Genomic DNA, 54,924 nt, shown 5'->3' on the forward strand with positions numbered 1-54,924 from the left:
GTCGCGGTCTCCGGGCTGCGTGATCCTGCCAGTCGGCGCGGCGTGCCTCAAGGGCGCCTTCGGCGTCGCTGCGCGATCTTCGACCCTTGACCCACGCCACCCCGACCAGGGAAATCGGCAGCTATTCCGGAGCCGCTCACCCGAGTGGTCGCACGGGGGTGCGACCACGGGGCGGAATGTGGTGAGGCCTTTGGTGGTGGGTGGGAAAGCTGGGGCGTTGGGTGGGCTGTCCGCTGACAACTCGAGGGCTGTCCGGCTCGTTTCCGTGGGTTGGCTGTGCGGCCGGGCGCCGGATGGCGGGTGGGCGGACCGGCAGCACTCACCAAGCAGACGGTGAGCGCCCGTTCACGCTTACGACCTTGCCCGGTGGGGTCGGGGTTCGTGGTTGGTGGGTGGCTGGGGTCCGCCTCGCGGTGCTCCAGGCCATCACAATCGTCGCGGGACCCAGCCGCTACGCCTGTGACCTGGTTGGTCGGACGATTGTGATGGCCTGGAGGTCGGCCGCACCTTGAATCGGCCGCTGCGTGAGCTCACATCACGCGCACCCCCACTGACACCCCCACTGACACCCCCACTGACACTGACACTGAGATGCCAGCCGGCTGTCCCGGGGTGGCGTCAATCTCATGGGTCATCCCACGAGATTGACCGTTCTCCCGCTGGGATTTCATGGGACAACCAGCCATCTCGTGGGATATCCCTCGACCTGGCTGCCCGGGGGGCGGGGTGCGGGGGCGGGGGGGCGGGGTGGGTCTCGTGATGTGGTTGGGGGTTGTCCGGGTGCTGGGATGTGGGGGTCGGAGCGGGGTGATTCGCGAGGCGCGGACGGAGTGGCGGGACGCGGACATGCTGTTTGCTGTCGGCGGTCTCCGGGAGGTGTCCGGGCGAGGGCCTGGCGAGGGCCTGGCGAGGACGCCGGCGGCGGAGCGTCAGAAGAAGACGCTGCGGCGTTGCATGAGGAGGGTGTAGAGGGTTTGCTGGATGGTTTCTCGGACCTGGTCGGTGACGTTGAAGACGAGCATGGGGTCGTCGGCGGCGCCGTCGGGGAACTCGTCGGTGCGGATGGGCTCGCCGAATTCGATCAGCCACTTGGACGGGAGTGGGATCAAGCCGAGCGGGCCTAGGAGGGGGAAGAACGGGGTGACGGGGATGTACGGGACGCCTACCAGCCTTGCCAGGGAGGCGATGTTGCCGACCAGCGGGTAGATCTCCTCCGCGCCGACGATCGAGCACGGGACGATCGGCACGCCGGTTCGCATCGCGGCACTCACGAATCCGCCTCGGCCGAAGCGCTGGAGCTTGTACCGCTCGGAGAACGGCTTGCCGAGGCCCTTGAAACCCTCCGGCCAGACACCGACCAGGTTGCCCTGGCGCAGTAGGCGTTCGGCGTCGTCGTTGCTCGCCAGGGTGCCGCCCCCCTTACGCGCCAGCTCACCGACGAACGGCGTCTGGAACACCAGGTCCGCCGCGAGCGTGCGCAGCGGCCGGTTCGCGTGATCCGCGACGATGACCTGGGTGACGAGTCCGTCGAGCGGCATCGTGCCAGAGTGGTTCGCGACGATCAGCGCGCTGCCGTCGGCCGGGATGTTCTCGATGCCTCGCACCTCGACCCGGAACCACTTCTCCACCATCGGACGCAGGAGCGGCAGCAGCACCTGATCGGTCAACTCGGAGTCGTACCCGAACTCGTCGAGCTCGTAGTCGCCCGTCATCCGCCGCCGCAGGAACGCAAGCCACTCCGCGACCCGCCGCTCGCCGTCCTCCCCGAACAACTGCCGCACAACCCGCTCGAGCCCAGCAAAGTCCAACCCGGCGAAATCAAACCCAGCGAGGTCAACCCCACCAACCCCACGCCCGCCGGGTTGGCCGTCGCCCAGTCGCCCGCCGAGACCCTGTCCTCCGTCACCCAACCGGCCGCTGGGACCAGGGCTGCCGTCATCCGACCGCCCGCCGGCGGCCGCGACCTGAGCCGGTGAGGTCTCGTCGTCCGCGACGATCCGTGGCGTATCCACAGTCGGATCATCGGCGGCTCGCCCTTGCCCGCCAGGCTTCCGTCCCGACTTCTTCGCCCGCCCAGCACCGGGTCCTGCCAGAGCCCGAGCTGCAGCGGAGGGCGTCGTACGGCGGCCACTGCCCCGGCCCGGGCGCCCGCCGGAACCGATCGGGATCACATCGGCGTCAGCCACGCAACGCTCCCAAGCCGGCCGTCAACCACCCAGACATCCGCGTCATCGCGCGCGACCCGCCCGACGCACGCAGCTCGAGCGGCGCCCGCAGCGCGCCGAACACCGCGGAGGGCGTCGTACGGCGACTCCCCCGGCCCGGGCGGCCGCCGGAGCCGATCGGGATCACGTCCGCGTCAGCCACGGAATGCTCCCAGGCCGGCCGTCAGCAATCCGGACATGCGCGTCATCGCGCCCGGCCCGAGCGACGTCCGGAAGGCGTCGAACGCCGCAGCCGTCGTGTACTCGGGCTCGAAGCCGAACTCCGCTCGCATCCGCGTCGTGTCCACCACTCGGCCATAGGTCAGGAACGTGATCTGGTCCGGCGAGAAGTCCGCCAACCGCGCACGCCGTACGACGGCCGCCGTGCTCGCAGCCGTGAACGACGGCAGCCGCAACGTCGGCCGGCCGAGCCGGCGGATCGCCTGGGACAGCGACAGCACACCGTCACCGGCGAGATTGAACGTCCCGGGCAAGTCGTTGACCGTCGCGTGGTGAATCGCCGCGACGCCGTCGTCCTCGTGCAGGAACTGCAGGCGGGCGTCGAACCCGAAGACAGTTGGTACGACGGGCATCGCCAGGTATCGCGTCATCGGGGAGTCGGTCTTGGGACCGATCCAGTTCGCCATCCGGAGCGTGCTCACGCAGACATCGGGGCGGCGCCGGGCGAACCCGCGCACGTACCCCTCGACCTCGACGGCGTCCTTGCTCAACCCGGTCTGGTGAATCGCCCGCGGCGCCATCTCCTCGGTGAACAGGGCCGGGTCGCGTGGACCCGCGCCGTACACCGTGGTCGACGACTTCACCACCAGCTTGGCCACACCGGGTGCCTTTTGACAGGCGGCGAGCAGCTGCATGGTGCCGATGACGTTGATCTCCTTCATCGACGACCGGCCGCCGGCGCTGCCCGGAGTGGCCACGACGCCGGTGTGGACGACGGTGTCGACGTCCTCGGCGGCGATCACCTTCGCGATCACGGGGTTGCGAATGTCGGCCCGGACGAACCGGACCCGACCCAGCTCGGCACGTGGCGGCACCACATCGATGCCGAGCACGGTGCCGATCGACGGGTCGTCGGCCAGCCTCCGCGCACAGCGAGCACCGGCGTCACGAGAGACGCCGGTCACCATTACCACCTGTGCCACGAGAGACCCCCAGCCAGACAGCAACCCCAACACACACCGCACCGACAGCTGTGGTCGAACACAACCGGTGCGGCGGGCACTACTTGGTGTTTCTTGGGCTTACTTGCCGAGCTTGCGGCGCTGCACCCGCGTCTTCTTCAGCAGCTTGCGGTGCTTCTTCTTCGCCATCCGCTTACGGCGCTTCTTGATAACCGAACCCACAGTTGACCATCCAAACTCAAAGAGAACGTCGGCCAAGCCTACCCGTAGGTCACTCGCCTGACCTAAAGCGGCATCTTCGGTAAACTGTGGACCTACCTGGGGAGGCGCCGATGGCGACTGAAACCAAGGCTCGGTACGACGGTCACGCGGACTGGTACGACGAACGATTCGTGGTCGGAGCGGAGCCGCATCAGCCCGGTTTGCTGGAGCTTCTCGGGCCTGGATCGGGTCCCTGCCTGGACATCGGCTGTGGCACCGGCCGCAACTTCGAGACGATCCGCGCGAGTGGTCGCAGTGTGGTCGGTGTGGACCTGTCCGCCGACCAACTCCGGTTGGCCCGGACGCGGACCGACGGGCCGCTGATGGTCGCGGACGCGGGCGTACTGCCATTCGCGGACGCGTCGTTCGACACCGTGATGGTGATGTGGATCTCAACCGACGTCGAGGACTTCGGCAAGGTGCTGCGCGAGGCGACGCGGATCCTCAGGCCCGGCGGGGTGCTGGTCGCGTACGGCGTACATCCCTGTTTCAACGGTCCGCACGTCGTCTGGGAGGACGACGGCAGCAAGCTCATCCACCCCAGTTATCGTCAGCCCGGGTGGCACGAGGCGTCGGAGTGGTGGGCTGACGAGGGGATCCGGCGGCGCGTCGGCATGAACCACCTGCCGTTGGCCGACTACCTGAACGCGATCCTCAGCACCGGACTCCGGATCGACCGCTTCGTGGAGCCGGGCGACACGGGAGTCCCGCACTCGCTGGCCGTCCGCGCCCACCGCGCCGACCAAACCCCCGGACGGGCGTAGGAAAGTCGACCAAGGGAAACTGTCGGCGCGGTCTGATGTACTCGCGGCATGGCCTTGCTGGATGCGTGGCGTGCGGACGACCTGTGGTTGCTGGAGCGGTGCAACGCGCCGGAGATGAAGGTCCACCTCGGCGGACCGGAGTCTGCGGAGAAGTTGCTGGACCGGCAGCGGAAGTACACGGAGAACGACTTCGTCGGCCAGATGTTCGCGATCGTCACCGACGACGGCGAGCGCGCCGGGCTGATCGGCTACTGGGAGCACGAGGAGGACAGCGGGACCGTCTGGGAGACCGGATGGTCCGTGCTGCCGGAGTTCCAGGGCCGCGGACTCGCGACCGCTGCGGTGCACGAGGTCGCGAAGGTCGCCGCCGCGGCCGGCAACCACTCGACCCTGCACGCGTATCCCGGCATCGAGAACGCGGCCTCCAACGCGTTGTGCCGGAAGGCCGGCTTCACGCTCGTCGGTCCGCGCGACTTCGAGTATCCGAAGGGGCACTGGATGCGCTGCAACGACTGGAGCCTCGCGCTCTAGTGTCGCGGGGCACTAGGCCGCCTTGCGCACCGGCACCTGCACGATCCGGTCGGTCAGTACGGCCAAGTGCGGGGTCGTTGTCTTGGCTCCGCTCGCATAGGCCGCGGGGGTGAATGCGACGGCTGCCAGGCCCAGCGTCGCAATGGTGCCTACGGCAACGGTCTTGACGATGGTGATCGGCATGATGGCCTCCTCGGGTTGGTGTTCTCATCCTGGCGGAGCGGGCTGAGACCGCCCTGAACGGAATCTGGGAGCCTGCTGGGAGTCCAGGTACCTTGGGCGCATGGCGTACGTCGCGTTCCTCGCAGGAGTCGTCGTCGTGCTCGCGGCGCTGACGTGGTTCGCCTCGTGGGCAAAGCGTCGCGGTCGCGGATCCGGTGTCGCCGGCGCACTCGCCGCCTACGAGGAGGCCTACCGGCCGACCTCTCACCACTCCCACTACGAGCAACGCGCCGCCGCCGACCGGAAGTCCGAGACAGGCTCCCCCGACGACCTCTGACAGACCCACCTGGAAGGGCTACGCGAGGATTGGGCCGAGGGTGAGGAGGGCGCTGCCGGCGGCTTGTTGGCCGACTGCTGGGGCTAGTGCCGTCAGGGCTCGGGCCAGCAGCTGTTCGTCGCGCGCCTGCTTGGCTACGAGTATCCAGTGGACCTCCAGGAGCAAGCCGGGCGGCGGATCGGGTACGTGGGATGCGAGGCGCACCCAGGGGGTGTGCGGGCCGTAGTCGGCGTCGGGGATCGGTTCGTCGTGGCGTAGGGCGTGGGTAGCAAGCGCGAGCGGGAGCAGGCCCGCGCTCAGGCCGGGCATGCCAGCCGCGTCGAGCAAGGTCGCGGCCGAGCGGTACGACTCTGGAGTATCGGCGCGGAGAGCGGCGTACCAGCGGGTGAAGACCGCGACGAGTGGCAGTTCGTGGCGGGCCGCGAGGGCGTCGGCGGCCGCGGCGTGCGCGTCGGCGGCGGTGTAGTCAGCCACGGCGCAGGCGGACTGGAGCCGGATGAGGTGGCCGAGCACCTCGTACGTGAACAGGTCGTGGCGTTGTGAGAGAGAGACGAGCTCGGCGCCGATCGCGTCGCGTTCGATGGACTGGCCGGCGCGATAGCAGGTCTGCATGAAGACGCCGTTGAGAGCGAATGCGAGCAACACAGGATCATCCAGGCCGCGGGCGAGCTGTTCGGCCTCGGCAGCCGCCTCACGTGGCCGGTTCGAGCGGGAGCCGCGCGATTCCACTGCGATGGTGGCGAGCAGGCGAGCACGGACGCTGGGGTGATCTTGCGTCGGCAGCACCCGCTCGGCGGCGGCAACGATGGCCGCCGCCTGCACCTCGTCGTCGGAGCGGGTCCAGATCGCGGGTACGTCGTACGCCCCGATGATCCGGGCCGCCACGTCAGGGTTGTCAGCGGCGGCGATCGCCGCGAGCCGATGCCGGCGTGCCGTCTCGAGCCCGCCGCCCCCGGTGACCGCCAGGCTGCGCAACAGGCCGACAGTTGATTCGAGTCGGGCCCGGGTACCGCCGACGACGCGGTTGTAGGCCGCAGCGGTATCCGCCCAGACGTTGCCGGTCAGATGCTCGGCGTGGTTGAGGATGTCGGTCTCGAGCTCGGCGAGAGCCTTGCTGGGGTCCAGCGCAAGCTCACCGGTAAGAGTCGTGCGGGCTCGGCGGAGCACGGCGAGGGCGTCGCCCTGGCGATCGCTGCGGTACAACGCAAGGGCCAACAACCGCCAGGCGTCCTCGCGCCAGGGATGCTCGGTCACGTGCGCGTCGAGCTCGGGCACCGCCTCGGCCGCCTGACCAAGCTCAAGCCGCACCTCCGCTACCCGCTCGATGCCATGCAACCGCAGCTCGGTCAGCCGGGTCCGCCCGGCCTGCGCCCAGCCCTCCTCGGCAAACTCGGCGTACGCCGGCCCTCGCCACAAAGCCAACCCAGCAAGCAACTCCGGCAGGCGGCTCGACTGCAGCGCCGCCTCGAATCGCAAGGCGTCGACCGCCTCCGAGCGCAGCGCATACCCAGGCCCGTCGGTCACCAGCAGCGTCGCCGGCGCGCGTGGCGCTCGGTCCGGCTCCAACGCTCGGCGCAGAGCCGCGACAAACGTCCGTACGGCGCTCAACGCGCCCTCGGGCGGATCAGCCCACAGGTCGTCGACCAGCACGGTCGCCGGTACGACGCGACCCCGCGCAACGATCAGCCGCGCCAGCACCGCCCGGTGCCGTGGCCCCTTCAACGCAACCGGCTGCCCGGCGTCGTCCCAGGCCACGACCGGCCCCAGCACCCCGAATTCCACCCGGCCACGGTAACGCTCATCCGCTGCTCATCCGGACCGGCGATCGTGGCAGACATGAAGATCGACACCTTCGACTACCTCCGCGTCCCCGGCGCCGACGACGTCGAACTCACCGTTGCCGTCGGCGGTTCGGGTCCGGCCATCGTCCTACTGCACGGCTTCCCCCAGACCCACCTGATGTGGCGCCACGTCGCGGCCGACCTGGCCACGGACCACACGGTCATCTGCCCGGACCTGCGGGGGTACGGCGCCAGCGACAAGCCAACCGGCGAGAACTACTCCAAACGAGTCATGGCCGCGGACATCGTCGCCATCGCGGCGAAGCTCGGCTTCCCGACGTTCGCGCTCGCTGGTCACGACCGAGGCGCTCTGGTTGCCTTCCGCGCCGGCTTGGACCACCCCCGCGTCGTCACGCAGCTCATGTGCCTGGATGTCCTGCCAACGCTGGACATGTGGGACGTCATGCACGGGACCACAGCCGCAGTCGGCTTCCATCTCTATCTGATGGCACAGCCGCCCGGCCTCGCCGAGGAGCTGATCTCGGCCGCCGCCGACACCTTCTTCGCCCATTTCCTCGACATCTGGACGAAGGACCCGGCCGCGATCCCGGCGGACGTGCGGGCGCACTACCTCGATGCGAGCCGGGCCGCGGTGCCATCGATCGTCGCCGACTACCGCGCCTCGGCAACCATCGACGTCAGCCACGACCAGGCTGATCTTGCCGAGGGCAACAAACTGCGGATGCCGGTGACGGTCATCCAGCAGGACTGGGGTGCCGCCCTCGGCTTCGACGCCGCGGCGCGCTGGCGGGCGTGGGCTCCCGATCTGCAGCACCAGACGACGAGCGCCGGTCACTTCATGGCCGAGGAGTCCCCCCGCGAGATCACCTCGGCCATCAGGGATCTGCTCAAGCGGTGAGGTAGGCGGTCGACTCGGCGAGGGCCTCGAGCGCGGCGGGTACGGACGTGCTGATCAGCTTGCCGTCGCGCTTGACCGCCGTACCTCCAACGAGCACGGTGTCCACGTTGCCCGGGTGCGCCGACGTAACGACGGCGGCGACCGGATCGAGCAGGCCACCGGCCAGATTGAGGTCGGTACGACGTAACAGGATCACGTCGGCCTGATTGCCGACGGCAAGTGATCCCACCTCGGACAGGCCCAGGGCGCGAGCCCCACCAAGGGTTGCGAGCTGCAGGATCTCGGCGGCGGTGAAGGTTTCGTGGCCCAGGGCAAGCAGTTCGTGCAGCTGCCGGAACATGTCGCCACCCGAGGTCGCCACCGCGTCGATGCCCAGGCTGAACCTCACACCGGCCGCACGCAACCGGCCGCCGACCGGATCCCCCATCGCCATCCGGGCTTCGATCGCCGGTGTGATCGAGACTGCCGCGCCCGTCTCCGCGATCACCTTCAGCTCGGAGTCCGGCAGGTTGTTGCCGTGCACATAGAGCGTGTCCGGCCGGGCCAGGCCGGCGTCCCGCAACCGGGTGATCGGGTCCGGCGTATCCGAGCTGCTGCTGATGTGGACCACAACCGGCAGGCCGAGCGAATCCGCCAACTCCCAGTCGGCCTTGGCGACCTCGAGCGGCGCGAACGACGGGCCGATCGCCGCGACCGCGAGGCTGATCCGCCCGGTAGCGCGAGGCATGATCCGTCGCATCCCGTCCGCGTCGACCGCGCGTCCGGTCACTGGAGACGGTCCGAAGCCGAAGACCGCTCGGATCCCACTGCGCTCCAAGGAATCAAGTGCCGCGTCGGCGTGCTCCGGAGACGACTGGACGTGCGAATAGTCCTGCACTGTGGTGATTCCGGCATCGAGGCACTCGAGCGCGCCAGCAAGGTTGCCAGCAGCAACATCCTCCGGGCGGTAGCGCGAACCGTACGTCCCCAGCACCCGCTCGAAGTACACACCGAGGTCCGCGTCGACCGCGATCGCGCGCAGCGCGCTCTGCCACAGATGCCGATGGGTGTCGACGAATCCGGGCAGCACGATGCGCTCGCTCGCGTCGATCACCTCGACGTCCGACGCCTCGAGATCCGCGATCAGGTCGGTCCCGACCGCGGCGATCCGGCCGTCCTCGATCAGTACGTCGGTCGCCCGCCGGGCCACCACCTCCGGTGCGGTGTCGATCACCACACCACCACGCAGCACAGTCCGCATGAGAATCCCCTCACTAGAAAGCTTTACTGAAAGCTATCACCAAAGGCAGCTAGACTGCCAGTGGCAAGCAGGTGAGGTGGGAGGGTCAGGGTATGACGGACGACCCGGTGGACCAGATGATGGCGGCCTGGCGGGACGAACTGCCGGAGGTGCTGCATCCGACGACGGAGCTGGCCAAGCGGATCATGGTGCTGGCCGGTGAGCTGAACGAGTCGACTCGCGGCGTACTGCGGGAGCTCGGGCTCACCTCGGCGGAGTTCGACGTGATTGTCGCGCTTCGGCGGTCGGGAGCGCCGTACCGGCAGAAGCCTTCGGACCTGAGCAAGTGCCTGCTGCTGTCGTCGGGTGGGACGAGCAACGTCACCAACCAGTTGGTCCGGCGCGGCCTCGTCGTCCGCGAACCAGACCCCGACGACGGCCGCGGCACGCAGATCCGGCTGACGCCGGAGGGTGTGACGCTGGCCGAACAGGCCGTGAAGAGCAGCTCAGCCGCTCACGACACGCTCTGGACGCATCTTCCCGCGGAGACCGTCGACGAAGCCGCCACCGCACTCCGAGCACTCTTCAGAGCCGCACACACCAAAGCTTGACGTACGACGAAGCGGCCGGCCCCGGACTGGGGATCGGCCGCTTCGGCTTCTCGTGGTTATCCGGCCTGGAAGAAGGCGCCCTTGAGGTAGTCGTGCACGGCGTCCTCCGACACCCGGAACGAACGACCCACCCGCACCGCGGGCAGCTCACCGGAGTGCACCAGCCGGTACACAGTCATCTTGGACACGCGCATGGCCGTGGCGACCTCCGCCACGGTCAGGAACTTCACCTCGGCGAGCGGCTGCTCACCACCGGACTTCTTTGATGCCATTTGCGCACCGCACTTCCAGCACGGATCGTGCGCCGGCTTCCCCTCCGGCACCTCCGCCCGTGCATGAACCGAGCGTAGTGGCTATTGGTGCGAATGGGAAAGAGGGGGACTTCTGTGACTCAAAGGGGACCCAACGGGGACTCAATAGGTCGAGTCAAGACCTAACAAAGGGAAGCTGTGGTCGCGTGTCGCCTTGATCGCGCGGTCCAACCAGGTGTCCGGGTTGTAACCGGTCGACCAGTCGACGTACGACGCATCCCGGCCGTCGGTCATCCGCATCGGCGCGACCCGCCCGAAGCGGCGCTGCACCTCTTCGCGCCACACCTCCGGCACCGGTGTCGCCGGATCGATCGGATTGCCGGCCACGATCGCGAGCAGGTGTGTCCAGGCGCGCGGTACGACGTCGATGATCGCGTACCCACCACCGCCGGTCGCGATCCATTTCCCGCCGGCGACCTCGTGGGCGAGGTCGTGCAGGGCCAGGTACGCCGCGCGCTGCCCGTCAACCGTCTTCGCCAAGTGGGCCAGGGGATCCTCGGCATGCGAATCGCACCCGTGTTGCGTCACCAGCACCGACGGCCGGAACGCCTTCACCACCTCTGGAACGACCGCATGGAACGCCCGCAGCCACCCCGCGTCGTCCGTCCCGGGCGGGAGCGCAACGTTGACCGCCGTACCCTCCGCGCCCGGACCGCCCGTCTCCCCCGCTGCCCCGGTGCCGGGGAAGAGCGTGGTCGGTGACTCGTGCAGGCTGACGGTCAGCACCCGCGGATCGTTGTAGAACGCGGTCTGTACGCCGTCCCCGTGATGCACGTCGACATCGACGTACGCGACCCGCTCGGCACCGTGGTCGAGCAACCACTGGATCGCGATGGCCGGGTCGTTGTAGACGCAGAACCCGCTGGCCCGGTTGGGCATCGCGTGATGCAGGCCGCCGGCGATGTTGGCGGCGTGCAGTACGTCGCCTTCCCAGACCGCTCGGGCCGCCTCGACGCTCGCGCCGACGATGTGCGCGGAGACCTCGTGCATGTTCGGGAAGTTGTAGGTGTCGTGATCGCCCAGCCCGTGTGCCAGATCCGAGATCTCCGGATCAGCACTGGCTCGCTTCACCGCGGCGACGTACTCGGCGGTGTGGACGGTCTCGAGCAGCGCGTCGTCGGCCGTCGGCGCCGGCACGACCTTGAGCTCATCGAGTACGCCGAGTGCCGTCGCCAACCGGATGGTCAGCTGCACTCGGATCGGACTCATCGGATGCCCACGACCGAAGTCGTACGCCGTCAGTCCCTCGTCGAACACCAACATCGCCTCACCACTCATGGGATCGACCTTAGCGTTCAGCCCACCGGAAGTGGCCTGCCGAAGAGCCTGCTCATGAGGTACGCACCGCGCCGCGCATGGAAGACCGACATCACCACGGCGCCCACTGCAGCGGCGATCAGGGCGGCGTGCGGATGGTCGTCCACCTTCGCCACCGCGACCAACACACCGGCGATCCCGAACGCCGCGAGACCGCCGATCACGTTGTTGGTCGGCGAATTGCCGGTCACGTTCGGGTACTCGCGGGCGGTGATGCCCTGGACGAAGTGCGGGATGCCGTTCGTCCCCATCAGGCCGGCCAAGAAGGTCAGCACGATCACCGTGATCATTTCTCTCCTCATTTCGGTCTACACACGTTGACTGAAACCGTAGGCCTATCACGCCGTTGAGTCAACATGCGTAGACTCAACGGGGTGACGACGAGAGTTGAGCAGCGGCAGCAGACCGAGGCCCGGATCCTGACGGCCGCTCGGAGGTTGTTCGGCGAGCACGGGTACGACCGGACCACGATCCGCGCCGTCGCCGCGGCCGCCGGCAGCGATGCCGGTCTGGTCATGCGGTACTTCGGGTCGAAGGAGAAGCTGTTCGCGCAGGCGGCAGCGATCCCTCCGGACGGGCCGATCGAGGGCTCACCGGATCAGATCGCCGAGCAGTTGATCGCGGCGCTCGGGCAGAAGCTCACGGAAGAACCGGCCGCTGCACTTGCGGCGTTGCGGGCGATGTTCAGTCACCCCGAGGCGGCCGAGGAGGTGCGATCCGCGATCACCGCACAGCAGCGCCAGGTCGCGGCGCAGTTGCCCGGCGACGACGCCGTCCTGCGGTCCGGGGTGATCGGAGCGTTGACCCTCGGCCTCGTCATCGGCCGGCATCTGGTCCGGCTGGACGGCCTCGACGCCGAGGCGGATGAGGTTCTCGCCGTGGCCGGACCCTTGATCACCGCGTTGACGACCGGGTAAGAGGGCAGTCGCACGGGTCGGCGCGGCACCCCTCCAGAGCCGCGCCGTCCCGATCCCGCAGGCGCTCGTCAGACAGTTGGTTCATCGCCCGGGAACTGCAGGGCGTTACACAATTCTCAGAAAACTCCAAGGTAGGCCGCAATTTGGTTGCGGAGGGTTACGCACGGCGGACTAGTCCTGTATCTTGCCGCGAGGACGTCACTCGACTTGCGAAAAGACGGCAAGAGCCAGCACAGTTCCTATCCGTGAGGAAGTCCTGGAACTCGTTGAGGCTCAAGCGACGACACATCTTCACGGCAGGCGCCGTGGCAGCGGTCGCCGGCGGTACCGCCTCGACGCTCGACGTGTCAGCGCTGGACGTCTCTCCGACTCTGGCTGCTCCGGCTCCGAGCACGACCGGCGGCGCGTTCGGCTCCGGCACGCAGGGTTCGTGGGCCAAGGGGACGAAGTCGATCTCCACACCGGACGTGGTCCAGCGCGTGGTCGCCTCCGACGGTGTGTTCATGTTCGGCGACAGCCTCGCGATCCAGGACTGGCGAGCGCTGGCCGTCCGGCTGCGTGGCCGCGACCGCAGCGAGATGGCGGTGCACAACTGGGGCATCCGGCCCACGTACGGCGCGGTGGACGCGTTGGAGCGGTGGGCATCGACGTACGGTCTGCCACGCCGGATCCTGATGGCGTGCGGGTCCAACGACATCTTCGCGCCGCCGAAGTTCGCGGAGCAGGTCGACCGGGCGATGAGCATCGTCGGTACGGCGCACACGCTGTTCTGGGTCGATCTGGCCGTCTCACGGATCAAGCTGCCGGTGTCCGTGCAGCTCGCAGACCAGCGCAACAGCGCCTGGCTCAACATGCAGCTGTACCAGGCGCAGGAGCGGTACCCGAATCTGAAGATCATCCGCTGGGCCGAGTGGCTGTGGCTCAAGCCGTACCGCTTGTCGACGTGCCTGCGGGACGGCGTCCACGCCTCGATCCCGGTCGGTCAGAACGCCCGCAACGAGCTGATCGTCCAGGCGCTCACGAAGCGATGATGAGCTATCCTGACCACGTGAACCCGAACTCGCAGCACTTGCAGCAGTGGTGGGCCGTCTAGGGCGGTCCCCCGGCGTTCACACGCATCCAAGAGGCCGCCTCGCCGAGGCGGCCTTTTTTGATGCCCTCGGTGGGGTGTCCACACACCGAAAGGCATTGATCATGACCTCGCTGTCCGGCATTACCCCGTCCGGCCGTCTGACGCTGGGCAACCACCTCGGCGCGCTGCGCCGGTTCACCGACCCGGAAGGGTTCTACTTCGTCGCGAACCTGCACGCGATGACGACGAAACACGATCCCCGAAGACTCGCCGCACTGACCCGTGAGTTCGCGACGCTGATGCTGGCCGCCGGCGTCCCCGAGGGCACGGTCTTCGTCCAGTCCGACGTCCCCGCGCATGCTCAACTCGCGTATTTGCTGGAATGTACGTCGTACGTCGGCGAACTCTCCCGGATGATCCAGTACAAGGAGAAGGGCAAGGGCCGCCCGATGACGCGGGCGTCGCTGTTCACATACCCGTGCCTGATGGCCGCCGACATCCTGCTGTACGGCGCCGAGCAGGTCCCGGTCGGTGGTGACCAGGACCAGCACGTCGAGCTGGCCCGGGACATCGCGGTCCGGTTCAACCGCGAGTACGGCGAGACCTTCGTCGTACCGCAGCTGGCCAAGGCGGCGCTCGCGATGCGGATCAAGGATCTCGTCAACCCGGAGGCGAAGATGAGCAAGTCCGACGCCGACGAGGCGATCGGCACGATCCGGTTGCTCGACCCGCCGGACGTGATCCGCCGGCAGATCATGCGCGCGGTCACGGACTCGGACAACGAGGTCCGCCACGACGAGGCGGCCAAGCCGGGGATCACCAATCTGCTGGAGATCCTGGCCGCGTGTACCGACGGAGATCCGGTTCAGCTGGCGGCAGCGTATTCGTCGTACGGATCGTTGAAGCAGGACGTGGCGGACGCCGTACTGGCGGTGATCGAGCCGTTGCAGAAGGAGTACGCGCGGCTGGCGACCGACCCGGGTGCGGTCGACGAACTGCTCGCGCAGGGGCGCGATCGGGCGATCGAGGCGAGTGCGCCCCGGTTGCAGGCAGCGGTACGGGCGATGGGTTTGGCAGGATCTGCTCCATGAAGATTCGCGCCGCCACGTTCAACCTCCGCAACTCGTCGGCACCCGACGGCGACAACGCCTGGCCGGTACGACGGAACGCGGCAGTGGCGGCGATCGACCTCCTCGAGGCGGATGTGGTCGGGCTGCAGGAAGTGCTGCCCGACCAGCTCGACTACCTGCGCTGGCGGTTTCCGAAGCACGAGATCGTCGGCGTCGGCCGGGACGACGGGATGAACGCGGGCGAGCATTCCGTCGTCATGGTCCGGCCGGGCGACTGGCGGGTCGAGCGGACCGAGACACGATGGCTGTCCGACGATCCCGCGACGCCGGGCTCGGTCGGCTGGGACGCCCAGCTGACGCGGATCGCGACGCTGGTGTGGCTACGGCACCGCAACGGTACGACGATCGGCGTCGCGAACACGCACTACGACCACGCCGGCGAAGTCGCCCAGCTGCAGTCGTCCCGGCTGATCGCACGCTGGACGACAGGGTCCCTGCCGTGGATCGTGATGGGCGACCTGAACGCGACGCCGGACTCCCCGGCCGTGAAGACGCTGATCGAGTCCGGCCTCCGCCTCGCCGTACCGATCGAGGCCGGCGGAAGCTGGAACGACTTCACCAACGAGGTAGACGGCGACCGCATCGACCACATCCTCGTCTCCTCCTCGTGGACCGTGCTCGACGCGGCCGTCTCCCACTACCGCCCGAACGGACGCCTACCCAGCGACCACTGGCCCGTGGTCGCAACGCTGTCCCTCCCGGGATGATGCGCCGGTGAGACGGCGATGAGACGTCCGGGCTCCAGAGTCGAAGCCTCACCAGCTTCGAAAGGAACCCCCGGATGTTCCGCAAGACAATCACTGTGGGCGGCGCCGTACTGCTGGCAGCAGCCGTCCTGGTGCCGGCGTCGTCGGCGCAGGCTGCAACTGTTGCGACGACAGCGGTCTGCAAGGTTCCGCTCGGCAACGTCCTCAACAACGAGTTCAACGATCTGCGGCACGTACGCCGTGCTTACAACGCGTCCTCACCACCTGGCGCCACACCTGGCGAGGGGTGGAGTGTCTACAAGTCCGGACAGATCCGGTTGAACACGACGTTCCTGGCGACCCCGAAGGGTGCCGGCGAGACGCACAGCGGCCTGATCGTGGTGGGAGACGTGCTCTCATCGGTGACCTACGTGACAACGGGACAGACTTCCATCGACCCGGACCAGACTCGCGTCACCCGGGTCGGCAGTGGGTGGTCGCGGTTCCGTTGGATCGATGTCTCGGTGCTGGGCGGCCGCAGCACCCTCTACGCCTTCCGCGACGACGGGAAGCTGATGCGGTGGACGAAGTCCGGCACGGGCTGGGCCGCCGCAGGCTCGGTCGGTGGGCTGTCGACGGTCAGATCGATGGCGCTGATCGGGCGTGGCGCCGGCTATGACACGTTCCTCGCGAACACCCGCGCAGGTGCGCTCATCACTGTCCGGATCCCGACGACCTCCCCGCTGAAGCCTGTTGCCACGACGATCCGGGCCTCGAGCTGGCAAGGCTTCGAGAACCTGCTCGTTGCCAGTTGCGGCAAGAGCGGATCCGTCGTGTTCGGCATCGACGTACAGCACACGGATCTGGCCGGTCAGATGTACGCGTTCGGCCACGCGAACGGCACCGCCACCGTCATCAAGAACCTCGGCTCCGTCGGCGTCGGGGACGACTACAAACTCCCGTTCCGCTGGACAACCCCCAACGAAGCCTTCACCGGCGCTTGATCCGCCAGCAGCGGCGAGGACCGTCCTGAACCACAGGACGGCCTCGCCGCTGGTCCTTCAGACCTTGAGGAAAACCTCTTCGCGGAGGTGTTCGAGCGCTTCGATGCGGCGGTTGCCGGTGCCGAGGTAGGCGTCGGGGACGAGGAACTCGTCGATTCCGGCCGCCGGGTACTGTGCGACCACGTCGAGAACTTCTTGCGCCGACCCCATGATCACGTGCGCGCCGCGGTCCTCGAAGCGCTGTTTGCGCTTGGCCGCCTCGGTGTCGCCTGCGGCAATGACCTCGATGAACGTCTGGGCGGACCGTCGTACCGACCCCGGATCCCGGCCGATGCGCTCGCAGTGTTCGGCGAAGACCGTTCCCTTCTGGGCGGCGAGATCCGGGCGGCCCCAGTGGTTCCACTCGTCGGCGTACCTGGCAACGATGCCTAGGGCAACTTTCTCGCCGGAGGCGCCGATCAGGATCGGCAGGTTCGTGGGCTTCGGCTCGCAGGGTGCGTCGGTGAGCTGGTAGTAGGTGCCGTCGAACGTCGTACGCTCCTGGGTGAGCATGCTCTTGATCACCTGGCAGGCCTCGTCGAACCGCTTGAGCCGCGGGCCGATCGGCGGCAGCTCGATCCCGTACAACTCGTGCTCGTTCACCTGCCAGCCGGCGCCGATGCCGAGGACGAACCGGCCGTCGGACAGCTCGTCGAGGGTCGCCGCCGCCTTCGCGACGACGGCAGGATGCCGGTAGGTGTTCCCGAGCACCATCGTGCCGACCCGAACCCGCTCGGTCCGCGCCACGATCCCCGCGACCAGCGCCAAACACTCCTTGATCGGAACCGTCAGATCGTCCCCGTTCTGCATGAAGTGATCCGCCATCCACACACCGTGCCAGCCGGTGCGTTCGGCGTACTCGACTCCTTCGAGAATGTCCCGCCATGGTCGAGAAGCCGCAGGCCACAAAGAAAAGTCCATACCCCCATTCTCCTCCCCGTGAAGTCTCAGTGAGACGCCGGTGAGACGGCCGGACCCGCGACGACGACCGCGGCGGCCTGCAAGGTGACGCTGGGACTCCCGCGGCTCGATGGCCAGCTCGCCCGCGACTACACGGCCACCAAGCCGGTCAACATCGCTCCTGGACATTTCACCCGCGAGCTGTACCCGACCGACCAGGTTCGGTTGTCGACGACGTTCACGGCTGCGCCGAAGGCTGTCGGCGAGTCTCGCAGCGGGCTCGTCGTGATGGGCGACGTCCTGTACAGCAGTGCGTACGCCACGAACGCGAACTACGAGGTCGACCGGACCCAGCCGGTCACCCTCACTCGGATCGGGCCCGGCTGGTCGAAGTTCCGCTCGATCGATCTGTCGGTGCACCAGCCGGTGGACCCCAAGCAGCCGAGCCGCAGCACCCTCTACGCGTTTCGCACCGACGGGGTACTGATGCGCTGGCAGCGGTCGAAGGCGAGCTGGGTGAGCACCGGCTCAGTCGGCGGTCTGTCTACGGTCAAGTCGATGGCTCTGATCGGTCGCAGCTACACCTACGACACGTTCCTCGCGAACACTCGCGCCGGAGCGCTGATCACCATCCGGATCCCGACCACCTCACCGCTGAAGCCCGTCGTCACGACGGTCCGCGCCTCGGGCTGGCAGGACTTCGAAACCCTGCTGGCAGCACGATGCGGAAAGAGCGGAGAGGTCCTGTTCGCCCTCGACAACCAGACGCAACGCGGTCAGATGTACGCCGTCGGCCACGCGAGCGGCACCACCACAGTCATCAAAGGCATCGGCCCGGCCGATCTCGGTGACGACTGGCGTCTCCCGTTCCGCTGGGCACCCGCGAACGACACCCTCACCGGCGCCTGACCCCGGCCGGCCCGGCCCGGCCGCTGCAGCGACCGGCCGGGCTGCTGATCGGCTGTCCAGCCCAGTGGCGTCAGGGGGTTTCTTGGGCGGCGAGGACTGCTTCGCCGTTCTGCTCGGCCCACTCGGTGAGCGAGCGGATCGGGCCCATCAGCGTGCGGCCCAGCTCGGTCAGGTCGTACTCGACGCGCGGTGGGACACCACCATGGTCGGTCCGCGTCACCAGGCCATTCGTCTGCAGGCGGCGCAGGGTCTGGGTCAGCACCTTCTTCGAGATGCCGCCGATCAGCTCGACCAGCTCGGAGTGCCGGCGCGGGTGGTCGTTGAGACCCCAGAGCACGACGACGGACCACTTGTCCGCGATCACCTCGACCGCAAGCCGAGCCGGGCAGTCGGACAGGAAGATGTCGCCAGGTTCCACACCGTACACAGCCGTCAGGGTACCCAGAGGTTCCCACGGCACTGGCTAGCGTCCTGCGCTATGAACGCCCTCCCCGAAAGCACCCACCGACTCTTCACCGAACCCAAGGACGTCACCGTAGTCACCATCGACCCCGACGGTTCGCCGCAAGCGTCGCTCGTCTGGGCCGAACGCGACGGCGACGAGATCCTCCTAGGCCTCCAACACCCCCACCGCAAAACCCGCAACCTCCGCCGCGACCCCCGAGTCACCCTCCTGATCCAGGACGACCAACTCAGCCCCCGAGGCATCACCCAATACCTGGTCCTGAGAGGCACCGCAAAACTAGAAGGCCCCAACATCCCCAAGGCCTACAAGTCCCTCATGGACCACCAATCCCGCCGCTACCTCAACCTCCCCGAATTCCCTTTCGGCGAAGGCATCTGGCACACCGGCATCATCGCCCACATAACCATCGACAGAATCACGGGCGAAGGCCCCTGGGCCCAGAGGTAGGTTCAACCGCCGAGCAGCTGGTAGTCGGTCCTGATGCGCATCAATTCACGTCGCGCATCGTCTCCGGTGGAGGCGACCACGAGAAGCCGATCGAAGAGCTGCTCGTACACACCCACGTCTTCGGGCGCATCCAGAACGCCCGAGGCGACCTCGGTCCCGACCGTCACCGCCGCAGAATCGAAGATGTGGAAAGCGTGAGTACAGAAGACGTCGACCGGCGTTGTCCAGGGGATCACTCCGAACCGAACGTTCGGACGTCTCGACGCGGCGATGATGGCGTCGAGTTGGTCGGTCATGACGTGGGGATTACCTGCCTGCCAACGCAACGCACCTTCGGTGACAAGCAGGACGAACTGTTTCGCCTCGTCGTCCAGGGCGTTGCTGCGATCACCCCGCGCGGCGACCGCGGCGTCCCGATCATCCTCCGCAAGTCCGTCACCGAAGACCAGCCGCGCATAGGTCTGGGTCTGAAGAATTCCGGGCACCATCGCGGGCTGGTAACTCCGTAGCAGTGTCGCCCTCGACTCCATCTGACCGATGTGCTGCTGGAGTCGAGCCGCACCACGGGTCAGCACAACTCTGGACAATCTGCTCTCGGACTTCAGTTCGGTCGCGAGTCCGATCAGGTTGTCGCGCTCGCCGGCCGGTACTCCGTAGATCTCGCACAACGTGCGAACGTCGTCCGGATCAGGCCGAAGCCTCCCGTTCTCGAGCTTGGAGATCTTCGACTGGCTGACACCGGCGCGAAGGGCAGCTTCGACACCACCGAGACCGGCGCGACGCCGAAGCGCACGCAGTTCGGTACCGAGGTCGCGAGTACCCGAGGTGTCGTCGGCAGCGCTCATGCTTGAGGGGGATTCTCCGGCTCTCGTTGGTTGGCCCGCCAGTACTCAGGATGGTTCTGCCACCAACTGGCGAAGGCACTGCTGGCGGCGAGGGCAGCGTCGCGGGTCCGACGGTAGGGTACGACGTCATCCGCGAGACTCGCCCCCAGGTAGCCGCCCCGCTCGTCGTAGTGCATGCGGAGAACCGTCTCGTCGTCCATCAGCCAGAAGTCCTCGAGCAACTCGACTTCGGAAGGCAGAGCACGCTCGGCCGTATCGAGGATGTGAATCTCCTCCCCCGCCTCCGAGTTCGGCACGTAGCCCCACTCGCACTCATAGCGAAGATAGTCGTTCAGCGGCGTGCGCAGGATGTGGACGCGATGCCGAAGCTTGCCTGCTGCCCGCTCCGTGCGAAGTGTCTCGAGCCACGGTCCTTTGCGGTCGGGGTCCGGTTCGGGCTCGCCGGACAGATAGCGCGCGAGGTCTCCCCCGTCCGAGTCGACCTGATAGCGATCGAGTGTCTCGAGGCGGAAGGCCGAGCGCTGAAAGCCGTCGAAAATGGCATCCACCTGATCCTCGGGCAACATCAACGGCTCGCCCAGATGCTCCGCGGAATGCGAACAACGCCCTCATCGGGTCCGGCCTTCGCCAGCACTTCGGCATCGTCTTCGACCACCGGGCCTACGACCTACACGACATCAGGGTCGGTCTCCCGAACCCAGGCGGCCGGACAGGTCTTGTTGTCCGGGCAGTCACCGGCGATCCGTACCAGCTTCGACATGTCGGCGTCCTCTCTGAGGCGGGATGGCACAGCCCAGCGTAGACCAAATGCCTAGTGCGATGGAATATCTAGTCCAAGACGTCTAGTTCATGCTTGATATTCCGACTACTAGATGGAATATTGCTACCATGAACAGCCGCCTGGCTCCAGTGGTCGGATACCTGCGGGAGTACCGGTCCATGACTCGCCATCAGCTTGCCCAGGCGGAGGAGCAACTCTCGGCGTGTGCCGAGAAAGAGGGATTTGTCTTGCGCAAAGTCTTCGTGGAGCGTTTGCACACCGATCCTGCGGCATTCGACGCGCTGATCAGATCGGTGCAGCGTCAGAAGATCGCGGCCGTCGTCGTACCGAACGAAGCTCATCTGAGCTCCGTCGGCCGCGATGAATCGAAGTTGGAGCGCTTGTATCGCCAAACCGACGCCCGGGCCATCGCCGTCGACGGCTCATTGCCCTGAGCCGGCAGCTCACCCAATGCCGGAGTCCTCAAGCGCCTACGCGGCTCCTCGATGGCCGAGGACTCCATTGTGCGCGGTGGGCGGGCGTACCGACCCCTGCGTCTGCGCCCGTCCGCCGAGACCAAACCGTTCCCGAAGTGATGGACGGACCGCGTGTGGGGTCGTCGGCGCGCGATGAGCGCGCAGGTGCGGGCGGTAGCCCGCAGGAAAGCTGGGTGGGCGGGCGCGCGCGTAGCGGTCGCGACGAAGGAGTGACTGCGTAGCACGCGGGGGGGAAGTTCAGATCACTATGTGCCAGCGGAGGAGGAAGGCTCCGATGGAGAGGATGAGGTAGAGGAGGACGAGGAGGGCGCCGATGCCTGGGCGGGGGCGGTGGCGGTGGGCGGGGGTGTTGGCCGCTTGGTGGCGGGTGGCTTCCATGGCGGCGGCGACCTCGGCGACGCGGTCCTTCGGGATGCCGTTGATTTCGCTTTCGTCCTGGCCCCGGACCAGTACGACGTTGTCGTCGCCGGGCTCGATCTTGTCGACGTCCTGCCAGGCGAGGCTGCGGATCAGCATGCTGGTGCGGGCCTTCAGCGCGGTCGGGTAGAGGACGACGCGGTAGAGCACGACACCGCCGGCGACGCGGACGACCGAGGCGCCGATGATCGTGAGCAGGCAGACGGCGAGGACGTCGCGGGCGCCCATCCAGAGCCAGGAGTTCAACGCCGGTACGGCGATGAACGGCACGACGAACAGTGCCCAGGCCCACCACGGGGCCCGGTCCAACGGCACCTGCCACGGCAGCTGCGGTAGCTCTTCCCGCTGCTGTGCAGGCGCTGTGGCCGGATCGACCGAACCATTTCCCATGGGCGGGACCATAGTCGACTCATCCCTTGATCACTGCAGGAAGCGCCAACAATAACGCCAGTCCGGCAAGAGGTGTTATTCGGCGGCCACTACTCGGCGGCGAGGTCGCGCGAACGGTTCCGGGCGGCCTCGATCGCGGACAGGAACGCGGCCCGGACCTTGTGGTCTTCCAGCTCGCGTACGGCGGCCGCCGTCGTACCGCCGGGTGAGGTCACCCGCTCGCGCAGGACCGTCGGGTGCTCACCGGTCTCCCGCAGCAGCTTGGCAGACCCGACCACGGTCTGTACGACGAGATCCGTGGCGGTGCTCCGCGGCAACCCCATGTGCACCCCGGCCTCGATCATCGCCTCGACGACGAAGAACAGGTACGCCGGACCCGACCCGGAAATCGCCGTGACAGCGTCCTGCTGCTTCTCCGGGACCCGAATCACCCGACCGGTCGCAGCCAGCAGCCCCTCGGCAAGCACGAGGTGGCTCTCGTCGCAGTGCGCACCTCGGGAGATGGCAGCCATCCCCTCGTCGACCAGGGCCGGCGTGTTCGGCATGACGCGTACGACGGCCACACCCTCGGGCAGCCGGGATTCGACGAAGCCAGTGGTGATCCCAGCGGCCAGCGAGACGACGGTCTGGGTCGGCCGGACCGCGGGAGCGATCTCCGCGAGCAGATCGGCCATGTCCTGCGGCTTCACGACCAGGACGAGCGTGTCGGCCTTGGCCGCCGCATCCACGTTGGACACGACGTCGACGCCGTACCGCTCGCGGAGCTCGGCGGCACGCTCCGGCCGGCGCTCGGTGATCAGGAGCTCCTCCGGTCGCCGTCCGCCCCTGATCAGGCCGGACAACAACGTCTCCCCCATCACCCCAGCGCCAAGGATGGCCACCTGTGTACTCATGGCCACAGGTTAGCCCTGGAGGGTCGGTCTACTTCTTGCTGATCAAGGAGCGGGCGAAGAACTGGAGGTTGGCGGGACGCTCGGCCAGGCGACGGACCAGGTAGCCGTACCAGTCGGCGCCGTACGGAATGTAGATGCGCACGGTGTGCCCGAGGCCGGCCAGGCGGAGCTGCTCGTCGGGGCGGATGCCGTAGAGCATCTGGTACTCGTAGCTGCCCGGCTGACGGTTGGCGCGGTCCGCGAGGGCGCCGGCGATCATGACCAGCCGCGGGTCGTGCGAGGCGATCATCGGGTAGCCGGCACCGTTCATCAGGATCTTCATGGCCCGGACGTACGCCTTGTCGACCTGGCGCTTCTCCTGGAACGCGACCGACTCCGGCTCCTTGTACGCACCCTTGCAGAGCCGCACCCGGGACCCGGCGTGCGCGAGGTCGCGGCAGTCGCCCTCGGTACGGCGCAAGTACGCCTGCAGCACCGCCCCGGTCTCCGGGAAGTCCTGCCGGAGCTCGCGCAGGATCCCCAGGGTCGAGTCCGTGGTGGTGTGATCCTCCATGTCGAGGGTGACCGTCGTACCGGCGTTGCGGGCGGCGTGGCAGATGGTCCGGGCGTTCTCCAGCGCGATCTTCTCGCCGTCACCGGGGAGGGCCTGGCCGACCGCGGAGAGCTTGACCGAGACCTCGGCGTTCTTGGTGAGGCCGGCCGCGGAGAGCTGCTTGAGGACATCGAGGTACGCGTCCGCGGTCGCCGTGGCCGCCGCCAGGTCCGTGACGTCCTCACCGAGGTGGTCGAGCGTGACGTTCAGGCCGCTGCTGACCAGCTTCTCGGTGGCCAGCACGGCTTCCGGGGTGGTCTCACCGGCGACGAACCGCGACACAATGCCGCTGGACACCGGGAGCGACGACACTGCCTTCTTGATCTGGGGGCTGCGGGACATGCCCAGCAGGACTCGCCGAAGCACTACTAATTCCTCCTCATCAACCCACCAGGCCCCGTATTTGCCAGTGGTGTCTGCAGGCTACGCGCCTGGGCCAGACGCTCCCTAATCCTGTGGCGGGGACCACACCACCGGTCCTAGTGGTGCGGTGCACGCACCTCTGGCCGGAGAGGATGGTCGTATGCCCATCTTCAAGCGTCGCAAGCGGACCGTCACGGAGGTCGATCCGATCGGCGCGTTCTGGTCCTGGTGGACGTCGTACGGCGCGGCCGAGGTGGCCGCGGCGATAGCCCGCCAGGAGCCGAGCGAGACGAGTACGGCGCTGAACGAGCGGATCGCGCTGATCCACCCGGATCTCGAGTGGGAGCTCGGGCCTGGTCTGACCGCGGAGCACGTACTGATCGTGACCGCGGCCGGGAATCCGGAGCAGCGCGCGACCGCCCGGCGCTGGCTCCGTGCAGCACCGCCGTCCGACCAGACCTGGGAGTACGCCGACCTGCGCCGGCCCGGACCCGCGTTCACGATCCGCTTCGACGGGCTCCCGCCGATCCCGGTCGACGAGGCCGTTGTCTCGGTCGAACCGGATTCTGCTTCGATCCATGTCGGCGTACACCATCCGACGTTCCCGTCGTTGCCGGTCGACGTGCAGCGGCGGGTGACGTTCCTGATCCTCGACCTGGTGCTGGGCGAGGAGATGGTGGAGACGTGGGTCGGCGCGATCGAGACGCTCACGGCCGCTCCTGACGACGCAGTAGCGATCGACGCGCTGCTGCCGGCCGTGGCCGGGTTCGCGGCCGAGCACACGCTCGAGGACGGCAGTCCGGCCTGGAAGATGCTCGAGGGCACCCGCGACGGCCACCGGCTGATCGCGACCGCCGAATACCCGCTCCGTTCGATCCGCCGACCACACCTGGACACCCACGTCGCTGTCTCGATCGGCTATCCCCTGGTCCGCGAGGACGGGCTGCCCGAATCCGAGATGCTCGACGAGCTCCGCCAGTTCGAGGACCATCTCACCGACCGCCTGGGCGGCTCCGGCCACCTGCTGGCCCACGAAACCTCGGCCGGCACCCGGGTCCTGCACTATTACACCGACGGAACCACCCCCGCCGGAGCCCAGCTCCAAGCCGCCACCACCGGCTGGCCCCACGGCAAAGTCACCGTAACCACCACCCCCGACCCCGCCTGGCACAACGTCTCCCACCTCTCCGGCTAGGGGCTTCCGCCCGACTTTGTGCACCCAGTCCGTACGGCGAGGCACGAGAAATACGGAGCCGGTGCACAAAGTGGGACCGGTGCAACCTGGGTGGGCCGGGGTTCCGTCTTGGGGGAGACATGGAGAGTGGAGGCGGGATGGCGGATCAGGACCGGGAGTACGCGGAGTTCGTCGCTGTGGCCAGTGAGTCGCTGCGGAGGACGGCGTACCTGGTGTCTGGGGACCGGCACAAGGCGGACGACATCGTCCAAGACGTGCTGTACAAGCTGTATCTGTCCTGGACGAAGATGCACAAGGTGGGGAACCAGTTCGCCTACGCGCGGCGGATGGTCGTGAACGCGGGGCACGACGGAGGCCGGCGGCCGTGGCGGCGGGAGGTTTCGACCGCCGACCTGCCCGAACGCGCCGACCGGAACGATTTCGCCGCCGGGCTCGCCGATCGGGACGAGGTGCTCGAGGCGCTCCGCAGACTGGGCCCACGGCAGCGCGCTTGCGTCGTACTGCGGTACTACGAGGACCTGTCCGTCGAGCAGACCGCCGAGATCCTCGGCTGCTCGGAGGGCACGGTGAAGAGCCAGGCATCCCGCGGCCTCGACACTCTCCGACAGGCCATCGACCGGACGCGCGAGCGGAGCCGGGCGCTATGAAGGAGACCGAGATGGACGACGTACGCGAGGTCGGCGCTGAGCTCCACCGCCTGGCCGAAGCCGAACCGCTGGACCCGTTCGACCCAGCAGAACTCATCACCCGTGGCAAACGCGGCCGCCGCCGCCGCCGGATCCTCACCGCGGGAGGAACGGTCGCAGTCGTGGCGGTGGTCGCCGTCGCGGCGAGCCTGCTGCCCAACCTGTCCGCCGCGGACAGCAAGCCGGCCGTCGCGGCGCCGAAGCCGCAGAATCCACAGAACCCGCAGAATCCGTTGTTCGAGCCGGTTCCCGGCGTACCCCACGGCGAGGACGGCGCCGACCAGCGGCTGGCGAAGGCAGAGGCCGACCGCCGTTGTGCGCTCCGGAACCCGGGAGTGAAGTCGCTGCTCATGGGCGGTGACGGGATGCGATCCGGACACGTCGCGGCGTACGACATCAAGGTTCCCCAGAACGTCGGCGCGTGCATCATCCCCGGCGGGGACAAGCCGACGGCGGCACTGATCACGGCCGCGGCCAAGGACCCGATGCCGAAGAGCACTGCCGACAAACTGCGGAACTGCTCGGTGCTCGCCTGGGTCGACGTCACCGACTGGCGGGTGGTGGCATCCGACCAGTCGACGACGCTGGGAAAGGCGGCCCTCGTGGCGATCTCGCCTTCCGGGCACAAGGTTGTCGAGTGCGAACTGTCTGCGGCCAAGGAATCGGACCCATTCGACACCGCCACGACGTTCGCGACCCTCACCGGTCTCGACAACGGGGACCCGGTGCTCGATCCATCGGACAAGTCCGTCCGGACGGACATGCACTCCGCGGGCGGCGGTGCCGGCGGGAGCTGTACCAAGGGCATCTGCACGGGGTACGGGATGATCGGCTGGGGCCGGGTCAAGTCGGAGGCCGCAACGACGGTCCGGATCCGGATCGCATCCAGCCCGGCGTATTCAGTTCCGGTCGGTGAGGGCGGATGGTTCGCGTACACCTGGTTCACCACGGCGTCGTACAAGATCAACGAGCGGTCGAAGGTCGCCGCGTACGACAAGAACGGGAAGGTCGTCAAGAACTTCTGATGACGAGGGCAGGAGGGGTGCCGGCCGGGCACCCCTCCGGCTACGCGGTACGACGCTTCAGCGTCGCGGCGCCCAGGCCGAGGGCGGCGAGGATGAAGGCGAGGACTACCAGGGCGTCGCCCCCGGTGCCGGTGGTGAAGCCGTTGCCTTGGGCAACTCCTAGGACGGCGTCCACGGCGTAGGACAGCGGGAGTACGTCGCTGATCGCATGTAGGACCGTGGGGAGCTGGTCGCGCGGGACGAGCAGGCCGCAGAGCAGGATCTGCGGGATCATCACCGCCGGCATCATCTGCACGGCCTGGAACTCGGTGGCCGCGAACGCGCTGGCGAACAGGCCCAGCGCCGTACCGAGAACACCGTCGAGGACCGCGACGACCCCGAGCTGCCACGCGGGACCCTGGATGTCGAGATCCAAAGCGGACAAGGCGATCGAGACCACCACGACGGCCTGAACGACCGCGATCAGGGCGAAGGCGAGCGCGTAGCCGAGCAGGAAATCGAGCTTGCCCATCGGCATCGTGAACAGCCGCGACAGCGTGCCGCTCGACCGTTCCCGCAGGGTCGCGACCGACGTGACCACGAACATGATGATCGACGGGAAGACCGCGAGCAGCGGCCCACCGACCCGGTCGAACACCATCGGGGAGTCCTCGAACATCCACCACATCAGGGTGACCAGCAACGTCGGCAGTACGACGAGCATCGCGACCGTCCGGTGGTCACGCCGCAACTGGGCAAGAACCCGAGCGGCCACGGCGAACGTAACGCGCGGATTCATCGGGCCTGCGCCTTTCGGTCGATCAACGTCAGGAAAGCTTGTTCGAGGTCGTCGGTGTCGGCCGAGGCGAGCAGTGCGTCGGGCGTCTCGTCGGCGAGCAGGTCGCCGTCGCGCATGAGCAGGAGGCGGTCGCACCGCGAGGCCTCGTCCATCACGTGACTGGAGACGAGCAGCGTCGCGCCAGCGTCCGCCAGCGAGTGGAAGAGCTCCCACAGATCCCGCCGCAGCACCGGATCAAGCCCAACGGTCGGCTCGTCCAGCACGAGCAACTCCGGATCCCCGAGCAACGCGGCAGCGAGCGACGCCCGGGACCGTTGACCCCCGGAGAGCCGATCCACCCGAGCATCGGCATGCGTCCCCAGATCGACGGCCGAGATCACCCGATCCACATCGGACGACGCGACGCCGAGCACAGCGGCGAAGAAGCGAAGGTTCTCCGTGACGGTCAGATCCCCATACACACTGGGCTCCTGGGTCACGTACCCGATCCGCCCACGCAGCTTGGGCGCGCCCGCCGGTAGACCCAGAACGGAAATGTCGCCGGTGACGTTGGCCTGCAGACCGACGATCGACCGGATCAAGGTCGTCTTGCCGCATCCGGACGGCCCCAGCAGCCCGGTCACAGTGCGAGTCTTGAGGTCGAAACCGACCCCGTGCAGGACTTCCCGGTCGCCGCGGACCACCACGACCTCCCGGCAACTCACCGCGTTTTTCATCATGCGATGAATTTAGCTCAGCCGGAGCACACCCACAAGAGCTCAGATCACCGCAAACCCGGTCGACTCACTCAGGCCGGCCAGCCAAGGATCGCCGTACCGCTGCCGTAGTGCTGCGAACGTCGCCACCTTGTCGGATCCCCACCGCGCCGCGATGGCCGCGTACGTGTCGCCCGAGACGAACACCGGTGGCGTCCGCTTGCTGTGGAACTTGTCCGCATACATGACCAGCTCCTCCTCCCCAGTCGCAGGCACGTAGTCGTCGACCGGGATAGGCAGCGACTGTCGCCGTACGTCGTCGCGCGTGATCCCGACGCCCGTGTGCCGGGAGCAGAACCGGGCGAGCGTCTCCGAAAACCCCAACCCGGTAAGGAGTTCATGACCCAGTACGCCGTGCCGCACGTACCCAGCCGTGTCGAGTGCACCGGCCGCGTCGTACAGGCGGTAGACCCCGATGTCATGCAGCAGCGCGCCCGCCCGGACCAGATCGGTGTCGAGATCGACCTCGTCGAAGAACTGCGAGGCGATGTCGCAGACGAGCACACAATGCGGATACACCGACTCGAAGGCGGCACGCGTCGGAGCCTGATCGCGATGCAGGGCTTCGAGTTCGCGGTCGGTCGGGACGTGCATCAACCCAGCAGATGGAGCTGCAGAACCGGAGCCAGCCGATCGATCAGCGTCTGGGTATCGACGGACGCGATCGGCTCGAGATCGACCAGGTAGCGCGCGATCGCGACCCCGATCAACTGTGTCGCAACCAGCGCGACGCGCAGGTGGGCGTCCGGCCCGGGCAGAGCGCGTGAGACCGGCTGCAGGATCATCTGGGTGATGCCCTCGCGGATCACCCGGGCGACCTCGTCGCTGGTGACGATGCTACGGAAGACCGCCTTCATCCGCTCCTGTCCGTCGGCCGATTCCCAGATGCCGAGGAATACGGTGGCGATCCGCCGGCCGAGCTCGTCGAGCGGCCCGTCGAGGACACTCGCGGCGATCTGGCGTGGGTCGATCGGAAGCGCCATCGATTCGATGAACAGCTCGTCCTTGCTGGCGAAATAGTGGTGCACGAGCGCGGCGTCCACGCCGGCCTCGCGGGCGACCGCGCGGATCGAGGTGGCCGTGAATCCCTTCTCCGCAAAGGATGCGCGAGCGGCCTTCATGATCTCGCCGCGGGTGTCCGGTCCACCGGGTCGCCGCCCGACCCCGCGCCGGGCACCAGAAGCGGTCATGGCGTCAGTTCCGAGATCTCACCCTCGGGCGTGACCGCGAACGACGTACGACGGGTGCGGGCGAAGTGCTTGCGGGTGAACTCGAGCGACTCGACCAGGTCGACCTCGCGCTCGGACCGGCTGGTTGCACGCCGGGTGTTGATCTCGATGATGATGTGCCCGCGGAAGTCCTGGTTCGCCAGACCTTCGAGCAGATCGGCGGCACGCTGGGTCCCGCGGCCGGGCACGAGGTGCTCGTCCTTCGCGGAACCGCTGCCGTCGGTCAGGTGGACGTGGGCGAGACGCCGGCCCATCGAGGCGGCGAGATCGACGCAGTCCTGCTCGGCCGTCGAGGCGTGCGACAGGTCGAGCGTCATGTGCGCGTAGTCCTGCTCGCTCGGGTCCCAGCTCGGTGCGTACGCCTGCAGGTCGCGCCCGGGCGCGCGCCACGGATACATGTTCTCGACCGCCATGGTCACGCCGGTCTCGGCCTCGATCCGGGCGATCCCCTCGACGAACCCGCGCGCGTAGTCCCGCTGCCAGCGGAACGGCGGATGCACCACGACCACCTCGGCGCCGAGCTCCTGTGCGGCCTCGGCGCTGCGCTCGAGCTTGCTCCACGGATCCGTCCCCCAGACGCGCTGCATGATCAGCAGCGTCGGAGCATGCAGCGCCAGCACGGGCAGTTGGTGGTAGTCGATCAGCCGCTGGATCGCGTCCATCTGGGTGCTCAGTGGGTCGATCCCGATCATCACCTCGACACCGTCGTACCCGAGCCGGGCGGCCAGCTCGAATCCACTCGCGGTCGACTCGGGGTACACGGAGGCGGTGGACAGGCCGATCCGCGCGGTCTTGCTGGTGTTCATCGGGAGCCTATCGGGGTTGCAACTGGTCGAGCTGGGACAGAATGACGCCTTCACGCAGCGCCCACGGACACACCTCGAGTGCGGTGAGGTCGAACAGGTCCAGCACCGCGTCCGCGACCAGCGCGCCCGCGAGCAGCTGCGACGACCGGCCGACCGACACTCCGGGGAGCTCGGCCCGCTCGGCCGCGGACATCTTCGTCAGCTTCGGCATCCACTCGGCCAGGCCGTCGCGGCTCAGCACGCGCGGCACGTAGGGCCCGTCGTCGGACGGCGCCGCGCCGGTGATCCGCGCCAGCGAGCGGAACGTCTTGCTGGTGGCGACCGCGCGCTGCGGCTTCCCCGCACGCAACACCGGGCCGGCCACCGCAGCCATCTCGATCCGGATCCGCCGCCGCAGTGCCCTGACCTCGTCGCGGTCCGGCGGGTCGGTGGTCAGCCCCTCGCGGGTCAGTCGGCCGGCACCCAGCGGTACCGACACCGCAACCGTCGGTTCCTCGTCCGAACCGGCCGCGATCTCGAGCGAACCACCACCGATGTCGAAGACCGCGAGTCTGCCGGAGGACCAGCCGAACCAGCGTCGTACGGCGAGGAACGTCAACCGAGCCTCGTCCTCGCCGCTGAGCACCTGCAGGTCGACCTCGGTCTCGGCCCGGACCCGGTCCAGGACGCGGTCGCCGTTCGGTGCCTCCCGCAGTGCGGAGGTGGCGAACGCGAGCACCGACTCGCAGCCCTTGTCCTCGGCCAGCACGGCCGCTTCCTTGATGAACGCGACCAGCCCGTCGGCGCCGGACTTCTCGATCTTGCCGTCCTTGTCCAGGTGCTCGGCCAGCCGTAACTCGGTCTTGTGCGAGTACGCCGGAAGCGGCGGGGCACCGCGATGCGCGTCCACCACGAGCAGGTGAACAGTGTTGGATCCCACATCGAGTACGCCGAGCCGCATACCCTCACGCTACTGGACGGACGGACTAGTGAGCTTTTCGCCGGGTCGAAACCGGGCGGTCGTGCACCGATGCGCGGTCGGGGCGCGTACGCTTTCCGGGTGCCTGAGGTTTCTCTCGATTTTCCCCGCGCGTGGGTCGAGTTCGTCGATCCCGACGACCCCGAACAGGTCTTCCGCTGCGACGTGACCTGGCTGACGTCCAACTGGACCTGCATCTTCGGCGGTGGTTGCAAGGGCATCTACAAGGGCCGGCCGAACGACGGCTGCTGCACCCTCGGCGCGCACTTCTCCGATGACGACGACGAGAAGCGGGTCAAGTCGTACGTCAAGGACCTGACCAAGGACGACTGGCAGTTCCGCAAGGAAGGCCGCAAGAACGGCTGGGTGGAGACCGACGACGAGGGCGACCGCAAGACGCGCGTCTGGGACGGCGCCTGCATCTTCCTGAACCGACCGGACTTCCCCGGTGGCGGCGGCTGCGCGCTGCACGGGCTGGCACTCAAGCGTGGCGTGCACTTCGTCGAGACCAAGCCGGACGTCTGCTGGCAGCTGCCGATCCGCCGGACGTTCCGCGAGGTCGAGCGCCCGGACGGTACGACGTACACCGAGGTCGGCATTGGTGAGTACGACCGGCGCGGCTGGGGACCGGGTGGTCACGACCTCGACTGGTACTGCACCGGCAACACCGAGGCCCACATTGCCGTCGAGGCCGTCTTCGAGTCGAGCAAGGTCGAGCTGCAGACCCTGATGGGCCTGAAGGCGTACGACGTACTCGCGGACCTGTGCCGCCAGCACCTGGAAGCCGCCCGCCCGCTGCTGCCGCACCCAGCCTCCAAAGTGGTCACCCGACACCCCTGAAGCCGCGGTTGTCGGTGGGTGAGGACACAATGACTGGCATGCGTCTGGATCATCTGTCGTACGCGTGCGGTCCTGAAGGTTGCCGGGCCACCGTGGAGAGGTTGTCCACGCTGCTCGGTGCCGACTTCGTCGACGGCGGGGTGCACCCGCGGTTCGGCACGGTCAACCACATCCTCCCGCTGGAGAACGACCGCTACATCGAGGTGGTCGACGTGCTCGATCACCCGGCCTCCGACAAGGCACCGTTCGGTCAGGCGGTCCGCGCCCGCAAGGAGCTCGGCGGCGGCTGGCTCGGCTGGGTGGTCGCGGTCCGGGACATGGCCCGGATCGAGCAGCGGCTCGGCCGGCAGTCGGTCCCCGGCAACAGGCACCGGCCGGACGGGGTGAACCTGACGTGGCGCCAGATCGGCGTGAAAGGCCTGATCGCCGACCCCCAACTGCCGTTCTTCGTGCACTGGGACGATCTGAGCGAGCACCCGTCGATCGGCGGCAAGGGCGTCAAGCTGACCGCGCTCGAGATCGCCGGCGACCCGAACCGCGTCACCGACTGGATCGGCCACCCGGCCGACCACCTCCTCGACGACCTCGACGTCGGCTGGGTCGGCCCGAACGGCCAGCCCGGCCTGGTCGCCGCCGTCTTCGACACCCCGAACGGCATCGTCCGCCTCTGAGGTCGCGCCGGTCGTCGGTGCAGGCGCTTCGGTACGGGTGAAGTACGGGCAGCGACGCGTTGGTGATGGTTCGTAGGGTCCGGGTCTTGTCCTGAAGACACAAGATTCGGAGAGAAACCATGCGTGCTAGGAAGCGTGGGCTGCTTGCTGCCCTCACCCTGATCCTGACCGCGGTGCCGCTCGCCGTGGCGACAAGCGTGCCGGCGCAGGCGGCGTACGAAGAATGCAACCTGGGCAGTTGGCTTCACCTCGGCGCCGGCGAATACGTGAAGGTTCCGGCCCGCACGGGCAACGGGATGTACTGCTACATGGGCTATCAACAGGGTTCCGATACCGCGGTCGCGTCACTCCAGACTGCCATCGAGCTGTGCTACCCAGGCACCCCTGCCGACGACTACATCCAGAACAGCGGTGGGGTCGACGGCATTTACGGCACGGGCACCGTCAGTGCGGTCCGCTGGCTACAGGCCAACCGTCTCGGCTTCACGGGCAGCGACGTGGACGGCGCCTACGGGCCGGCCACCCGCGGCGCGATGAAGTGGCCGGTCTTCAGCAAGCTCAGCTCCGGGGCCTACCTCTTCCAGCACTGCAAGAACCCGAGCCAGGTCTGACATGCGTGCTACGAAGCGCGGACTGCTCGCTGCCCGCACCCTGGTCCTGACCGCGGTCCCACTCACCGTACTGACAAGCTCGCCGGCCCAGGCGGCGTACGAACAGTGCAACTCGGCCATCTGGCGCTACGCCGGTGGCGTCGGCGAGAGCCAGTACACGAAGGTCCCAGCTCGGACGACCAACGGAATGTACTGCTACATGGGTAAGGGCCAGGGGTCCAAGGCGGCTGTCATGGCACTGCAGGACGCCATCATGAGTTGCTACTGGGACACCCCTGCCTACGGCTACATCGCGCGCAGCGGTGGGGTCGACGGACTCTATGGCGAAGGCACCGCCAAGGCCGTCCTCTGGTTGCAGATCCACGAGTTCGGCTTCAAGGGCAGCGACAGGGACGGCGTGTACGGGCCCGCCACCCGGATGGCCATGATGTGGAGGATGTTCTCCAAGAATTCCTCGGGGGACTACATCCCTATCTGGGAGTGCAAGAACCCGAACGAGATCTGAGGCGTCGAGCGGCCGGTCGGCGTTCTGACCGGCCGCTCGGAACGTCGGACCCGCGGTAGCGGGTAGGGTGCTGCGTGTGACCGGTAGGCCGCAGCAGAGGGCTGAGGTCGATATCGGTGGGTTGCTGCGGCGCCTCCGGCAGGACGGCGGCCGCACTCAGCGCGAGCTCGCAGAGCTGGCCGGCGTCAGTACCGGGGCGATCCGTGATCTGGAACAGGGCCGGAGCCGTCGCCCGAAGCCGGAATCCATCGAGGCCATCGCCGCCGCCCTTGCCCTGAGCAACGAGGACACCGAGAGACTCCGGGCTGCGGCGAAGGCCGGTCAAGCGCCCATCACCTCGCCCGCGGCCGCAGCTGGGCCGCTGCGCATCCGTGTCCTCGGCCCGATCGAGGTCTGGCACGGAGAGGTCTTCGTTCCCATCGGCGCCGGTCCACAACGCCTTTTGCTGGCCAGGCTGGCGTTCGGCGCCGGTACGACGGTCGGTCAGGGCGAACTGATCGATCTCCTGTGGCCGGACGACGTTCCCCACAACGCGGCAAACCTCTTGCAGACACGCGTCGCCAGGTTGCGGCGCGTACTCGCGACGGGCAGTCCGGCCACTGAGGTGATCATCGGCAGTCCGTCCGGCTACCGGCTGGCTGTCGACGCCGACAGCCTTGATCTGCTGACGTTCCGCGCTCTCACGATCCGAGCGATGCAGGACGATCCCGAGGCTGCGTCGGCCACACTGTCCCAGGCCGTCGAGCTGTGGCGCGGGACAACCGATGTAGAGCAGATCGACACCAGTCCGCTCTACGTCGCGATCTCGAACGAGTACGCCGCCGCCGTCCGGACCTTCGCCACAGTGGCACGCGACATCGGTCAGCCGGAGCAGGCATTGAGCGCGTTGCGAGACCTGACTGGGCGGCACGAGCTCGACGAGCCGTTGCACGTCGAGCTGATCCAGACCCTGGCAGCCGCGGACCGACAGGCCGAGGCCCTCGCAACGTACGACCGGGTCCGGTCGGCACTCGCCAACCAGCTCGGCATCGACCCGGGCGAAGGGCTCCGCATTGCGCACCTCGATGTGCTCCGGCAGACCGCTTCGGCGCGACCAGGACGAGCGGTCGTTCAGCAGACGCCATCCGCGCCGCCGGATTTCATCGGGCGCGCGGACGAGCTCGCGACGATCTGTACGGCGCTCGCCCAGCCCGGTGCACTCTCCTCCCGGACGGTCCTGATCAACGGTATCGCCGGGGTCGGCAAGACCGCCTTGGCCCTGGCTACCGCGCATCGTCTCCGCGCGCAGTATCCGGACGGTCAGCTGTACGCCGACCTGCGCGGCGCCGACGCGAGTACCCCTGAACCGCTCCAGATCCTCGGCCGTTTTCTTCGCGCGCTCGGCGTACCCGGACGGCGGATCGGAACCGAGGCAGCCGAAGCGGCCGCGCTACTGCGCAGCGAACTCGCCGATCGCCGGATGCTGATCGTGCTCGACAACGCACAGGATGCGACCCAGATCCGACCGCTGCTGCCAGGTGCCGGGCGCAGCGACGTACTCGTTACCTGTCGACGACGGCTGCCGGACCTGCCGACCGCCTGTGTCGTGAACCTCGAGCCTCTCCCGCACGAGGACGCGGTCCAACTGATCACAGCCACTGCCGGAACCCGACGGCTCGATGGCGACCGGGCGGGTGTGAGCGCCCTCGCGGAAGCCTGCGCCCGACTACCCCTCGCACTGCGCATCGCCGCCGCACGGCTCGCTACCCGGCGGCAGTGGACTGTTGCCGATCTGGCCCACCGGCTGGAGGACGGCAACAAGAGACTGACCGAGCTCAGCCTGGGCGAGTCCAGTGTGCTCAGCAGCTTCGACCTGAGCTACGCAGACCTGAGCTCCGACGCCCGGCGCGCGTTCCGGCTGTGCAGCCTGCACCCCGGCGACGACTTCAGTGCCGAGAGCGCGGGAGTCCTGCTCGGGATCCCGACGACCGCGGCCGATCGGATCCTGGAAGTCCTGCTCGAGGCGAACATGCTGCTCCAGCACACGAAGAACCGCTTTCGGTTCCACGATCTGCTCGGCCTCTACGCGCGCCGGCTGCTCGCCGAGGATGCCGAGGGCACCGCCGCGCGAACCCGGTTGTACGCCTGGTACGTCGAGGCGGTCACGGCCGCGATGGATCTCGTGCACCCACAACTCGTGCGGCTCGGCACCCATCCCGCGCCGGGCACCTTCTTCGGGTCACGGGCAGACGCGCTCGATTGGCTCGACGAGGAAGTCCCCGCTCTCCTGGCGGTCGTGAAGATCGCGGCCGGCTCCGACGACCGGTCGCTCTGCTGGCGGATCGTCGACCAGCTCCGGGGATACTTCCTGCTCCGCAGGGATGCCGACGGCTGGCTACCGGCGGCACAGGCCGGACTGGCGGCTGCCGAAGCGGCCGGGGACGATGCCGCCCGGGTCGCGATGCTGATCAACCGCAGCCAGGCCGTCGGAGCCATCGGACGGGACGACGAAGCCCTGTCCGACGGTCTGACCGGCCACGCTCTCGCGGTAGCCATCGGCCAACGCACAGCCGCTGCCTACCTGGCCCACGTGATCGGATGGCTGCAACTGTTGCGGGGCGAACTCGCCGATGCCGACCGGTGGATCCGGCGCGCGCTCGAGCTGACCGAGGACGACCGGCATGACCACCTTCGCGCCATCGTGCTCAACAGTCTCGGGATGACCCGGCTGTATCAGGGTGAACTCCAAGAGGCAGCCGACCTGTTCGGCTCCGCTCTGCAGATCAGCGATACCGGGCCCGAGCTGACGACGCTCACGATCCGGGGGAATCTGGCGAGCGCCGTCCGTCAGTTGGGTGCAACTGACCAGGCCGCCGGCCTGCTGAACGACGTACTGGATGCCTACCATTGCCGTTCCTACCTTCGCGGCGAGCTTTCCACGCTGGACGAGTTGGCCAGGTTGTACGCCCAGCGCGGGGATGGCCCGGCCGCACTGCAAGCGGCCCTGCGCGCCCACGAGCTCGCGATCGCTGTCCGCGACCCGAAAGCCAAGGCTCAGACAGCCTCGACGGTTGCGTCGGCACACCTCGCGCTCGGCGACGCGCCCGCCGCCGTCGAGTGGGTCGAGACCTGCCTGGGGATTGCGCGGGAGACCTACCCCTACCTCGAGGCCGAGGCACTGATCACGCTCTCCGGGGCTCGACGTGCGATCGGCGAACCGGCGGCCGCGATCGCTGCCGCCGAGCAGGCCGCAGCGATCGCCGCTGCCTGCGGATTCCGTCTTCTGGGCGAACAGGCCGCAATGAACCGCTAGTGGATGTTCTCGAGGTCGGCCAGGGAGGTCTCGAGGTGGGTGAGTAGGCGCTGCAGGTGCGGGACGGTCCGGCGACAGCCGATCAGGCCGAAGTGCAGGTGGTGGTCGTAGCTGGTGACGCTGATGTTCAGCGCCTGACCGTTGAGCACGATGCTCGCGGGATACATGCCGAGCAGACGGGACCGGTTCCAGTACAGCGGACTCTCGGACGGCCCCGGCACGTTCGAGATGACGAGGTTGTACGGCGGCGTCGTACGGCCGGCCACTCCCGGCAGGATCGCGGCGGGACCGGCCACGCCGAAGCCCAGGGCGCCGATCAGCAGTTGCTGCAAGGGACTGAGCTCGGACAACACGCCCTTGGCGTAGGTGGTCGAGGCCATGATGCGGCGGATCCGGTCCTCCGGGTCCGCCTCGTCGGTGGCGAGGTCCGCGATCAGTGTGCTGAGCGCGTTGCCACCACCGGGCGCATCGGTCTCACCCCGCAGCGAGACCGGGACCATGGCCGTCAGCGCCTTGTCCGGAAGGGCGTCCAGCTCGAGCAGGTAGTTGCGTAAGGCGCCCGAACACATCGCGAGCATGACGTCGTTCAGCGTCGCGCCCGTGATGGCGCGGACCTTCTCCAGCCGCTCCAGCGGCCAGGACTGCGCCGCAAATCGCCGGGCTCCGCTGATCCCTTGATTGAAGACAGTCTTGGGCGCCTGAAAAGCCCCGGGCTGGTGCAACAGGTTCTTCACGGCCACCGGCGTCAGTCCGGCCAGATCGGCCAGCACCCGGCCGACCCCACCGACTGCATGCGTCGCGCCGCCGATCGCGTGCACGGGCACGCGACCGATCGCCGCCAGCAGTTCCGCGGCCGTGGGTACTCCGCCATTCCCGACGACCGGCTCGGCACGCTCGGGAGCAGGCAGCGCATAGGTTGCCGGCATCCCGGATCGGGTCGGATCGGTGGTGAGGGTATCGGCCATCCAGCGCAGTGCGGTGACGCCGTCGAGCATCGAGTGGTGCACCTTGGTGTAGATGGCGAACCGGCGTCCTTCGACGCCTTCGATCAGGTGCATCTCCCACAACGGTCTGTGCCTATCCAGCAGCGTTCCGTGCAGGCGGCTGGTCAGCTCGAAGAGCTCACGGAACCGTCCGGGACGCGCCAACGCCGACAACCGGACGTGATACTCCAGGTCGATCTCGTTGTCCTGTTCCCAGGACCAATAGCCGAGATCGAGCGCCCGGTTCCGCACGCGCCGGGCGAAGACGGGATTCACCGCCGGCGCCTCGATCATCTCGTGGTAGAGCCGGGACAGGTAATCGCGGGAACTCTCCGGAAAAACGTTGTCGCGTCCGGCCCCTTCGGGCAATTCGAACAGCATCAATCCGCCGACGTGCATGGGCTGTTCCCGGGCTTCCCCACCCAAGAACATCGCATCCAGCGGCCCAACTGCGGTCATTCGGCCTCCGCTTCCCGGACTCGAATCCCGACGCCCTATCGTTCGTCAGTGCGACCCGGCCCGTCTACCCCTGCACAACAGCATTCACCGAGTTTGGTTATCGCCTCAGCAGCTGAAGTGACAACTATCGGACACCGACTCCCGCGGATTCGCGGATGGCGACCGGAATGATGACGTGGCGGGGCGGAGCGGCGTACGGCCTGGGGCTGGTGATTCGGCGCAGCAGGAGCTCCATTGCCCGGCGCGCCATCTCCTCCGACGGGAGGACAGCTTCGACGCCGGCGAGGCGTGACGGACCCGAGTCATCCATGCAGGCCAGCTCGACCTCGGTGCCGAGCGTCACGAGGTCGTCGGCGGCCTGGGCGAGCACGTATCCGTTCGCACCCAGCAGCACGCTCGGCGGCTCGGCAGAACGCAGCAGGCCCGACAACATTTCCAGCCGCGGCTTGTCGGCCAGCGGCTCGTACGGCCGAAGGACGGTGAGATCGGGTCTGATCGGCAGCTCGTAGTCCGACAGCGCCCGGACGTGACCCGCCTGCCGCTCGACCACACTCGTGCACTCGGTCTCGCCCCAGAGGGTGGCGATCCGCTCATGACCGCGCTCGATCAGGTGGGCAGTGAGCCGGTAGGCCAGCTCGTTGTTGTCGGCGACCACTGCATCGGTCGGTACGTCGGGCCGGTACCGGTCGATCATCACGAGCGGCACCCGGCGCCGCCGTACCTCGGTCAGAGCTTCCTGATGGAGCTGGCCCTGGACCGGGTACAGCATGATGCCGCGGACACCCTGGTCGAGGGCGCGATGCAGCGCGACCTCCTCGCGCTCGGCGGACTCGGCAGAGTTCGACAGGACCAGCTGATAGCCCTGCTCGGCGCAGATCGCCTCGGCGGTGATCAGGATGTTCGCCAGGTGACTGCCACGCAGGCCGTGCAGACCGTTCACGATGCAGGCAACCGCTCCACCGATCTGATGCTCGCGCTCGGCGACGAACGTGCCCTGACCGCGGCGGCGCACCAGCACCCCCGCGGCGACGAGATCGTTGAGCGCCCGGACCGCGGTGATCGTGCTGACCCCGAACCGCTCACACACTTCCCGCTGCGTCACGAAGGGGACCGCCGGGTCGAACCCGCCCGCCTCGATCTCCGCGGTCAGCGCCTGCTTGATCTGCTCGTACAGCGGCACACTCTCACCCCCATCTCGCGCACCGTCACCATTGACATACTAAATGCGATTGATATATCAAACAAGAACCCGGCGGGCGCCCTCCCCCGACGGCCCGCCACCCGACCCCCAAGGGGTGACCATCCAGTGCACAACGCCCACAGCACTCGGCGCACACTCTCCCAGCTGCTCAGCTGCGCCCTCCTCGTCACCGTTCCATCCGTTGCCTTAAGCAACCAAGCCCACGCCGAAACTCAGCGCACCGAGGCGGTCCAGGCCGTCGGTGCCACCCTCCCGTTCGCCACCCTCGAGGCCGAGTCCGGCACCCTCGGCGGCACCGCCACGATCCGCCGGTTCACGCCAGGCATGACGGTCCCGACCAGCGCGACCCTCGAGCTCGAGGCCTCCGGTTACGCCTTCGCCGAGCTCAAGACCACCGGCGATTCGGTCGCGATCAAGAACACGACCACGATCACCGCCAACACCCTCGTCGTTCGCGCCTCGTTGCCGGACGCACCCAACGGCGGCGGGATCACCGCGCCGATCAACCTCTACGTGAACGGCGTTCTCCGCCAGGCCATCACGCTCAGCTCGACGCAGTCCTGGAACTACCGCAACTCCACGACGAACCCCGACGATCCGCACGGTGGCGGCCAGGCGATCTTCATGTACAACGAGTTCCCGGTGTGGGTGACTGGTGCACCCATAGCTCCGGGCAGCACCATCTCGCTGCGCAAGGACACGAACAGTACGGCGCCGTCGTACGCGATCGACTCCGTCGACCTGGAGAACGTCGCGCCCGCCAAGGCCCAGCCGGCCAACTCCCTGTCGGTGGTCTCGTACGGCGCTGACCCGACCACCGTGAACGACTCGACGACCGCGATCCAGAACACCGCCGACGCCGCCCGCACGCAGGGCAAGACGGTCTGGATTCCGCCGGGCAAGTATCTGACCAACAGCGTGTCGCCGACCGCCTCGCTGAACTTCACCGGCGTGAAGGTCCAGGGCGCCGGCATGTGGCACTCGATCCTCTACCGGCGCGTGCCGTTGTCACCGCCGCCGACCAGCTGGCGATCGCAGATCACGGTCGGCTCCGGTACTACAGTCGCGGACCTGCAGGTCGTGGCCAATGCGATCTACCGGGGTATCGGCGGCGGTGGCGGTGACGACTACGGCTTCAACGCCGGCGGTGCGGGCGGCTGGCTGCTCGACCGGGTGTGGACTCGGCACACCGACGCCAACTGGCTGTCCGGCACGAATGGCGTCGTACAGAACAGCCGGACTGGTGACACCTACGGCGACGGCTTCAACGCCAACAACGGCAACACCCCGAACCCGGACAAGCTCGGCCACAACCTGACCATCCAGAACAGCTTCGCGCGTGGGACCGGTGACGACGCGTTCGCGACGTACTCGGATGCCGGTGCGAGTGGGACGAACGGCCAGATGGTCGGCACCAAGATCCTGAACAACACCGCGGTCGCGCCGTACTGGGCGAACGGCATCCGGATCGCCGGCGGCCGGGACGTCGAGGTCCGCAACAACCTCGTCAACAGCGTGTCGTCGAACAACGCTATGGACGTCAGCGTCTTCGGCGACTCCGGGAACCCACTCGAGTCGGCCACCATCACCGGAAACACCCTGATCGGTGGCGGCGGATGGAACGGCGTCCGCACCGGCGTGCACATCGGTTCGCCCAGTCCGACGTCCAGATTCCCGAACGCCTACACGAACTTCACCATGAGCAACAACCTCGTCCGTGGCTCGCTGCGGTCCGGTGTGATGATCGACAAGACCTTCATCAAGGGATCCATGACCGACACCACGATCGACGGCCCGGCCAACCAGGGCACGCTGATCGTCGGCGGAGTCACGGGCACCGGCACGTTCACCCGGACGACGGTCCGCAACCTGCGCCCGGGTCAGGTCGCGTTCGAGAACCAGTCCCCGACCACCTTCACCACAACCATCAACTGACCACATCTCTGGGGTGGTTCGGGTATCGAGTCGTGGATCTGGGTCAGGAATCGGCGGCAGATTTCGCCAACATCCACGACTCGAAAGCCCAGCCCGAACCACTCGCCCCTGCTTGTCAGTCGAGCGGGCGGTAGTTCACGCCGATGCGCTCGATCCGCGCCAGGTGCGGACGCAGCCGGCCGAGGAACTCGTCGTACGACGTCCGCGGCGAGCCCCACGCCCGTTCGGCGAACGCGGACAGGCGCGGAAGCAGCATGTAGCCGACCTGCTCCGGGCCTTCCATGTACTCGGTCCAGATCTGGCACTGCGTGCCGACGATGAGGGCCGCCTCCTCCGCACTGAGCGAGGGCGGGATCACCTCGAAGTCGTAGACCTTCTGCAGTGGGATGTTGCCGCCGATCGCGAGCGGCTCGGTGGCCGGATCGCCTTGGTAGTAGTCGAAGTACACCGACTCGCACGGCGCCATCACCGTCTCGTGGCCGGCCTTCACAGCGACCTCACCGCGCTCGGCGCTGCGCCAAGCCATGATGACCGCGTCCTTCGGGCAGTCCGTCTCGACCATCTCGTCCCAGCCGACCAGGCGACGACCGTCCTCGGCCAGCACCTCCGCGACCTGCTCGGTGAACCAGCCCTGCAGCTGACCCGGCTCACTCAGTCCCAGCTCGGCCTGACGTTTCTGCGCCTTCTCCGACTCGGCCCACTGCACCGACGGGCACTCGTCGCCACCCAGGTGGATGTACGGGCTCGGGAAGATGTCGAGCACCTCCCGCAGGACGGTCTTGACGAACTCGACGGTCGCGTCGTTGACGTTCAGCACGTCGTCGCTGATGCCCCAGTACGGCCGGACCGTCAGCTGGGTGTCCGGGTTGTTGCCAAGCTCCGGGTACGCCGCGATCGCGGCCTGCATGTGGCCCGGCAGGTCGATCTCGGGGACCACGGTGATGCCGCGGTCGGCGGCGTACTGGATGATCTCGCGCAGGTCGGCCTTGGTGTAGAAGCCGCCGTGCGGGGTGCCGTCGTACTGGAAGTCCTGCTGGCCGCGCGACATCTTGCCGATCATGGTCTCGTCGCGCCACCCGCCGACCGACGTGAGCCGCGGGTAGGCCTCGATCTCGACCCGCCAGCCCTGGTCGTCGGTCAGATGCAGGTGCAGCGTGTTCAGGCGGTGCAGGGCGAGGACGTCGATGATCTTGAGCACGAAGTCCTTCGGCATGAAGTGCCGGGCGACGTCCAGCATCATCCCGCGCCAGGCGAACCGCGGCGCGTCCGCGATCCGTGCCAACGGAACCGCGACCTTGCCGAACTCGTCGGTGCGGTCGGCGGCCTCGACCAGTTGCGCGTACGTCGTCTCGGCGTGCCGGAGCGCGTCCTCCGAGCCGGCCGTCAGCCGCGCGCCGTCCACGCTGACGTCGATGCGGTACTCGTGCTCGTCGAGGTTCTCGACCACATCACGGATGGCCTCGCCGAGGGGATCCGCGGTGATCCACTGGCCTTCGTCGACGGTGAGTTCTCGCGGGGCAGGGACGATCGCGATGTCTGGCATCCGGACTCCAAGCTGGGTCGAATTACGTCAGGTCGATCCTATAAGCGGCTTCGCTGCTCGTCCATGTTCGCAATTGCGTGCAAGTCGGTGACTCAGAGCGCTGCTGATCACCCGAGGTCGAGCTGCTGAGGCGTCAGGTTGATGAGAAGGTAGGGCGTGACCAGCGAGCGGCAGCGGACGACTTTGCGCGTGCTGGTCGCCAGCAACGCGCTCGGTGGGGTCGCGACCGCGAGTGGATTCGCCGTGGCCGGACTGCTCGCGGAGAAGGTCTCCGGCTCGACTTCGCTGGCCGGACTGGTCGCTACGTCGACCACGCTGGGTGCTGCGATTCTCGCCGTACCGCTGGCTGGGCTCGCACGGTCGCGCGGGCGACGGGTGTCGTTGGCCACCGGCTATCTGGTCGCTCTCGGCGGAGCGATCCTGACGATCCTCGGTGCGCAGGTGGGGTCGTTCACGCTGCTACTGATGGCCGGTCTGCTGTTCGGCAGCGGCTCAGCGTCCAATCTGCAGTCTCGGTACGCCGCTACCGACGCCGCCGAGCCGACTCGGATCGCACGGGCGCTGGCGTTGGTGGTCTGGGCCACGACGATCGGTGTAGTGGTCGGGCCGAACCTCACCGGGGTCGGCGGCGCGCTCGGCGAGTCCTTTGGGTTGCTCGCGCTGGCCGGGCCCTACCTGTTCTCCATAGCCGCCTTTGCGCTCAGTGCGGCCACGGTGTGGTTCGGGATGCGCAGTCTGCGGCAACTGGCTCCGACGGAGAAGGTGCAGAGGCAGCCGCTCGCAACGACGTTCCGGCTGGTGATGAGCATCCCGGACGCGCGGTTGGGGCTCATCGCCATCGCGACTGCGCACGCGGTGATGGTCGGGGTGATGTCGATGACGTCTGTGCATCTGCGGCACCACGGCGCCTCGCTGACGATCGTCGGCTTCGTCATTAGCGGACATGTCGCTGGGATGTACGCACTGTCCCCGCTGACCGGTTGGCTCGCGGACAGGCTCGGCCGCATCCCAACCATTGGTATCGGGCTCGCCATCCTCGCCATGGCGATGACAGTGGCTGCATTGGCGCCCGACGACGCGCATGGCCTGACTGCAGTCGCCCTGGCCCTGCTGGGTCTCGGCTGGTCCGCTTGCCTGGTCGCGGGGTCCACACTGCTCTCGCGGTCCGTCCCCGCCGACATTCGCACCTCAGCGCAAGGACTGTCCGACCTGACCATGGGTGTGCTCGCGTCCCTCTCCGGCACAGCGGCCGGACCGATCCTGGCCAACCTCGGCTTCCACTGGCTCGCCGTACTCTGCGGTCTGCTCCTCATTCCCGTGGCCCTACTGGCCGCCACCACCAAGCAGTCTGTGGTTAGGGTTTAGCGATGTGAGCATTGCGGAGGGTGGGATCCCCAGTCCGAACATCTGGCATCACCCGGCGGTCTACGAGGTCGAGAACCGGGCGGTGGATCCGGATGGGGTGATCGAGCCGGCCATGCGGTCGATTCGCGACTGGGCCGGGCTTTCGGTGCTCGACATCGGGTGCGGGACCGGATTCCACTTGCCGACGTTCGCGGCGACCGCCTCGCGAGTCATCGGCGTGGAGCCGCACGGGGTGCTGGCTGACGCGGCTCGGCGGCGGACTCGGGCGTTGACCAACGTCGAGGTGCGGCAGGGTACGGCGCAGAAGCTGCCGGTGCCGGATGTGTCGGTCGACGTGATGCATGCACGCTGGGCGTACTTCTTCGGACCGGGATGCGAGCCAGGGTTGGCCGAACTGGACCGGGTGATGCGACGGGGCGGTACGGCGTTCATCATCGACAACGACGGGAGCCGGTCCACGTTCGGCGGGTGGTTCAGTGCGGCGTACCCGATGATCAAGCCGCCGGTCGTGGAGAAGTTCTTCACCGATCGCGGCTGGACCCGGACGCCGTTGGACATGGGCTGGCGGTTCGAGACCCGGGCCGACTTCGAGTCCGTCGTACGGATCGAATTCACCCCCGCGGACGCCGATCGCATCATCGCGTCGCACCCCGGGGTCGAGGTCGACTACGCCATCAACCTGTGGAGCAAGACCTTCTGATCAGTTTGTCGGCTCGGTCCTTTAGGTTGTCGGTATGGCGAAAGCGGCGACGCAACCCAAGGCAAAAGTGGCCTACGCCTGTTCCGAGTGTGGGTGGACGACGGCTCGGTGGATCGGCCGGTGTGGTGAGTGTCAGGCATGGGGGACGATTGCCGAGGTCGGGGCTCCCAAGGCGGCGCGGATCACGGCCGGACCGGTGTCGTCGCCGGCCATGCCGATCGGGAAGGTGTCCGCGGTCGAGGCGGAGTCGCGGCCGACGGGGATCAGCGAGCTCGACCGCGTGCTCGGGGGTGGCGTCGTACCGGGGGCTGTGATTTTGCTGGCCGGCGAGCCTGGAGTCGGGAAGTCGACCCTGTTGCTCGAGGTCGCGGCGCAGTCGGCTCGGCGTGGGCAGCGGACGTTGTACGTGTCGGGCGAGGAGTCCGCCGCCCAGGTGCGGCTGCGGGCCGGCCGGACGGACGCATTGGTCGACGAGCTCTACCTCGCTGCCGAGACCGACCTGGGTGCTGTTGTCGGGCAGGTCGATGCGGTGGATCCGTCGTTCCTGGTGATCGACTCGGTGCAGACGATGGCGCACCCCGAGGTCGACGGCGCGCCCGGCGGCGTGACGCAGATTCGCGAGGTGACCGGTGCGCTGGTGCGGCTCGCGAAGGAACGGCACATCGCGGTCGTGCTGGTGGGTCACGTCACCAAGGACGGCGCGATCGCCGGCCCGCGGATGCTCGAGCACCTGGTCGACGTCGTGCTCGCGTTCGACGGCGATCGGCACTCGGGATTCCGAATGGTTCGCGCGACGAAGAACCGGTTCGGACCGTCGGACGAGGTCGGCTGCTTCGACATGGTCGATACCGGGATCGTTGAGGTGACCGACCCGACCGGGCTGTTCGTCTCCGAGCACGCCGAGCCCGTCGCCGGGACCTGCGTGACCGTGATGATGGAAGGCCGCCGCCCCTTGCTGGCCGAGGTCCAGGCGCTCGTCGGTCCATCGGCGGCACCACAGCCGCGCCGGACGACCTCGGGACTGGAGTCGTCGCGGGTGTCGATGGTCCTCGCCGTACTGGGCAACCGGGTCGGGCTCAAGCTGACCGACCAGGAGGTGTACGTCGCCACCGTGGGCGGTGTGAAGATCACCGAGCCGGTCGCCGACCTGGCGGTCGCCATCGCGGTCGCATCCTCGGTGATGGACAAACCGACCCATCCCGGCCTGATCGCGATCGGCGAGGTCGGGCTGGCCGGAGAGGTCCGCCGGGTCGGTGGTCTGGAGAAGCGGCTGGCCGAGGCCGCGCGGCTCGGGTTCACCAAGGCGATCGTGCCGGCCGACGTACCGAACCGCGGCCCGGACCTGAAGCCGATGGACATGCAGGCCAAGTACGGGCTGCGCGTGTTCGCAGCGGCCGACCTGCCCTCGGCGCTGATGGCCTCCGGCCTCAAGTAGTCATGTGTTCCCGACCACATCGCGCGGTCGGCGACGGTACGAGGCATGCCCATGGGTGCCGCCGGGACCGTACGCTGGGCACGCCCCCCAGCCGGGTTCAGCGCAGAACCTGGGCCCCCCGCCGGCGTGTCCGGATGACAGCAGGAGCACCAGATGACCGGATCCAGAGTTGTCGCGCTCGGCCACTACCAGCCCGAGCGGGTGCTCACCAACGACGAGCTCGCCACGATGGTCGAGACCAACGACGAGTGGATCCAGAGCCGCGTCGGCATCCGCGAACGCCGGATCGCCGCGCCCGACGAGCAGGTCGACGAGATGGCCTGGCGGGCCGCCGACAAGGCCGTCGCGAACGCCGGCCTGGACAAGGCCGAGATCGACTACATCATCGTCGCGACCTGTACGGCGACCGACCGCTCGCCCAACATCGCCGCCCGGGTCGCGCAGCGCCTCGGGCTCGGCAGCCCGGCGGCGATCGACCTGAACACGGCCTGCTCCGGCTTCGCGTACGCGCTGGCCACCGCCGACCAGGCGATCCGCGCGGGCGCCGCCTCCAAGGCGCTGGTGATCGGTGTCGAGAAGCTGAGCGACTGGACGGACTGGACCGACCGCACCACCTGCGTGCTGATCGGTGACGGCGCCGGCGCGGCTGTCGTCGTCGCCAGCGACGAGCCCGAGATCGGGCCTGTGGTCTGGGGTTCGGTGCCGGAGATGTCGGACGCGGTCCGGATCGAGGGACGCGACGGCACCTTCGCCCAGGCCGGACTGAGCGTCTTCCGCTGGGCCACCACCCAGCTGCCGGAGATCGCCCAGCAGGTCTGCGAGAAGTCCGGCCTGAAGCCCGAGGAGCTCGGCGGCGTCGTCCTGCACCAGGCGAACCTGCGCATCATCGAGCCGCTGGCCAAGCGACTCGGCGCGGTCAACGCGGTGGTCGCGAAGGACGTCGTGGAATCGGGCAACACCTCGGCCGCGAGTATCCCGATCGCGCTGTCGAAACTCGTCGAGAGGCGTGAGATTCCCTCCGGCGCGCCGGTGCTGTTGTTCGGATTCGGCGGCGGTCTCTCCTACGCCGGTCAGGTCATTCGCTGCCCCTGACACGACAGGCGTCGTACCTCACCGGACCGGTTTCACGCGGGGATCCGAAACTGCACGGTCCGTATGCACGGGCGGTTGCACGCGAACGTGCAAGTGCGGCCCCGGTCGCACCCCACCACCGGTGCCGGGCGGGGGACTTGCGCCGCACCGGATGCGCGCGACCGCATAGACTCCCGTTCCGTGGCTCCGAACTCCGACAAGAACAGCACCGGCGCCCGGATGCGCGCGACCCTCGCGGCGGTGGCACCCGGGACCGAACTGCGCGAAGGCCTGGAACGGATCCTGCGCGGGCGCACCGGCGCCCTGCTGGTCCTTGGCCACGACAAGACCGTCGACTCGATCTCGACCGGCGGCTTCGAGATCGGCGTCGAGTTCACCGCGACCGGGTTGCGTGAGCTCAGCAAGATGGACGGCGCGATCGTCCTCGACCGCGACGCGACCCGGCTGATCCGGGCCGCCGTGCACCTGATGCCCGACCCGTCGATCCACACCGACGAGACCGGCACCCGGCACCGCACCGCCGACCGGGTCGCCCGGCAGACCGGCTTCCCGGTCATCTCGGTCTCGCAGTCGATGCACATCATCGCGCTGTACGTCGACGACCAGCGCTACGTGCTAGAAGACTCCGGCGCGATCCTGTCCCGCGCCAACCAGGCCCTCGCGACGCTCGAGCGGTACAAGCTGCGGCTCGACGAGGTGTCCGGCACGCTGTCCGCGCTGGAGATCGAGGACCTGGTCACGGTTCGCGACGTCGCCGCGGTCGCGCAGCGGCTCGAGATGGTCCGCCGGATCGCCACCGAGATCGACGGCTACGTCGTCGAGCTCGGCACCGACGGCCGGCTCCTGACCCTGCAGCTCAACGAGCTCGTTGCCGGTGTCGCCGGCGAGCGCGAGCTCGTCGTTCGCGACTATCTCCCGCCGGCCACGGGACGCCGGGCCAAGACGGCCGACGACGTACTGATCGAGCTGGACGCTGTCAGCCCCACCGACCTGCTCGACATCGGCCAGGTCGCGCGGGCCCTGCAACTCGGCGGCGCCGAGCAGCTCGATGCCGCGGTCACGCCGCGCGGCTACCGCCTGCTGGCCAAGGTGCCGAGGCTCCCCGGCGCGGTGATCGACCGCCTGATCGAGCACTTCGGCCACCTCCAGAAGTTGCTCGCGGCAAGCATCGACGACCTGCAGACGGTCGAGGGCGTCGGCGAGAACCGCGCCCGCACCGTCCGCGAGGGCCTGTCCCGCCTGGCCGAGTCCAGCATCCTCGAACGCTACGTGTAACCGACCTTCCGGTAGGTGCCCCCGGCTCGATCCCGAGCCGGGGGCACTTGCGTTCGGTCCCCGATCGGCGTAATACTCCATACGGAACATTCATCGCGGAACATTCCGGAAGGGGGATGATGGCTGAGCTCACGCCGCTGGCGATCTCGGTGCTCGCACTGCTGCACGAACGCCCGATGCACGCCTACGAGATGTACCAACTGCTGACCCAGCGCAAAGAGGACCGGATCGTGAAGACCCGGCCGGGTTCGCTGTACCACACGGTGGAGCGGCTGGCCGGTCAGGAATACGTCCGTGCGACCGGCACCGAACGGGCCGGCAACCGCCCCGAGCGCACCACCTACGAGATCACCCCCGCGGGCGCCGAGGCGCTACGTCGCCGCGTCGAGACCGGGGTCGAGACGTACGTCTACGAGTACCCGCTGTTCCCGGTCGTCCTGTCCGAGCTGCACAACCTGGAGCTCGACGACGCGCTGCTGCGGCTGAACCGCCGCGTCGCCGACATCGGTCTGTGGATCGACGACATCGACGAGACCCTCGCCGCCGTCCGAGCTCGCGAGGTCCCCGAGGCGTACTGGATGACCATCGATTACCTGCGCTGCCAGCTGATCGCGGAACGCGACTGGCTCACCACCACCATCGACCGGATAGAGAGCAAGGACCTGCCATGGCATCCCCGCAAGAACAAGTGAGGCCCGAGGGCCGACCATGGGCCGCGTTGTGGGCCCTGGTCCTGGGATTCTTCATGATCCTGGTGGACTCGACGATCGTGTCGGTCGCGACGCCGGCGATCCTGGACGACTTCGGCGCCGACGTCGGCACGGTGGTCTGGGTGACCAGCGCCTACCTGCTCGCGTACGCCGTGCCGCTGCTGATCACGGGCCGGCTCGGTGACCGGATCGGACCCAAGAAGCTCTACCTGACCGGGCTGGCGCTGTTCACGCTCGCCTCGGTCTGGTGCGGGCTGACCAACTCGATCGAGATGCTGATCGTGGCCCGGGTGTTCCAGGGTCTCGGCGCCTCGATGATGACGCCGCAGACGATGGCCGTGATCACCCGGATCTTCCCGCCGAACCAGCGCGGCCGGGCGATGAGCCTGTGGGGTGCGACCGCCGGTGTGGCCACGCTGGTCGGCCCGATCCTCGGCGGTGTGCTGGTCGACGGACTCGGCTGGCAGTGGATCTTCTTCGTCAACGCACCGGTCGGCGTGATCGGGTTCATCCTCGCGATGCGGCTGGTCCCGGACCTGCCGACCAAGCCGCACAAGTTCGACCTGCTCGGCGTCGCGTTGAGCTCGATCGGCCTGTTCTGCTTGGTGTTCGGCATCCAGGAGGGCCAGAAGTACAACTGGGGCGAGATCACCGGCCCGATCTCGGTGTGGTCGCTGATCATCACCGGCCTCGTCGTCCTGGCGCTCTTCGTGTTCTGGCAGTCCCGCAACCGCGGTGAGCCGTTGCTGCCGCTCGCGCTGTTCAAGGATCGCAACTTCTCGCTCGCCAACGTCGCGATCACCACCGTCGGCTTCGCGATCACCGCGATGGCGTTCCCGCTGATGCTGTACGCGCAGAGTGTCCGCGGTCTGACCCCGACACGGGCGGCGCTGCTGCTGGTGCCGATGGCCGTGATCTCCGGTGCGCTGGCGCCGTTCGTCGGACGGCTCGTCGACCGGACGCCACCGCGGTTCATCGCGGGCTTCGGTCTGCTGTGCTGCTCGGTCGCGCTGTTCTGGCTGAGCCAGGTCATCGAGCCGGACGTGCCGATCTGGGAGCTGCTGCTGCCGATCGCCTTGCTGGGTGTCGCGAACGGGTTCATGTGGGCACCGCTCGGTACGACGGCCACCCGGAACCTGCCGATGCACCAGGCCGGCGCGGGTGCCGGCGTCTACAACACGACCCGGCAGGTCGGCGCCGTACTGGGCAGCGCGGGCATCGCCGTACTGATGGAGTCGCGGCTGGCGCACAACCTGCCGGCGATGGCCGGTGGCGCGCCGGCAGGCGAAGGCACCGGCGGTGGACAGCTGCCGGAGGCGCTGCGGCAGGGCTTCAGCGACTCGATGGCACAGTCGATGATTCTGCCGGCGGCGGTGCTGCTGATCGGGCTGGTGGCCGCGCTGCTCTTCACGACCCCGAGGTTCCTGGAGAAGGCGCCGGCGGCGCCGGCATCAAACGATCTGGAAGGCTTGCGCGGCTGAGGCTCGGCCGTCGAACTCGGCCTTCACCGTGTAGGTACCCGGTTTGGCCACCGGCTGCCCAGGCAGGCAGCCGGGGCCGGACCGTTGTCCGCTCCAGCCGATCGTGGTGGCGGCCTGCTTGCCCTTGGCAACAACCAACGTCGCGGCCAGAATCGCTTTGCCACAATGGGTTGTGGTCCAGATGAGGTCCTTGCCGGACTGGACCGTCAGCACGAGCTGGGTGGAGTCGACGGTCGCCTTGCACTCGTCCGACACGGCATTCAGTTGGACCACGAAGTTCAGGATCGAGCCGGAGACGACCTTCCGGCTGCCCGGCAGCACCGCGATCGTCACGTCGGAACCGGCACACTTCTTGTCCGCAGGTGGACTGGTTTTCGTCGGCTCAGTGGTCTTGTCGGACTTCTTCTCGGTCGTCTTCGGGGTGGCCGAGGGAGTCGCGGTCGGACCGACCGGGGCACCGCTCGGATTCGGCTGCGGGCCCGAGGCGGCGGTGTTGTCGGCGTCACCACCGCCGGGGACCAGCCGGGACACCAGGAAGAACAGCAGCACCACGACCGCGAGCACCAGTCCACGACGGAACCAGTACACGCTGGCGGGCAGGTGCCCGACCGGACGGAGCAGGCTGCTCATGCTCGCACCTTAATATCGGCTTTGTGCTCGACCAGTCAGGCTCGCCGCTCTCACCGACAGCTACCGCTCTGCACGGACCTGTCCTGGACTGGTACGACGCCAACGCGCGCGAACTGCCCTGGCGGGAACCCAATGCAAGCCCGTGGGCGGTGATGGTGAGTGAGTTCATGCTCCAGCAGACACCGGTCAATCGAGTGCTCCCGGCGTACCGGTCCTGGCTGGAGAGGTGGCCTAAGCCGGTGGACCTGGCCGTGGAGGCGCCAGGTGCCGCTGTGCGGGCTTGGGACCGCCTTGGGTACCCACGGCGCGCACTGCGCCTGCACGCGGCGGCTCAGGCGATTGTGGAGCGCCATGGTGGTGACGTCCCGGACGACCACGCCGCACTGCTCGCACTGCCCGGTGTTGGCACGTACACGGCCGCTGCGATCGCGTCGTTCGCATTCGGTCAACGTCACGCGGTCGTGGACACCAACGTGCGCCGAGTGCTCGCAAGAGCCCTCACTGGCGTCGCACAACCAACCATCTCCCCTACTGCGGCCGACCAACGGCTGGCCGTGACCGCACTGCCGCCAGACGAGTCGACAGCGGCCCGATGGGCGGTTGCCTCGATGGAACTCGGTGCGCTGGTGTGCACCGCGCGTACGCCGAGATGCGGCGACTGCCCGATCAGTGGCCAGTGTGCGTGGGTCCTGGCCGGGAGTCCGCCGTACGACGGGCCACCGCGCAAGGGTCAGACCTACGAAGGGACCGACCGGCAGGTCCGTGGTCGCCTGCTCGCGATTCTGCGGTCGACTGAGGGAGCCGTGCCGAAACAGGCCTTGGACGCCTGCTGGGCGGATGCGGTCCAGCGCGAGCGCGCACTGGACGGCCTCGTGGCCGACGGATTGGTCGAGCCGCTCACTCGCGGCCGCTACCGCCTGCCGAACTGACCTACCTGATCAGGCCGGCCCAGGAACCCGGGCCGGCCTCAGGTGTTTCAGTTCTTCTTGCTGCCCGTGGTCGCCTGCTCGTCGTCGTCGGCCAGCAGGTCCAGCGGCATCGCCGGGCTGCCGGACAGCGTCGCCAGCATCTGGCGGACGTTGGTCAGCTGCGCGTTGATGCTGTCGCGACGCTGGGTCGCGGCGGCGAGCTCGCGCTCGGACTCGGCCCGGATCCGCTCCGCCTTGTCCTTGGCGGCGGCGACGATCTCCTGAGCCTGACGGTTCGCGTCGGCCAGCTGCTGCTGGGCCAGGCGCTCGGCCTCGGAACGAGCCCGGTCGGCCTCGCGCTGCACCTGCGCGGCGCGGTCGGTGACGGCGGCCAGCTGCTGCTCGGCCAGCGCGGTCCGGGCGGCGAACTCCTGCTCGACCTTGCCCCGGCGCTCGGCCAGGGTGGTCTCGAAGGCGGCCGCGGCCTGGGCGGACTTGGCCCGCTCCTGCTCGTACAGGGCCTGGGCCTCGCTGCGGCGCGCAGTGGCGTCGCGCTCGGCCTCGTCACGCATGTCGTCGGCCTGGGTACGCGCTTCCTCGAGGATGCGGGCGGCTTCGGCGTCGACCTCGCTCTTCCAGTCCAGGGAGTACTGCTCGGCCTCCTTGCGGACCTTCTTCGCGTGCGCCTCGGCGTCGGCGACGATCGCCTCCGCGTCGGTGCGCGCCCGGGTGACCAGGTCACGGGCCTCGTCGTCGGCCAGCGACAGGATCTTCGCCACCCGCTCACCGAACTCGGTGAACGTGGGCGTCCGGTCCTTGTTCTCCTCCTGGGCGGAGATGACGGCCGACTCCGCGGCGTCCGTGCGGGTCTGCAGCTCCTGAACGTGCCGCTGCAGCTGCTCGGACTGCTGCTGCAGCGCGGTCAGCGAGGTGGTCAGCTCACGGATGTGCTGGTCCACCTGGGCAGGCTCGTAGCCACGCAGAACGGTGCGGAACGGGGTTGGGCTTTCACTGCTCATGTCTTCTGATGCTCACTTCGGTGGGTGGGTGGATCACACATTGTCACTGACGAGGATCTGACTGTCACGTCCTCATCCTGTTTCCCCCGTGGAACCCTCGCTGGATGACATTCCACCACCTGGGCGGAAGCCCGGTACAGCGAGTGCCTCGATCACACCCGAAAGCTGGGTGAGCTCCTTGGTGATCTCATCACGGCGCTGGTTCAACGCTGCGACCCTCGCCTCGGCGTCGGCGAGAAGTTTTCGGGCCTGGGCACGCAGGTCGTCGGCGTGCTCACGGGCCTGCGCCTCGAGCTGCTGAGCCTCGGCGCGGGACTTGCGGATCAGTTCGTGCGACTGGCGCTGTGCGTCGGCGAGATCGTTGGCCGCCCGCTCGCGCAGCACCTGGGTGCTGGACTGGGCCTCGGCCTCGCGCCGGTTGGCCCGCTCGATGATCTCTTGGGCATCGCTCGCGGCCGAGCCCTTCAACCGGTCGGCCCGGGTCTGCGCCTGGGCGGTGACCTTCTCGGCCTCCTGCCTGGCGGCGGCCAGCGTCGCCTCGGCCTGCTGGTTGGCCGAGGCGAGGGTCGTCTCGGCCAGCGTCGTCAACTGGGCGTTCTCCGCGGCGATCGCATCCTGGGTCTGCTTCAACCGGCTGGTCGAGCGACCGACCACGCGGCGCAGGTGCGCCCGCTTCTGCCGGAGCAGCTCCTCGGCGTCGGCCGCTGCCTTGTCCCGGATCGACTGCGCCTCGGACTCGGCCGCCGCGATCAGGTCGTCGACGGTCTTGCGGCTCCACAGCGTCTGCTTCTCGGCCTCGGCCATCGCCGCCTCGGCCGCCTTGTTGGCGTCCTCGACGATCCGCTGGGCCTCACCGGACGCCGTCCGGCGATCTGCCTCGATCGAGTCGACGACCAGCTTTGCCTGGGCCCGCGCGTCGGCCATCAGCCGCTCGTTGCCGGCCTCGGCCTC

Annotated in this window: 59 protein-coding genes (1 of these 59 only partly in view); 30 read left to right on the plus strand and 29 right to left on the minus strand. The window is 68.1% G+C overall.

Translation table 11 applies throughout. The features are described 5' to 3' along the window. Nucleotides 1-929: 929 nt before the first annotated feature. The 4 genes from ACWF4Z_RS16415 to ACWF4Z_RS16430 form a co-directional block, all read right to left on the minus strand. On the minus strand, nucleotides 930-2,186 hold the full coding sequence (locus tag ACWF4Z_RS16415) for a lysophospholipid acyltransferase family protein (RefSeq protein ID WP_452243876.1): 1,257 nt from the start codon (nucleotides 2,184-2,186) through the stop codon (nucleotides 930-932). Beyond that, entirely contained in the window at nucleotides 2,179-2,367 is a 189-nt protein-coding gene (locus ACWF4Z_RS16420) for a hypothetical protein (protein ID WP_452243877.1), read from the minus strand. The genes ACWF4Z_RS16415 and ACWF4Z_RS16420 overlap by 8 nt, the downstream gene beginning before the upstream one ends. Beyond that, nucleotides 2,360-3,367, minus strand: coding sequence for an NAD-dependent epimerase/dehydratase family protein (locus ACWF4Z_RS16425; RefSeq protein WP_452243878.1), 1,008 nt, complete (start codon nucleotides 3,365-3,367; stop codon nucleotides 2,360-2,362). The genes ACWF4Z_RS16420 and ACWF4Z_RS16425 overlap by 8 nt, the downstream gene beginning before the upstream one ends. A gap of 99 nt (nucleotides 3,368-3,466) precedes the next feature. Beyond that, nucleotides 3,467-3,568: a 30S ribosomal protein bS22 gene (locus ACWF4Z_RS16430; protein ID WP_008356322.1), complete on the minus strand. Its 102-nt coding sequence runs from the start codon at nucleotides 3,566-3,568 to the stop codon at nucleotides 3,467-3,469. A 110-nt stretch (nucleotides 3,569-3,678) separates the two neighbouring features. On the opposite strand from ACWF4Z_RS16430, the gene ACWF4Z_RS16435 reads away from it, so the two are divergent. Both ACWF4Z_RS16435 and ACWF4Z_RS16440 read left to right on the plus strand, forming a co-directional pair. Further along, entirely contained in the window at nucleotides 3,679-4,371 is a 693-nt protein-coding gene (locus tag ACWF4Z_RS16435) for a class I SAM-dependent methyltransferase (protein WP_452243879.1), read from the plus strand. Nucleotides 4,372-4,419: 48 nt separating this feature from the next. After that, a complete protein-coding gene (locus ACWF4Z_RS16440; protein WP_452243880.1) occupies nucleotides 4,420-4,902 on the plus strand; it encodes a GNAT family N-acetyltransferase in 483 nt (160 codons plus the stop codon). Between the two features lie 12 nt (nucleotides 4,903-4,914). Here ACWF4Z_RS16440 and ACWF4Z_RS16445 read toward each other — a convergent pair whose 3' ends face one another. Continuing rightward, on the minus strand, nucleotides 4,915-5,085 hold the full coding sequence (locus ACWF4Z_RS16445) for a hypothetical protein (RefSeq protein WP_452243881.1): 171 nt from the start codon (nucleotides 5,083-5,085) through the stop codon (nucleotides 4,915-4,917). Nucleotides 5,086-5,185: 100 nt separating this feature from the next. Between ACWF4Z_RS16445 and ACWF4Z_RS16450 the strand changes: the two genes are divergently transcribed. After that, complete coding sequence (locus tag ACWF4Z_RS16450; RefSeq protein ID WP_452243882.1) at nucleotides 5,186-5,401, plus strand: hypothetical protein; 216 nt, start codon at nucleotides 5,186-5,188, stop codon at nucleotides 5,399-5,401. Nucleotides 5,402-5,419: 18 nt separating this feature from the next. On the opposite strand, the gene ACWF4Z_RS16455 is transcribed toward ACWF4Z_RS16450, so the two are convergent. Further along, a complete protein-coding gene (locus ACWF4Z_RS16455) occupies nucleotides 5,420-7,183 on the minus strand; it encodes an AfsR/SARP family transcriptional regulator (protein WP_452243883.1) in 1,764 nt (587 codons plus the stop codon). A gap of 54 nt (nucleotides 7,184-7,237) precedes the next feature. Here ACWF4Z_RS16455 and ACWF4Z_RS16460 point away from each other — a divergent pair, with 54 nt between their 5' ends. Next, nucleotides 7,238-8,101, plus strand: coding sequence for an alpha/beta fold hydrolase (locus ACWF4Z_RS16460; RefSeq protein ID WP_452243884.1), 864 nt, complete (start codon nucleotides 7,238-7,240; stop codon nucleotides 8,099-8,101). Here ACWF4Z_RS16460 and ACWF4Z_RS16465 read toward each other — a convergent pair. Beyond that, nucleotides 8,091-9,341, minus strand: a complete 1,251-nt coding sequence (locus ACWF4Z_RS16465) for an amidohydrolase family protein (RefSeq protein ID WP_452243885.1) — start codon at nucleotides 9,339-9,341, stop codon at nucleotides 8,091-8,093. The genes ACWF4Z_RS16460 and ACWF4Z_RS16465 overlap by 11 nt on opposite strands. A gap of 92 nt (nucleotides 9,342-9,433) precedes the next feature. Between ACWF4Z_RS16465 and ACWF4Z_RS16470 the strand changes: the two genes are divergently transcribed. Next, a complete protein-coding gene (locus ACWF4Z_RS16470) occupies nucleotides 9,434-9,931 on the plus strand; it encodes a MarR family winged helix-turn-helix transcriptional regulator (protein WP_452243886.1) in 498 nt (165 codons plus the stop codon). 56 nt (nucleotides 9,932-9,987) lie between these two features. On the opposite strand, the gene ACWF4Z_RS16475 is transcribed toward ACWF4Z_RS16470, so the two are convergent. From ACWF4Z_RS16475 to ACWF4Z_RS16485, 3 genes are all read right to left on the minus strand, one after another. Beyond that, nucleotides 9,988-10,203, minus strand: coding sequence for a helix-turn-helix domain-containing protein (locus ACWF4Z_RS16475; protein ID WP_012923942.1), 216 nt, complete (start codon nucleotides 10,201-10,203; stop codon nucleotides 9,988-9,990). Between the two features lie 141 nt (nucleotides 10,204-10,344). Then, nucleotides 10,345-11,520, minus strand: a complete 1,176-nt coding sequence (locus ACWF4Z_RS16480; RefSeq protein WP_452243887.1) for an acetoin utilization protein AcuC — start codon at nucleotides 11,518-11,520, stop codon at nucleotides 10,345-10,347. 17 nt (nucleotides 11,521-11,537) lie between these two features. After that, a complete protein-coding gene (locus tag ACWF4Z_RS16485; protein ID WP_452243888.1) occupies nucleotides 11,538-11,849 on the minus strand; it encodes a hypothetical protein in 312 nt (103 codons plus the stop codon). Between the two features lie 84 nt (nucleotides 11,850-11,933). Here ACWF4Z_RS16485 and ACWF4Z_RS16490 point away from each other — a divergent pair, with 84 nt between their 5' ends. The 5 genes from ACWF4Z_RS16490 to ACWF4Z_RS16510 all read left to right on the plus strand — a co-directional run bounded on the left by ACWF4Z_RS16490 (nucleotide 11,934) and on the right by ACWF4Z_RS16510 (nucleotide 16,368). Beyond that, nucleotides 11,934-12,476, plus strand: a complete 543-nt coding sequence (locus ACWF4Z_RS16490) for a TetR/AcrR family transcriptional regulator (protein WP_452243889.1) — start codon at nucleotides 11,934-11,936, stop codon at nucleotides 12,474-12,476. A gap of 245 nt (nucleotides 12,477-12,721) precedes the next feature. Continuing rightward, on the plus strand, nucleotides 12,722-13,507 hold the full coding sequence (locus tag ACWF4Z_RS16495) for a hypothetical protein (protein WP_452243890.1): 786 nt from the start codon (nucleotides 12,722-12,724) through the stop codon (nucleotides 13,505-13,507). 136 nt (nucleotides 13,508-13,643) lie between these two features. After that, entirely contained in the window at nucleotides 13,644-14,639 is a 996-nt protein-coding gene (trpS, locus tag ACWF4Z_RS16500; RefSeq protein WP_452243891.1) for a tryptophan--tRNA ligase, read from the plus strand. Beyond that, a complete protein-coding gene (locus ACWF4Z_RS16505) occupies nucleotides 14,636-15,385 on the plus strand; it encodes an endonuclease/exonuclease/phosphatase family protein (RefSeq protein WP_452243892.1) in 750 nt (249 codons plus the stop codon). Before trpS ends, ACWF4Z_RS16505 begins: the two co-directional genes overlap by 4 nt. Before the next feature lie 74 nt (nucleotides 15,386-15,459). Next, on the plus strand, nucleotides 15,460-16,368 hold the full coding sequence (locus tag ACWF4Z_RS16510; RefSeq protein ID WP_452243893.1) for a hypothetical protein: 909 nt from the start codon (nucleotides 15,460-15,462) through the stop codon (nucleotides 16,366-16,368). Nucleotides 16,369-16,425: 57 nt separating this feature from the next. Here the strand turns inward: ACWF4Z_RS16510 and ACWF4Z_RS16515 are convergent, their stop codons facing one another. Further along, on the minus strand, nucleotides 16,426-17,328 hold the full coding sequence (locus tag ACWF4Z_RS16515) for a TIGR03560 family F420-dependent LLM class oxidoreductase (RefSeq protein ID WP_452243894.1): 903 nt from the start codon (nucleotides 17,326-17,328) through the stop codon (nucleotides 16,426-16,428). 84 nt (nucleotides 17,329-17,412) lie between these two features. Here ACWF4Z_RS16515 and ACWF4Z_RS16520 point away from each other — a divergent pair, with 84 nt between their 5' ends. Then, nucleotides 17,413-18,216 (plus strand): hypothetical protein, encoded by an 804-nt coding sequence (locus ACWF4Z_RS16520; RefSeq protein WP_452243895.1) that lies wholly within the window; start codon nucleotides 17,413-17,415, stop codon nucleotides 18,214-18,216. Nucleotides 18,217-18,286: 70 nt separating this feature from the next. Here the strand turns inward: ACWF4Z_RS16520 and ACWF4Z_RS16525 are convergent, their stop codons facing one another. Next, nucleotides 18,287-18,643 (minus strand): winged helix-turn-helix transcriptional regulator, encoded by a 357-nt coding sequence (locus tag ACWF4Z_RS16525; RefSeq protein ID WP_452243896.1) that lies wholly within the window; start codon nucleotides 18,641-18,643, stop codon nucleotides 18,287-18,289. A 51-nt stretch (nucleotides 18,644-18,694) separates the two neighbouring features. Between ACWF4Z_RS16525 and ACWF4Z_RS16530 the strand changes: the two genes are divergently transcribed. Beyond that, nucleotides 18,695-19,129: a pyridoxamine 5'-phosphate oxidase family protein gene (locus ACWF4Z_RS16530; protein WP_452243897.1), complete on the plus strand. Its 435-nt coding sequence runs from the start codon at nucleotides 18,695-18,697 to the stop codon at nucleotides 19,127-19,129. A gap of 2 nt (nucleotides 19,130-19,131) precedes the next feature. On the opposite strand, the gene ACWF4Z_RS16535 is transcribed toward ACWF4Z_RS16530, so the two are convergent. Both ACWF4Z_RS16535 and ACWF4Z_RS16540 read right to left on the minus strand, forming a co-directional pair. Continuing rightward, a complete protein-coding gene (locus tag ACWF4Z_RS16535) occupies nucleotides 19,132-19,974 on the minus strand; it encodes a helix-turn-helix domain-containing protein (protein WP_452243898.1) in 843 nt (280 codons plus the stop codon). After that, nucleotides 19,971-20,540: a DUF6879 family protein gene (locus ACWF4Z_RS16540; protein ID WP_452243899.1), complete on the minus strand. Its 570-nt coding sequence runs from the start codon at nucleotides 20,538-20,540 to the stop codon at nucleotides 19,971-19,973. Before ACWF4Z_RS16540 ends, ACWF4Z_RS16535 begins: the two co-directional genes overlap by 4 nt. Nucleotides 20,541-20,862: 322 nt before the next feature. On the opposite strand from ACWF4Z_RS16540, the gene ACWF4Z_RS16545 reads away from it, so the two are divergent. Continuing rightward, on the plus strand, nucleotides 20,863-21,189 hold the full coding sequence (locus tag ACWF4Z_RS16545; protein WP_452243900.1) for a hypothetical protein: 327 nt from the start codon (nucleotides 20,863-20,865) through the stop codon (nucleotides 21,187-21,189). 279 nt (nucleotides 21,190-21,468) lie between these two features. Here the strand turns inward: ACWF4Z_RS16545 and ACWF4Z_RS16550 are convergent, their stop codons facing one another. From ACWF4Z_RS16550 to ACWF4Z_RS16560, 3 genes are all read right to left on the minus strand, one after another. Further along, nucleotides 21,469-22,038: a hypothetical protein gene (locus ACWF4Z_RS16550; RefSeq protein WP_452243901.1), complete on the minus strand. Its 570-nt coding sequence runs from the start codon at nucleotides 22,036-22,038 to the stop codon at nucleotides 21,469-21,471. Nucleotides 22,039-22,127: 89 nt separating this feature from the next. Further along, nucleotides 22,128-22,931, minus strand: a complete 804-nt coding sequence (proC, locus tag ACWF4Z_RS16555; protein ID WP_452243902.1) for a pyrroline-5-carboxylate reductase — start codon at nucleotides 22,929-22,931, stop codon at nucleotides 22,128-22,130. 28 nt (nucleotides 22,932-22,959) lie between these two features. After that, a complete protein-coding gene (locus tag ACWF4Z_RS16560; protein ID WP_452243903.1) occupies nucleotides 22,960-23,889 on the minus strand; it encodes a proline dehydrogenase family protein in 930 nt (309 codons plus the stop codon). Between the two features lie 157 nt (nucleotides 23,890-24,046). Here ACWF4Z_RS16560 and ACWF4Z_RS16565 point away from each other — a divergent pair, with 157 nt between their 5' ends. The 3 genes from ACWF4Z_RS16565 to ACWF4Z_RS16575 all read left to right on the plus strand — a co-directional run bounded on the left by ACWF4Z_RS16565 (nucleotide 24,047) and on the right by ACWF4Z_RS16575 (nucleotide 26,792). Then, nucleotides 24,047-25,081 carry a DUF695 domain-containing protein gene (locus ACWF4Z_RS16565; RefSeq protein WP_452243904.1) on the plus strand — a complete coding sequence of 345 codons (1,035 nt, stop codon included), beginning with the start codon at nucleotides 24,047-24,049 and terminating at the stop codon, nucleotides 25,079-25,081. Nucleotides 25,082-25,218: 137 nt separating this feature from the next. Further along, nucleotides 25,219-25,728, plus strand: a complete 510-nt coding sequence (locus ACWF4Z_RS16570) for a SigE family RNA polymerase sigma factor (protein ID WP_452243905.1) — start codon at nucleotides 25,219-25,221, stop codon at nucleotides 25,726-25,728. Next, complete coding sequence (locus tag ACWF4Z_RS16575) at nucleotides 25,725-26,792, plus strand: hypothetical protein (RefSeq protein WP_452243906.1); 1,068 nt, start codon at nucleotides 25,725-25,727, stop codon at nucleotides 26,790-26,792. Before ACWF4Z_RS16570 ends, ACWF4Z_RS16575 begins: the two co-directional genes overlap by 4 nt. A gap of 40 nt (nucleotides 26,793-26,832) precedes the next feature. On the opposite strand, the gene ACWF4Z_RS16580 is transcribed toward ACWF4Z_RS16575, so the two are convergent. The 6 genes from ACWF4Z_RS16580 to ACWF4Z_RS16605 are packed head-to-tail and all read right to left on the minus strand — an operon-like array spanning nucleotide 26,833 to nucleotide 31,300. Further along, nucleotides 26,833-27,570 carry an ABC transporter permease gene (locus ACWF4Z_RS16580; protein ID WP_452243907.1) on the minus strand — a complete coding sequence of 246 codons (738 nt, stop codon included), beginning with the start codon at nucleotides 27,568-27,570 and terminating at the stop codon, nucleotides 26,833-26,835. Next, a complete protein-coding gene (locus tag ACWF4Z_RS16585) occupies nucleotides 27,567-28,289 on the minus strand; it encodes an ABC transporter ATP-binding protein (protein ID WP_452243908.1) in 723 nt (240 codons plus the stop codon). The genes ACWF4Z_RS16580 and ACWF4Z_RS16585 overlap by 4 nt, the downstream gene beginning before the upstream one ends. A gap of 39 nt (nucleotides 28,290-28,328) precedes the next feature. Next, nucleotides 28,329-28,919, minus strand: a complete 591-nt coding sequence (locus ACWF4Z_RS16590; RefSeq protein WP_452243909.1) for an HDIG domain-containing metalloprotein — start codon at nucleotides 28,917-28,919, stop codon at nucleotides 28,329-28,331. Next, nucleotides 28,919-29,515, minus strand: a complete 597-nt coding sequence (locus tag ACWF4Z_RS16595; protein WP_452243910.1) for a TetR/AcrR family transcriptional regulator — start codon at nucleotides 29,513-29,515, stop codon at nucleotides 28,919-28,921. Before ACWF4Z_RS16595 ends, ACWF4Z_RS16590 begins: the two co-directional genes overlap by 1 nt. Beyond that, nucleotides 29,512-30,360 (minus strand): sugar phosphate isomerase/epimerase family protein, encoded by an 849-nt coding sequence (locus ACWF4Z_RS16600; protein WP_452243911.1) that lies wholly within the window; start codon nucleotides 30,358-30,360, stop codon nucleotides 29,512-29,514. The genes ACWF4Z_RS16595 and ACWF4Z_RS16600 overlap by 4 nt, the downstream gene beginning before the upstream one ends. A 7-nt stretch (nucleotides 30,361-30,367) precedes the next feature. Continuing rightward, entirely contained in the window at nucleotides 30,368-31,300 is a 933-nt protein-coding gene (locus ACWF4Z_RS16605; protein WP_452243912.1) for a Ppx/GppA phosphatase family protein, read from the minus strand. A gap of 99 nt (nucleotides 31,301-31,399) precedes the next feature. On the opposite strand from ACWF4Z_RS16605, the gene ACWF4Z_RS16610 reads away from it, so the two are divergent. The 5 genes from ACWF4Z_RS16610 (at nucleotide 31,400) to ACWF4Z_RS16630 (ending at nucleotide 37,237) form a co-directional block, all read left to right on the plus strand. Next, a complete protein-coding gene (locus ACWF4Z_RS16610) occupies nucleotides 31,400-32,158 on the plus strand; it encodes a hypothetical protein (RefSeq protein ID WP_452243913.1) in 759 nt (252 codons plus the stop codon). A 38-nt stretch (nucleotides 32,159-32,196) separates the two neighbouring features. Then, nucleotides 32,197-32,829: a VOC family protein gene (locus tag ACWF4Z_RS16615; RefSeq protein ID WP_452243914.1), complete on the plus strand. Its 633-nt coding sequence runs from the start codon at nucleotides 32,197-32,199 to the stop codon at nucleotides 32,827-32,829. A 119-nt stretch (nucleotides 32,830-32,948) separates the two neighbouring features. Beyond that, nucleotides 32,949-33,440 carry a peptidoglycan-binding domain-containing protein gene (locus ACWF4Z_RS16620; RefSeq protein ID WP_452243915.1) on the plus strand — a complete coding sequence of 164 codons (492 nt, stop codon included), beginning with the start codon at nucleotides 32,949-32,951 and terminating at the stop codon, nucleotides 33,438-33,440. 1 nt (nucleotide 33,441) lies between these two features. Continuing rightward, entirely contained in the window at nucleotides 33,442-33,945 is a 504-nt protein-coding gene (locus tag ACWF4Z_RS16625) for a peptidoglycan-binding domain-containing protein (RefSeq protein WP_452243916.1), read from the plus strand. A 76-nt stretch (nucleotides 33,946-34,021) separates the two neighbouring features. Continuing rightward, nucleotides 34,022-37,237, plus strand: coding sequence for a BTAD domain-containing putative transcriptional regulator (locus tag ACWF4Z_RS16630; protein ID WP_452243917.1), 3,216 nt, complete (start codon nucleotides 34,022-34,024; stop codon nucleotides 37,235-37,237). Here the strand turns inward: ACWF4Z_RS16630 and ACWF4Z_RS16635 are convergent. Then, nucleotides 37,234-38,679, minus strand: a complete 1,446-nt coding sequence (locus ACWF4Z_RS16635; RefSeq protein WP_452243918.1) for a WS/DGAT/MGAT family O-acyltransferase — start codon at nucleotides 38,677-38,679, stop codon at nucleotides 37,234-37,236. The two genes, ACWF4Z_RS16630 and ACWF4Z_RS16635, sit on opposite strands and share 4 nt — an antisense overlap. 124 nt (nucleotides 38,680-38,803) lie before the next feature. Next, nucleotides 38,804-39,859 carry a LacI family DNA-binding transcriptional regulator gene (locus ACWF4Z_RS16640; RefSeq protein WP_452243919.1) on the minus strand — a complete coding sequence of 352 codons (1,056 nt, stop codon included), beginning with the start codon at nucleotides 39,857-39,859 and terminating at the stop codon, nucleotides 38,804-38,806. Between the two features lie 126 nt (nucleotides 39,860-39,985). Here ACWF4Z_RS16640 and ACWF4Z_RS16645 point away from each other — a divergent pair, with 126 nt between their 5' ends. Then, on the plus strand, nucleotides 39,986-41,815 hold the full coding sequence (locus ACWF4Z_RS16645) for a glycosyl hydrolase family 28-related protein (RefSeq protein ID WP_452243920.1): 1,830 nt from the start codon (nucleotides 39,986-39,988) through the stop codon (nucleotides 41,813-41,815). A gap of 115 nt (nucleotides 41,816-41,930) precedes the next feature. Here the strand turns inward: ACWF4Z_RS16645 and ACWF4Z_RS16650 are convergent, their stop codons facing one another. Further along, a complete protein-coding gene (locus ACWF4Z_RS16650) occupies nucleotides 41,931-43,358 on the minus strand; it encodes a beta-N-acetylhexosaminidase (RefSeq protein ID WP_452243921.1) in 1,428 nt (475 codons plus the stop codon). A 156-nt stretch (nucleotides 43,359-43,514) separates the two neighbouring features. Between ACWF4Z_RS16650 and ACWF4Z_RS16655 the strand changes: the two genes are divergently transcribed. The 7 genes from ACWF4Z_RS16655 to ACWF4Z_RS16685 all read left to right on the plus strand — a co-directional run bounded on the left by ACWF4Z_RS16655 (nucleotide 43,515) and on the right by ACWF4Z_RS16685 (nucleotide 51,416). Next, nucleotides 43,515-44,723, plus strand: coding sequence for an MFS transporter (locus ACWF4Z_RS16655; protein WP_452243922.1), 1,209 nt, complete (start codon nucleotides 43,515-43,517; stop codon nucleotides 44,721-44,723). 4 nt (nucleotides 44,724-44,727) lie between these two features. Continuing rightward, the gene (locus ACWF4Z_RS16660; protein ID WP_452243923.1) at nucleotides 44,728-45,423 is read left to right on the plus strand and encodes a class I SAM-dependent methyltransferase; all 696 of its coding nucleotides are present in this window, start codon (nucleotides 44,728-44,730) and stop codon (nucleotides 45,421-45,423) included. A gap of 34 nt (nucleotides 45,424-45,457) precedes the next feature. Then, nucleotides 45,458-46,858: a DNA repair protein RadA gene (radA, locus tag ACWF4Z_RS16665; protein ID WP_452243924.1), complete on the plus strand. Its 1,401-nt coding sequence runs from the start codon at nucleotides 45,458-45,460 to the stop codon at nucleotides 46,856-46,858. A gap of 153 nt (nucleotides 46,859-47,011) precedes the next feature. Continuing rightward, entirely contained in the window at nucleotides 47,012-47,950 is a 939-nt protein-coding gene (locus ACWF4Z_RS16670; RefSeq protein WP_452243925.1) for a beta-ketoacyl-ACP synthase III, read from the plus strand. A 219-nt stretch (nucleotides 47,951-48,169) separates the two neighbouring features. Further along, nucleotides 48,170-49,225: a DNA integrity scanning diadenylate cyclase DisA gene (gene disA, locus ACWF4Z_RS16675; RefSeq protein WP_452244147.1), complete on the plus strand. Its 1,056-nt coding sequence runs from the start codon at nucleotides 48,170-48,172 to the stop codon at nucleotides 49,223-49,225. A 119-nt stretch (nucleotides 49,226-49,344) separates the two neighbouring features. After that, nucleotides 49,345-49,917 (plus strand): PadR family transcriptional regulator, encoded by a 573-nt coding sequence (locus ACWF4Z_RS16680; protein ID WP_452243926.1) that lies wholly within the window; start codon nucleotides 49,345-49,347, stop codon nucleotides 49,915-49,917. Then, entirely contained in the window at nucleotides 49,893-51,416 is a 1,524-nt protein-coding gene (locus ACWF4Z_RS16685) for a DHA2 family efflux MFS transporter permease subunit (protein ID WP_452243927.1), read from the plus strand. Before ACWF4Z_RS16680 ends, ACWF4Z_RS16685 begins: the two co-directional genes overlap by 25 nt. Here the strand turns inward: ACWF4Z_RS16685 and ACWF4Z_RS16690 are convergent. Then, the gene (locus tag ACWF4Z_RS16690; RefSeq protein WP_452243928.1) at nucleotides 51,387-52,046 is read right to left on the minus strand and encodes a hypothetical protein; all 660 of its coding nucleotides are present in this window, start codon (nucleotides 52,044-52,046) and stop codon (nucleotides 51,387-51,389) included. The two genes, ACWF4Z_RS16685 and ACWF4Z_RS16690, sit on opposite strands and share 30 nt — an antisense overlap. 23 nt (nucleotides 52,047-52,069) lie before the next feature. Between ACWF4Z_RS16690 and ACWF4Z_RS16695 the strand changes: the two genes are divergently transcribed. Then, nucleotides 52,070-52,975, plus strand: a complete 906-nt coding sequence (locus ACWF4Z_RS16695) for an A/G-specific adenine glycosylase (protein ID WP_452243929.1) — start codon at nucleotides 52,070-52,072, stop codon at nucleotides 52,973-52,975. Nucleotides 52,976-53,022: 47 nt separating this feature from the next. On the opposite strand, the gene ACWF4Z_RS16700 is transcribed toward ACWF4Z_RS16695, so the two are convergent. Next, a complete protein-coding gene (locus ACWF4Z_RS16700) occupies nucleotides 53,023-53,973 on the minus strand; it encodes a DivIVA domain-containing protein (protein WP_452243930.1) in 951 nt (316 codons plus the stop codon). Between the two features lie 72 nt (nucleotides 53,974-54,045). Beyond that, nucleotides 54,046-54,924, minus strand: partial view of a kinetoplast-associated-like protein gene (locus tag ACWF4Z_RS16705; protein WP_452243931.1) — the end only. It continues 1,104 nt past the right edge of the window; the window shows 879 of its 1,983 coding nt (coding positions 1,105-1,983); its start codon lies off the right edge, out of view; its stop codon occupies nucleotides 54,046-54,048.

The organism is Kribbella sp. NPDC055071 (genome assembly GCF_053608045.1).

Bases quoted from the DNA above. Each gene is read 5' to 3' on its own strand.
- ACWF4Z_RS16435 (WP_452243879.1), top strand. From the start codon at position 3,679: ATGGCGACTGAAACCAAGGCTCGGTACGACGGTCACGCGGACTGGTAC.
- ACWF4Z_RS16440 (WP_452243880.1), top strand. From the start codon at position 4,420: ATGGCCTTGCTGGATGCGTGGCGTGCGGACGACCTGTGGTTGCTGGAG.
- ACWF4Z_RS16445 (WP_452243881.1), bottom strand. From the start codon at position 5,085: ATGCCGATCACCATCGTCAAGACCGTTGCCGTAGGCACCATTGCGACG.
- ACWF4Z_RS16450 (WP_452243882.1), top strand. From the start codon at position 5,186: ATGGCGTACGTCGCGTTCCTCGCAGGAGTCGTCGTCGTGCTCGCGGCG.
- ACWF4Z_RS16460 (WP_452243884.1), top strand. From the start codon at position 7,238: ATGAAGATCGACACCTTCGACTACCTCCGCGTCCCCGGCGCCGACGAC.
- ACWF4Z_RS16465 (WP_452243885.1), bottom strand. From the start codon at position 9,341: ATGCGGACTGTGCTGCGTGGTGGTGTGGTGATCGACACCGCACCGGAG.
- ACWF4Z_RS16470 (WP_452243886.1), top strand. From the start codon at position 9,434: ATGACGGACGACCCGGTGGACCAGATGATGGCGGCCTGGCGGGACGAA.
- ACWF4Z_RS16475 (WP_012923942.1), bottom strand. From the start codon at position 10,203: ATGGCATCAAAGAAGTCCGGTGGTGAGCAGCCGCTCGCCGAGGTGAAG.
- ACWF4Z_RS16480 (WP_452243887.1), bottom strand. From the start codon at position 11,520: ATGAGTGGTGAGGCGATGTTGGTGTTCGACGAGGGACTGACGGCGTAC.
- ACWF4Z_RS16485 (WP_452243888.1), bottom strand. From the start codon at position 11,849: ATGATCACGGTGATCGTGCTGACCTTCTTGGCCGGCCTGATGGGGACG.
- ACWF4Z_RS16505 (WP_452243892.1), top strand. From the start codon at position 14,636: ATGAAGATTCGCGCCGCCACGTTCAACCTCCGCAACTCGTCGGCACCC.
- ACWF4Z_RS16510 (WP_452243893.1), top strand. From the start codon at position 15,460: ATGTTCCGCAAGACAATCACTGTGGGCGGCGCCGTACTGCTGGCAGCA.
- ACWF4Z_RS16515 (WP_452243894.1), bottom strand. From the start codon at position 17,328: ATGGACTTTTCTTTGTGGCCTGCGGCTTCTCGACCATGGCGGGACATT.
- ACWF4Z_RS16530 (WP_452243897.1), top strand. From the start codon at position 18,695: ATGAACGCCCTCCCCGAAAGCACCCACCGACTCTTCACCGAACCCAAG.
- ACWF4Z_RS16535 (WP_452243898.1), bottom strand. From the start codon at position 19,974: ATGAGCGCTGCCGACGACACCTCGGGTACTCGCGACCTCGGTACCGAA.
- ACWF4Z_RS16540 (WP_452243899.1), bottom strand. From the start codon at position 20,540: ATGTTGCCCGAGGATCAGGTGGATGCCATTTTCGACGGCTTTCAGCGC.
- ACWF4Z_RS16545 (WP_452243900.1), top strand. From the start codon at position 20,863: ATGAACAGCCGCCTGGCTCCAGTGGTCGGATACCTGCGGGAGTACCGG.
- ACWF4Z_RS16550 (WP_452243901.1), bottom strand. From the start codon at position 22,038: ATGGGAAATGGTTCGGTCGATCCGGCCACAGCGCCTGCACAGCAGCGG.
- proC (WP_452243902.1), bottom strand. From the start codon at position 22,931: ATGAGTACACAGGTGGCCATCCTTGGCGCTGGGGTGATGGGGGAGACG.
- ACWF4Z_RS16565 (WP_452243904.1), top strand. From the start codon at position 24,047: ATGCCCATCTTCAAGCGTCGCAAGCGGACCGTCACGGAGGTCGATCCG.
- ACWF4Z_RS16570 (WP_452243905.1), top strand. From the start codon at position 25,219: ATGGCGGATCAGGACCGGGAGTACGCGGAGTTCGTCGCTGTGGCCAGT.
- ACWF4Z_RS16575 (WP_452243906.1), top strand. From the start codon at position 25,725: ATGAAGGAGACCGAGATGGACGACGTACGCGAGGTCGGCGCTGAGCTC.
- ACWF4Z_RS16580 (WP_452243907.1), bottom strand. From the start codon at position 27,570: ATGAATCCGCGCGTTACGTTCGCCGTGGCCGCTCGGGTTCTTGCCCAG.
- ACWF4Z_RS16585 (WP_452243908.1), bottom strand. From the start codon at position 28,289: ATGATGAAAAACGCGGTGAGTTGCCGGGAGGTCGTGGTGGTCCGCGGC.
- ACWF4Z_RS16590 (WP_452243909.1), bottom strand. From the start codon at position 28,919: ATGCACGTCCCGACCGACCGCGAACTCGAAGCCCTGCATCGCGATCAG.
- ACWF4Z_RS16595 (WP_452243910.1), bottom strand. From the start codon at position 29,515: ATGACCGCTTCTGGTGCCCGGCGCGGGGTCGGGCGGCGACCCGGTGGA.
- ACWF4Z_RS16600 (WP_452243911.1), bottom strand. From the start codon at position 30,360: ATGAACACCAGCAAGACCGCGCGGATCGGCCTGTCCACCGCCTCCGTG.
- ACWF4Z_RS16605 (WP_452243912.1), bottom strand. From the start codon at position 31,300: ATGCGGCTCGGCGTACTCGATGTGGGATCCAACACTGTTCACCTGCTC.
- ACWF4Z_RS16615 (WP_452243914.1), top strand. From the start codon at position 32,197: ATGCGTCTGGATCATCTGTCGTACGCGTGCGGTCCTGAAGGTTGCCGG.
- ACWF4Z_RS16620 (WP_452243915.1), top strand. From the start codon at position 32,949: ATGCGTGCTAGGAAGCGTGGGCTGCTTGCTGCCCTCACCCTGATCCTG.
- ACWF4Z_RS16625 (WP_452243916.1), top strand. From the start codon at position 33,442: ATGCGTGCTACGAAGCGCGGACTGCTCGCTGCCCGCACCCTGGTCCTG.
- ACWF4Z_RS16635 (WP_452243918.1), bottom strand. From the start codon at position 38,679: ATGACCGCAGTTGGGCCGCTGGATGCGATGTTCTTGGGTGGGGAAGCC.
- ACWF4Z_RS16650 (WP_452243921.1), bottom strand. From the start codon at position 43,358: ATGCCAGACATCGCGATCGTCCCTGCCCCGCGAGAACTCACCGTCGAC.
- radA (WP_452243924.1), top strand. From the start codon at position 45,458: ATGGCGAAAGCGGCGACGCAACCCAAGGCAAAAGTGGCCTACGCCTGT.
- ACWF4Z_RS16670 (WP_452243925.1), top strand. From the start codon at position 47,012: ATGACCGGATCCAGAGTTGTCGCGCTCGGCCACTACCAGCCCGAGCGG.
- disA (WP_452244147.1), top strand. From the start codon at position 48,170: ATGCGCGCGACCCTCGCGGCGGTGGCACCCGGGACCGAACTGCGCGAA.
- ACWF4Z_RS16680 (WP_452243926.1), top strand. From the start codon at position 49,345: ATGGCTGAGCTCACGCCGCTGGCGATCTCGGTGCTCGCACTGCTGCAC.
- ACWF4Z_RS16685 (WP_452243927.1), top strand. From the start codon at position 49,893: ATGGCATCCCCGCAAGAACAAGTGAGGCCCGAGGGCCGACCATGGGCC.
- ACWF4Z_RS16690 (WP_452243928.1), bottom strand. From the start codon at position 52,046: ATGAGCAGCCTGCTCCGTCCGGTCGGGCACCTGCCCGCCAGCGTGTAC.
- ACWF4Z_RS16700 (WP_452243930.1), bottom strand. From the start codon at position 53,973: ATGAGCAGTGAAAGCCCAACCCCGTTCCGCACCGTTCTGCGTGGCTAC.